The sequence below is a fragment of the Corynebacterium sp. 32222D000AT genome, assembly GCF_053546955.1.
Genome location: NZ_JBPPVW010000006.1, coordinates 1 through 56,218, shown reverse-complemented (window position 1 = coordinate 56,218; position 56,218 = coordinate 1). Strand labels below are relative to the sequence as shown.

Sequence of the window (56,218 nt, the reverse complement as noted above, 5' to 3'; positions counted from 1 at the left end):
GCCGATGATCTCGGCCGGCGGCACCGCGGCGATTATCACCATTGGCTCCATGGGCCTTCTGTGCAACGTGGCCCGGCACGAGCCGGAGGCGGTCTCGGCGATGCGCAACTACGGGCGTCCCCTCTTCGACCGGCTGTTCTTCATCGCGGAACCGGAGCCGGCCGATGCCGCCCCGCGCGGCGGTCGCCGTCGTGCCGACGGTTCGGGCGCGCCCCGGGACCGCCGGCCCGAGCGCCCGAGCGCTAACCCCCAAAAGCGGGGCAGCGCCCGCCGCCAGGCGCAGCGGGAGGAGCGTTTTGGCTCGCCGGTGACCGGGCGGACCCGCCCGGTGCGCTCCACGCCGCGCGGGCAGGATTCCGCCGGGCGCGGCGGGGACAGGAACCCGCGCCGGCGCTGGTAGCCTGTAGTTCATGAATTCAAAGCCTTTATCCGTCGTCGTCGCTGGTGGCGGCACTGCCGGCCACATCGAGCCGGCGCTGGCTGTGGCCGCTGTCCTGCAGCGTGACTACGGCGCCCGTATTACCGCTCTGGGCACCCAGAAGGGGCTGGAGAGCGACCTTATTCCCGCCCGCGGGGTGGACCTGGAAATGATCACCCCGGTCCCGATCCCGCGCAAGCTCAGCCTGGACCTGCTGAAGCTGCCGTACCGCCTGGTGCGTTCTGTGCTGGAAGCGCGCAAGGTTCTCAAGAAGGTGGACGCGGATGCCGTCTTCGGCACCGGCGGCTACGTCGCCGCGCCGGCCTACCTGGCCGCGGCCAGCCACCACCTGCCCTTCTACGTGCTCGAGACCAACGCGTTGGCGGGCCTGGCCAATAAGCTGGGCGTCAAGCTGGGCGGCATCGGCTTCAACGCCCACCCGAATTCGGGCATGCCGGGCGAGCAGGTCGGCATCCCGGTGCGCCCGGAGCTCGGCCAGGATCCGGAGGCCGCCGCCCGCGGGCGCGAGCTGTGGGGCCTGCGCGAGCGTATTCCCACCATCTTGGTCACCGGCGGCTCCCAGGGTGCGGCCAGCATCAACCGGGCCGTCGCCGAAGCACACCCCGGCTGGGCCGGGGAGTTCCAGGTCCTGCACGCGGTCGGCAAGAAGAACGAGCTGCCGGCTCAGACCGACAACTACGTGCCGGTGCCCTATATCGACGATATGTCCGCGGCCCTGGCCGTGGCGGATCTGGCGGTCTGCCGCTCCGGGGCGATGACGGTCGCGGAGGTTTCCGCCGCCGGCGTGCCGGCCATCTACGTGCCGCTGCCGCACGGCAACGGCGAGCAGGCGCTCAACTCGAAGGACGTGGTGGCCGCCGGCGCGGCCGTCCAGGTCCCCGATGCCGAGCTGGACGGTGCCCGCCTCGACCGCGAGGTCCGCGCCATCCTGGGCGACGAGGATCGCCTAAAGGCCATGCGCGCGGCGGTCGCCGACAGCGCGGCCGGCGGCGCGGCCCAGCGCCTGGCTGACCACATCGCTACCGCTATCCGAGAAGCCAAGGAGGAATCCTAGTGGGCCCCGAATCCACCCCCGACGCAGTTAACCTCGACCGGGTCCACCTCGTGGGCATCGGCGGCGCGGGCATGTCCGGCCTGGCCCGGATCCTCCTGGCCCGTGGCAGCGCCGTGTCCGGCTCGGACCAAAAGGAGTCCACCGCCGTGGAGGTCCTGCGCACCCTCGGCGCGAAAATCTCGGTCGGCCACGCGGCGGAGAACCTGCGGCTTTCCGGCGCCGAGCCGACCGCCGTGGTCACCTCCTTCGCCGCTATCCCGCAGGACAACCCGGAGCTGGTCGCCGCGCGGGAGGCCGGGATCCCGGTCATCCGCCGCTCCGACCTGCTGGGCGAGCTCATGGAGGGCTACACCCAGGTGCTGCTGGCCGGCACCCACGGCAAAACCTCGACGACCTCGATGACGGTCAACGCGCTACAGCAGGCCGGCGAGGGCCCGTCCTTTGCCATCGGCGGCCAGCTCAACCGGGCCGGCACCAACGCGCACCACGGCACCGGAATGGCCTTCGTGGCCGAAGCCGACGAGTCGGACGCGTCCCTACTGCGCTACCGCCCGGACGTGGCCGTGGTGACCAACATCGAGCCCGACCACCTGGACTACTTCGGCACCCCGGAGGCCTATTTCCAGGTCTTCGAGGACTTCGCCGATCGGATCACCCCCACCGGCCACCTGGTGGTCTGCTTGGAGGACGAGCACGCCGCCCAGATGGGGCAGCGCGCCGCACAGCGCGGCATCGACGTGCTCGGCTACGGCACCCCCGCCGCCGTGGAGCGCTACCCGGAGATCCCGGCGGGCGCGGTCATCTCCACCGAGGAAGCCACCGCGGAGGGCACCCGCGTGACCGTGCACCTGGACGTTGCGGGGCACTCGGTGGGCCTGGACTACCTGCTGCAGGTCCCCGGGCACCACATGGTGCTCAACTCGGCGGCGGCCCTGGTGGCCGGCACGCTGGCGGGCGCGGACCCGCACAAGCTGGCCGACGGGCTCAGCGACTTCACGGGCGTGCGCCGGCGGTTTGAGTACCGCGGGTCCGTCCCGGCGGGGCTTAAGGGCCAGGAGCCGGTCGAGGTCTTCGACGACTACGCGCACCACCCGACGGAGGTCGCCGCGGTCCTGCGCGCCGCCCGCGAGCGGGTGGAGGCGACCACCCGCTCTGGCCGCGTGGTGGTCTGTTTCCAGCCGCACCTGTACTCGCGCACCATGAAATTCCAGCAGGAATTCGCCGACGCGCTGAGCCTGGCGGACGTGGCGGTGGTGCTGGATATCTACGGCGCCCGCGAGCAACCGGTAGAAGGGATCACCTCCCGGATTATCACCGACAAGATCCCCGCGGGCACCGAGGTCTTCTACGAGCCGGACTTCTCCGCGGCGGCGGCCAGCGTGGTCGCGGCCGTGCAACCGGGCGACCTGGTCCTGACCATGGGCGCTGGCTCGGTCACCCTGGTGGCCGCGGAGATCCTGACTGAGCTGGAGCAGCGTTTCCGATGAGGGGCAAGCTAGTACTTTCGGTGGCAGGCGCCCTGGTGGCGGTGGTGGCCATCGCCGCCGCCGTGGTCTGGTTCTTCCCCGTGTTCAAGGCCCAGGATTTCGAGCTCAACGGCGCCAGCCAGGTCACGGAGGAAGAGGTCCGCGAGGCCTCCGGGATCGCCGAGGGCAGCAACCTGATGCGCCTGGACGCGCATGCGGCCGCCGAGGGCGTGGCCACGCTGCCGTGGGTGAAATCCGCGACGGTGGGCCGCTCCCTGCCCAGCACGGTGCAGGTCGACATCACCGAGCGGGAAGCCGTGGCCTTCCTGCGCGAGGGCGATGGCACCCACCTCATCGACTCGGCGGGCAAGGAGTTCGTCGTCGCCGAGCCGCCGGAAGGCGCCGTGGAGATCGATAGCAACGAGGAGGCCGGCTTGGTCGACGCCGTAGAAATCCTGGCGGCCCTGTCGCAGGATCAGCGCGCGCAGGTCGAAAAGCTCAGCATGGACGAGAAGTACTCGGCGACGTTGCACCTGGCGTCCGGGCGCACGGTAGTCTGGGGCGCGAACGACGACAACGCGGACAAGGCCCGCGCGTTTTCCACCGTGCTGCAGATGGACGGCACCCATTGGAATATCACTAACCCCGAGTTGGTGACCAAGCGCGATTAGCGCCGGAAAAAATTCGCAACATCGCGCCCCTGCCAGATTGCCGTGTGGTGGGGGCGCGAACTGCATAAAAGCCCATGTCAGCAACCCTAAAGTAGAGGTTGAGGGTACCGACACGCGGGCAAATGAACACGTAAATTACACGTGTGTCAGTGAAGATGGAAAGCAACCGCGTCACAGGCGCGCAATTCCTCGTTTATTTACCAACAAATCCCGAAAGGTTTGACCACCTCTCATGAGCACACCGAACAACAATTTGGCGGAAATCAAGGTCGTCGGCGTCGGCGGCGGCGGCGTCAACGCCGTCAACCGCATGATCGAAGAAGGCCTCAAGGGCGTCGAGTTCGTGGCTATCAACACGGACTCCCAGGCGTTGATCTTCTCCGACGCTGACTTCAAGCTCGACATCGGCCGCGAGGCCACCCGCGGCCTGGGCGCCGGCGCCAACCCGGAGGTCGGCCGCACCTCCGCCGAGGACAACAAGTCCGAGATCGAGGACGCCCTCAACGGCGCCGACATGGTCTTCGTCACCGCCGGCGAAGGCGGCGGCACCGGCACCGGCGCCGCCCCGGTCGTGGCCTCCATCGCCAAGAAGCAGGGCGCGCTGACCGTCGGTGTTGTCACCAAGCCCTTCAAGTTCGAGGGCGCCCGCCGTACCCGCCAAGCCCTGGAAGGTATCGAGCAGCTCCGCGAGGTCTGTGACACCCTGATCGTCATCCCGAACGACCGCTTGCTGCAGCTGGGCGACGAGAACCTGTCCATGATGGAAGCCTTCCGCGCCGCCGATGAGGTCCTCCACAACGGTGTCCAGGGCATTTCCAACCTGATCCTGATCCCGGGCATGATCAACGTTGACTTTGCCGACGTTCGCTCCGTGATGGCCGACGCCGGCTCCGCCCTGATGGGCGTGGGCTCCGCCCGCGGCGACAACCGAGTCATGACCGCGGCCGAGCAGGCCATCAACTCCCCGCTGCTGGAGTCCACCATGGAAGGCGCCAAGGGCGTGCTGCTGTCCGTGGCTGGCGGCTCCGATCTGGGCCTGCAGGAGGTCTACGAGGCCTCCTCCATGGTCGAGGAGAAAGCCGACCCGGACGTCAACCTAATTTTCGGCACCATCATCGACGACAACCTGGGCGACGAGGTCCGCGTGACCATCATCGCTACCGGTTTCGACGCCGAGAAGAACGCCACGGATAAGCCGGCTGGCGAGGCCCGCCCGCAGCAGTCCCAGCAGCGTTCCGGTTCGCTGTTCGAAAACCGCGACCGCGCCACCGAGCCGGAGCCGGCCGAGGAGCCGCGCGGCGGCTACGAGCCGCGCCACCAGCTGCGCCACGACGAGCGCGAGGGCTACAGCCCGCGCGAGTCGGAGCCGCAGCGCCGCGCCGGCGATACCCGCGGCGACGGCGGCCTGTTCACCACCCGCGAGCGCTTCGAGCGCGAGGCCCCGCGCGAGGACTACCGCCCGAGCTACCGCGACGAGCGCGACAACCGCGGCGACGACGACTTGGACGTGCCGGACTTCTTGCGCTAATTGATCCATAGCGCGCGCTAGTCTGGAGTGCATGCCAGTAAACGAGGAAGCACGCACCACCCGCCCCGCCCGCCTGAAACGCCCCTTCCGGATGGTCTTTACGGCCCGCTCGGGAGGGGCTTCGGCGTCTCCGTACGAGTCGTTCAACCTGGCCGAGCACGTCGGCGACGACCCGGCGGCGGTAGCGGCAAACCGGCAGCGCCTGCAGGAGCTACTCCGCCTTGATGACATCGTCTGGATGGAGCAGCTCCACACCAACAACGTCACCGTCGTCGACGGCCCGCGTTCTACACCAGTGGAGGCCACCGATGCACTGGTTACGGCCACCGAGGGTCTGGCCCTGGGCGTGCTGGTGGCTGACTGCACCCCGGTGCTGCTAGCCGACCCGGAGGCCCGCGTGGTCGCCGCGGCCCACGCCGGGCGCTTAGGCGCGCGCAACGGGATCGTGCCGGCGACCGTCGAGGCGATGTGCGATCTCGGCGCCCGCCCCGAACGCCTGCAGGTGCTGCTGGGCCCAGCCGCCAGCGGCCGCCACTACGAGGTGCCCGCAGACATGGCCGCCGACGTCGAGGCCCACCTACCCGGATCGCGCACGACCACGGAGAAGGGGACCCCAGGTATCGATGTGCGGGCCGGACTGATCCGGCAGCTGATGAGCTTGGGCGTGACCGCCATCCAGGCGGATCCGCGGTGCACCATCGAAGACAGCACTTTCTTTTCCTACCGCCGGGAGGGCACCACCGGCCGGCAGGCAGGACTCATCTGGTTGGAGGAGGAGACCGACAATGACCGATAAAACCACCCCGCAGGACCCGGCAGCCCAAAGTAGCGACCAGGCCCGGCTAGCCGAACTGGAGCGCGGCCTGGCTAACACCCGCGAGCAGATAGCTGCCTTAGCCGCCGAGGCCGGCCGCCCGGAGCCGCGCCTGCTGCCGGTAACCAAGTTTCACCCGGCCGAGGACATCGCGCTGCTCGGCCAGCTGGGGGTCACCGACGTCGCGGAAAACCGCGAGCAGGAAGCCCGCGCCAAGGCCGAGCAGCTGCCCGAGATGCACTTCCACATGATCGGCCAGATCCAGACCAAGAAGGCCAACCACGTGGCCCGCTGGGCGCACAGCGTCCATTCGCTGGACTCGGAGAAACTCGCCGCCGCTCTCGACCGCGGGGTAGAACTGGCCCGGGAGCGCGGCCAGCGCACCGAGAACCTACCGGTCTACGTGCAACTGTCCTACGACTCGGACCCGTCCCGCGGCGGGGCGGCCTGGGACACGGCCGAAGACCTGCTGCGCTACGTCGAGGAGCTTGCCAACCTGGAGCTGCGCGGCATCATGGTCGTCCCGCCCGTGGAAGCGGACGCGGCCGAGGTCTTTTCCGCCGCGCGCCAGCTGGCCGATGAGCTGGGGGAGAAGCTCGGCCACGCCCTAGAGCTGTCGGCCGGGATGAGCGCGGATCTGCGCGAGGCAGTTTTCGCGGGCACGGATATCGTGCGTGTCGGAACCGGCATCATGGGCACGCGGCCAGTAGGTTAAAAACCAACGCAAAGACGCATATCAGACCGCACTTGTACATTTCGGGTCAGAGGGAGACCACATATGTCATTTATTGATCGCACGAAGGAGTTCTTCGGCCTCCAGCCGATGGACATGGAGCACGACGACGCCTACTACGAGGATGACGCTCGCTACGCCACCGCGGGTTCCGCGGCCTACCAGCCGCGCCCGAGCTACGAGCGCGCTCCGGCCGAGCCGGAGTTCGCGCCGACCATCGTGCCGATTTCCCTGACCACCTACAACGACGCCCCGAAGATCGGTGAGCCCTTCCGCGATGGCGACGCCGTCGTCTTCGAGCTGACCGACGCCGAGAAGTCCGCTGCCAAGCGCTTCATCGACTTCGCCGCCGGCCTTTGCTTCGCACTGCGCGGCCGCATGGTCGACCTGACCAAGGGCTTGGACACCGACCGCCGCGTCTTCGCCATCGTGCCGGAGCGCGCCAACATCTCCACCCTGGAGCTGGAGCGCGCAGCCCAGCTGCGCTAAGAACGCCACGACGTTAAATCCCCGGGCCCTGCCCGCCGGTTAAACCCGGCGAGGGCACCCGGGGATTTTTGCGCATTGCGGGGTAATTCCCCGAAGGTGGGGGTAGTTCGGATAGGGTCGGAAGGGTGAGTCAATTAGGAATTATTCTGTACGCCGTGCTCCGGATCTTTTCCCTGGCGCTAATCGTGCGCATCATCATCGAGATGATCCAGTCCTTTTCCCGGCAGTTCAACCCGCCGCGCTGGTTCATGATGTGCGCGGAGCCGCTGTTCGCGGTCACGGATCCGCCCGTAAAAGCCCTGCGCAAGGTCATCCCGCCGCTGCGGTTGGGCGGGGTAGCGCTGGACATGTCCATCATCGTCTTGTTCATCATCCTGGCCGTCCTGATGAATATCGTCATCGCCACGATGGTCTAGCTGCCACGGTCTAGCCGGCCTCCGGCGGGTTGGGCCAATCCGTAAACGGGCGGGGTCCGGCGGGGTAGAAGTAAACGAAAGTGCAAAATCGTCAACCTCGGCTTAATATTGAGACTTGAGTAATCGTCCGTTACTGTGTCTTTTTGGTTACAATGAAACGAAGAATCGTATTATTGTCCGATTAGAAAACCTTGGGTCGGGCGACGAGTGTAGGCTCGTAGCTTGATTCATATCTTCTATTGACTCCGGAAACCTCCGGGGTTGCACCGACTTGAAGGGGAAGAGAAGTCAATGCCGCTGTCACCAGCTGATGTACACAACGTCGCGTTCAGCAAGCCGCCGATTGGCAAGCGTGGCTACAACGAGGACGAGGTCGACCAGTTCCTCGACCTGGTTGAAGACGCCCTTGCCCAGCTGCAGGACGAGAACGACGAGCTGCAGTCGCAGGTCAACAGCCTGCAGTCCGGCTCCGGCGCCGCCACCGCTTCCGCGGCGTCCGCTACCTCTTCGGTCGATGAGGCCGCCCTCCGCAAGGAGATTGAGGCAGACCTGCGCTCCCAGCTCGACAAGGAATACGAAAAGAAGCTGGCCGACGCCAAGGCTGAGGCTGCGCAGAACGCTAAGAAGGAGCAGGCTTCCGCTGCCGCTGGCAAGTCCAGCGCCGACTCCAAGGAGCTGAAGGCCGCCCAGGACGAGGCCACCAAGGCCAAGCAGGACCTGGACAAGGCTCGCCGCGACCTCGAGGCTGCCAAGAAGGAAAACCAGGAGCTGCAGAAGAAGGTCGCGGACGTCTCCGCTTCCTCCGCCAAGGAGGCCCCGGCCGCTGCCGCCACCGCGGATGCCAACGGCCTGGCCACCCCGGAGACCCACATGCAGGCCGCCCGCGTGCTGGGCCTGGCCCAGGAGATGGCCGACCGCCTGACCAACGAGGCCAAGGCCGAGTCCGAGTCCATGCTGACCGACGCCCGCACCGCCGCCGAGAAGCAGCTGTCCGACGCCGACACCAAGTCCCGCACCCAGCTGGACGAGGCCCAGAAGAAGGCCGACGCCCAGGTTGCCGAGGCTCAGCAGCGCGCCAAGCAGACCGAGTCCGAGGCTAACTCCCGCGCCGAGGCCCAGATCCGCCAGGCCGAGGAGAAGGCAGCGGCCCTGCAGGCTGACGCTGAGAAGAAGCACACCGAAATCATGAACACGGTCAAGCAGCAGCAGACCGCCCTGGAGACCCGCATCTCCGAGCTGCGCACCTTCGAGCGCGAGTACCGCACCCGCCTGAAGACCCTGCTGGAGTCCCAGCTGGAAGAACTCGAGACCCGCGGCTCTGCCGCCCCGAACGGCGAGTCCAACTCCTAAGGCTGCGCCGGGGAAGAACATCTTTCCCGTACCGCCTCACGCCCCCGCACGCCCACGGTCATAACCGTGCGCGGCGGGGGCTTTGGTGTAGGTTTAATGCATAAGCCATCGTGAGAACCGCATCTGCGAGAAAGGGCGTCATCTTCCATGCTGATTGCTGCCTTGGTCTTAGCGTTTATCGCTTTCATCGCCTTCGTTAACTACCTGTTGTCCGCGGCCACCTGGTCGCTCGTGGTGGTTTTCGTCGCGGCGGCCGCCGGCATCATCCTGGTTTTAATTGACGCCTTCGCCAAGCACCGCGGGGACCGGACGTCGCCGCACTCGCAGCCAGAGGACGCGGAACACCGGTCCTAGCTGTTTTCCCGTTTCCGCCGGGCGAGTCGAAAGGAAACCCGCGGGGACTGGCTCAGCCGGCGCTCGGGCGGCTATACTAAGGGCTTATATACGATGATCCGGCCATCACCGGGGAGTATTCCGGAAGAACGGCGCTGCTTTTGCGTTATCTGAGCAGCGCTTATTAGAACCGGGCGGGTGGGACCGTCAACTCCTTCACGACCAACGAAGCGGGAGCGCTAATTTTAGGGCTCCAAGCGGGGTGGTACCGCGTCTATTACAGGCGTCCCCGCGGTTTGATTGAATTACCGCGCGTGAAGGATGGAGTAAACCGTGAACCACCACAGCCCCAATGTTGGCGGCGTGTACCCCAAGGTCGATATGACCGGCGGTTCCAGCCGCTTCCCGGACATGGAAGAGGTCGTCCAGGACTACTGGAAGAAGGACGAGACCTTTAAGGCCTCGTTGGAGCAGACTGAGGATAAGCCGGAGTACATCTTCTACGACGGCCCGCCTTTTGCTAACGGCCTGCCGCACTATGGCCACCTGCTGACCGGCTACGTCAAGGACATCGTCCCGCGCTACCGGACCATGGCGGGTAACTACGTCCCGCGCGTGTTCGGCTGGGACTGCCACGGCCTGCCGGCGGAGCTGGAAGCCGAAAAGCAGCTGGGCATCACCGACAAGGGCCAGATCGAGGAAATGGGCCTCGAGCGCTTCAACGAGTACTGCGCGTCCTCCGTGCTGCGCTACGCAGGGGAGTGGAAGGACTACGTCACCCGCCAGGCCCGCTGGGTGGATTTCGACCACGGCTACAAGACCATGGACTTGGACTTCATGGAATCGGTCATGTGGGCGTTCAAGGAACTCTACGACAAGGGCCTTATCTACCAGGGCTTCCGCGTGCTGCCGTACTCCTGGGCCGAGCACACCCCGCTGTCGAACCAGGAGACCCGCCTGGACGACTCTTACAAGATGCGCCAGGACCCGACGCTGACCGTGACCTTCCCGGTCACCGGTGCGCTGGCCGGCTCGGCCGCGGAGGAGACGCTGCAGGCCAACCCGGAGCTGGCCGATGCCTCCTTCCTGGCCTGGACCACCACCCCGTGGACCCTGCCGTCGAACTCGGCCCTGGCCGTGCACCCCGAGGTCACTTATGCCCTGGTGCGCGTCGGCGGCGAAGGCGAATTTGCCGGCCGGCTGTTCGTGCTCGCCGACGGGCTGCGCGCGGCGTATGCCAAGGAGCTGGGCGAGGACGCCGAGGTCGTCAAGACCTTTACCGGCGCTGAGCTGACCGGCTTCAACTACCAGCCGATCTTCGACTACTTTGCCGATATGCGCAACGGCTTCCAGGTGCTGTCCGCCGACTACGTGACCACCGAGGACGGCACCGGCGTTGTCCACCAGGCCCCGGCCTTCGGTGAGGACGATATGAACACCTGTGCCGCCCACGACATCGAGCTGGTCATCCCGGTCGACGACGACGGCAAGTTCACCTCCCAGGCGCCGGACTACGAGGGCCAGCTGGTCTTCGACGCGAACAAGGAAATCATCCGCGACCTGAAGGCCGCCGGCCGGGTGGTGCGCCACCAGACCATCGAGCACTCCTACCCGCACTCCTGGCGTTCCGGCGAGCCGCTCATCTACAAGGCGATGCCGTCCTGGTTCGTCAAGGTCACCGAGTTCCGCGATCGCATGGTCGAGCTCAACCACAACGAGATCGAGTGGATGCCGGGCCACATCCGCGACGGCCAGTTCGGCAAGTGGCTGGAAGGCGCCCGCGACTGGAACATCTCCCGCTCGCGCTACTGGGGTGCGCCGATCCCGGTGTGGGTCTCCGACTCCGAGGAATACCCGCGCATGGACGTCTACGGCTCGCTGGACGAGCTGGAGCGCGACTTCGGCGTGCGCCCGACCTCGCTGCACCGCCCGTACATCGATGAGCTGACCCGCCCGAACCCGGACGACCCGACGGGCAAGTCCACCATGCGCCGCGTGCCGGACGTGCTGGACTGCTGGTTCGAGTCCGGCTCCATGCCCTTCGCGCAGAAGCACTACCCGTTCGAGAACAAGGAGTGGTTCGAGACCCACTCGCCGTCGGACTTCATCGTCGAGTACTCTGGCCAGACCCGCGGCTGGTTCTACGTCATGCACGTGCTGTCCACCGCGCTGTTCGACCGCCCGGCGTACAAGAAGGTCGTCGCCCACGGCATCGTCCTGGGCAACGACGGGCTGAAGATGTCCAAGTCCAAGGGCAACTACCCGGACGTTAACGAGGTCTTCGACCGCGATGGCTCGGATGCCATGCGCTGGTTCCTCATGTCCAGCCCCATCCTGCGCGGCGGTAACCTCATCGTGACCGAGCAGGGCATCCGCGACGGCGTGCGCCAGGCGTTGCTGCCCATCTGGAACGCCTACTCCTTCCTGCAGCTCTACGCGGGCCAGGAGGCGCATTTCGACACCTCCTCGACCAACGTGTTGGACCGCTACATCCTGGCCAAGACCCACGACCTAGTCAAGAACGTCGACTCCGCCCTGGCGAATACCGATATCGCCACCGCCACCGAGGAGGCACGCCTGTTCGCGGACGTGCTGACCAACTGGTACGTGCGCCGTTCCCGCGACCGTTTCTGGTCCGGCGACGCGGAGCACCCGGAGGCCTTCAACACCCTCTACACGGTGCTGGAGACCGTGGCCCGCGTCTTCGCCCCGCTGCTGCCGCACATCAGCGAGGTCATCTACCGCGGCCTGACCGGCGAGCGCTCCGTCCACCTGACCAGCTTCCCGGATCCGGCGGACTACCCGGCTGACGATGCCCTGGTCGCCGCCATGGACGCCACCCGCGCGGTGGCCTCGGCGGCGTCCTCGGTGCGCAAGTCCAACAAGCTGCGCAACCGCCTGCCGCTGCCGAAGCTGACCGTGGCCATGGCGGGCGCGGACAAGCTGGCTGACTTCGCGGACATCATCCGCGACGAGGTCAACGTCAAGGAGGTCGAGCTGACCGAGGACGTGGACTCCGCCGGCCGCTTCGAGGTGGTCTGCAACGCGAAGGTCGCCGGCCCGCGCCTAGGCAAGGACGTCCAGCGCGCGATCAAGAACCTGAAGGCGGGTAACTACGAGCGTCAGGGCGAGGAAGTCGTCGTCGACGGCGACATCACCCTGCACGCCGACGAGTACACCGAGCGCCTGCAGGCGGCGGATCCGGACTCGACGGCCCGCATCGACGGCGTCGACGGCCTGGTGGTGCTGGACACCAACGTCACCGAGGAGCTGGAGGCCGAGGGCTGGGCCGCGGATGTTATCCGCGGCCTGCAGGACGCCCGCAAGGCCTCCGGGTTCGAGGTCAGCGACCGCATCTCCGCGGTGCTCTACGTGCCGGCGGAGAAGGAAGAATGGGCCCGGCGCCACGCCGAGCACATCGCGGCCGAGGTGCTGGCCACGGACTTTGCGGTCAGCACAAACGCCCCCGCCGATAGCGAGGGCGTGCACCAAGTGGTGGCGGGAGTTACCGCCACCGTCGCGAAGAATTAATTCGCGCCCGGCAGGTGCTTGCGCCAGGCCAGGGACACGTTGCCCAGGCAGAACAGCGCAAGCACCGCGCCGACGGAAAACAGGCTAGTAAAGCCGATATACGGCGCTAGCGCCGAGAACGCCATCGGGATAAAGAACCCGAGGTAGGCGATGCAGTAGTAGACGGCGGTCAGGCCGGCCAGCTCCCGCTCGCCGGCGATCCGCTGCACCTCGGACAGGCCGGCCACCAGGGCCAGGCCGTAGCCGGCGCCCATCGTGGCCGCGGCGAGGATGCCCAGCGGCAGTGACAGGGTGTGCGCGGCGGCCGCGCCCAGCAGCGTGCCGCAGGTGATGACCGCCATGGCAATCGCCGAGGCGCGCGCCGAGCGGTTGGTGTCAATGACCTGGCCGAGCATCTGCACGCCCACGCCGCAGCCCAGGGTGATGACCGTCATCAGACCGGAGAAGGCGATGGGGACGTCGCCAGCCGAACGGGACAGCAGCTGGGGCAGGAGGGCGTAGGCCGCGCCCGCGCAGCCGAAGACCCACGGGGCGACCGGAACCACCACGCGCAAAAAGCGGCGGTGGGCGGCGGCCGGGATGCGCAGCATGGCCAGCATGTCGCCGATGGTCAGCTCCAGCACCGTGCGCTTAATCGACCCGCGCATGGGCTGGCGGGTCTCCGGGGCGTGGCCCAGCCACCAGCCGGTGGCCAGGGTGAGCACGATGTGGATGACATAGGCCAGGTGGGTGGGCCACGGTCCCCACTGCGCGAGCACCGAGGCGAGCCCGGCGCCGACGAGGAATCCGACGGTCAGGCACAGCGAGGCCTTGCGGGCGCCGCCGCGGGGCTCGAGCTCGGTGATCCAGGTAGAACCGACCGCCATGACTAGGCCCAGCGCCATGCCGCAGAGCACGCGGCCGCCGGCGATAGTCAGCGGCTCGTTCGGGGCCACCGACAGCAGGAAGGAACCGAACAGGGACAAGGGGGCGGCCGGCAGCAGCGTGGGCTTGCGGCCGATGAGATCGGACAGCGGACCGCCGATGAGCAGGGCGGGGATGATGCCCACCACGTAGGCGGCGAGCAGGCCGTTGACGGTGACCTGGCTGAAGCTGGAGACCTCGCGGTACATCACCAGCAGCGGGGTGAATTCGTTGCCGCCCCAGGCGACGGCGACCATGGTGCCGGCCACCGGCCACCAGGCGTGGGCGGGATAGGACTTAACAAAGGGGATGCGTTCGGTAACGGTAGTGGTCATAACTGATTTCGGGAATTCGTGAGGTGTTCGGATAAGGCGTGGCGGTAGGCGTCGAAGTCGCCCGCGATGAGGGCGCGGGTCAGCTGGCGGTGGCCGTCGACGAAGCGGCGGGCGCGCGCCGGGCTGCGCCCCACCGCGGTGGCGGTGAAGCGCTGCTGCTGCTCGCGCAGGCTGTGGCCGAGCTGGGAGAGGAAGCGGTTGCCGCCGTTGTCCATGATGGTCTGGTGGAACTTGGCGTCCAGGCGGGTGTATTCGGCCAGATCCTCAGCCGCTAGGGCCTCGTCCTGCTCGGCGATGATGGCCTCTAGCACGCCGCCGATAACGTGTCGCTCGCTGTCCGACAGGCCGCAGATGTGCTCGGCGGAGAAGCGATCGATCAGCTCGCGGGCCTCGTAGACCTCGCGGATATCCCGGGCGGTCAGCGGCTCCACTAGGGCGCCGCGCTTGGGGTAGAGCTGCAAGAAGCCCTCGACTTCGAGGCGAAGAAAGGCCTCGCGGACGGGGGTCCGGCTGCAGCCGAGCTCCTGGGCAACTTCGCCCTCGCTCAGCATGGTTGACCCGGGCACGGTGCCGTCGATAATTCGTTCCTTGAGGTAGGCGTAGGCGCGTTCCGCCGCGGGCGGGGAGGGGTGCTCGGTCTTTGTATGCAACATGGATACATCATGGATCCAAGTTGGGGTGCGGGGCAAGTGCTCGGTTAAGATCGGGGGTATGCAGCGCTGGGTTCTCCACATCGACATGGACGCGTTTTTCGCCTCCGTCGAGCAGCTGACCCGGCCCACCCTGCGCGGCCGCCCCGTCCTCGTCGGCGGCCTGGGAGGCCGCGGCGTGGTCGCCGGGGCCAGCTACGAGGCCCGCGCCTTCGGGGCCCACTCGGCGATGCCCATGTACCGGGCCCAGCAACTGGTCAGCGCCCGCGCCGTCGTGGTCCGCCCCCGGCGCGTGGTCTATCAGGCCGCCTCCCGGCGCGTCTTCGAACTGATTTCCTCCCGCGTCGGGCTCATCGAGCAGCTGTCCATCGACGAGGGCTTCATGGAACCGGCCCAGCTGCAGGGCGCGAGCGCCGAGACCGTCTTCGACTGGTCCGAGGAACTGCGCGCGGCCATCCGCGAGGAGACCGGCCTGCCGTGCTCCATCGGGGCGGGCACGGGCAAGCAGTTCGCCAAGATCGGCTCGGGCGAGGCCAAGCCGGACGGCACCTTCGTCATCCCCGCGGACAAGCAGCTGGACTTCCTGCACCCGCTGGACGTGGCCAAGCTCTGGGGAGTGGGGCCCGTAACCGCGCAGAAGCTGCACTCGATTGGGATTAAGACCATCGGCGACTTGGCGGGGCTGAGCAAGCGCGAGGTGGAAATCTCGGTCGGCTCCATTGTCGGCGGCCAGCTGTGGGAGATGGCCCGCGGCATCGACCCGCGCGAGGTCGCCCCGCGCGCCATTTCCAAGTCGATTTCCGCCGAGCACACCTACCCGAAGGATCTGGTCACGGAGGCGGAGGTGGACGCGGCCATCGACCGCGCCGCCGAGGGCGCGCATGTCCGCCTGCTCAAGGACGGGCGGGGAGCGCGCACGGTGACGGTCAAGCTGCGGATGGCGGACTTCCACATCGAGTCGCGCTCGGCGACCTTGCCGTACGCCACCGACGACTTCGAGACCCTGCGCGCCGCGGCGTTCAAGCTGGCGCGCTACCCTGCGGAGCTCGGCCCCATCCGCCTGGTCGGCGTGGGGTATTCCGGGCTGGAGACCGCCCGCCAGGACGTGCTCTTTCCGGAGCTGGACCGCGAGATCGTGCGGCCCGTCCCGCCGGATAGCGACTTCGAGACCGGCGTGGCCGACCACACGGTCGACACCGGCCCCGTGGCCGTCGATGTCGCCGATACCCCCGACAGCCAGTGGGTGGCCACCCAGGACGTCTACCACCCCGAGTACGGGCACGGCTGGATCCAGGGCGCCGGCCACGGGGTGGTCAGCGTACGCTTCGAAACGCGCGCGACCGGGCCCGGGCGCACCAAGTCGCTGGCCGCCGACGACCCGGACCTGGTACCGGCCGACCCGCTGGACTCGCTGGCCTGGGACGAGTGGTTCGCCTCCCGCGAGGACGGCCTCGGCGGGCTAGGCGAGGACTAGAAGTTAAAGACCTCCGCCGGGTCCACGCCCCCGGCCAAGCAGGCCGCCAACAGGATGCGCGCCTGCCCCGGGCGCAGCGGCCCCGCGCCCAAGGCGCCGGCCGCGCCTAACGATGCGCCCCCGCCGTCGCCGCCGTAGGCCAGGCGCACCGCGCCGTAGGGCGAGCGCGTCGAAATGACCACGCTGACCCCGCCGCGCGCCGCCTCGCTCAAGGCCTGGCCTATCACCGGGGACATGTTGCCCGAGCCCATGGCCGCGACGACGATGCCGCGGGCGCCGGCGGCACAGGCGGCATCGACCAGCTCGCGCCCGGCGCCCGGGTACGCCGCGAGGGTGGTCACCGGGGCGTCGGCCAGGGCGCCGGCCGGCAAGGGGAAGCGCGCCGGGAGCGCGTCCGGGACCGCCAGCGACTCAAAGGCCTCCAGCTCGCTGGTATGCCGCTTGCGCACGCCTGCCGCCGGCAGGACCTTCCCGCCGAAGCACACCCACGCCCCGCCCGTGCCCTCGGCGGCGTGGCGGTCTACGGTGTCCAGGGCCAGCTGCAGGTTGCCCGGCCCGTCGGGATCCGGGTGGTCGGCGGCGCGCTGGGCGCCGGTGAGCACCACGGGCCGGGCGGGGGAGAGCTGGCAGGCCAGGGCCATGGCCGTTTCTTCCAGCGAATCGGTGCCGTGGGTTACCACCACGCCGGCGGTGGCGGGATCGGCCAGCAGTCCGCGGACCTCGTCCAGCAGCCCGTCCAGGTCGGCCGGGGTGATGGCCGAGGAATCCAGCTGCAGGTAGTCCACGGCTCGGACCGGGTGCGGGCTGTCCAGGCCCCGCACCAGGTCGGCGGCTTGGCGGGTGGGCACCAGCGCGCCGGAATCATCCTGCGTACACGCGATGGTCCCGCCGGTGGCCAGGACGACGATGGAAGGGGACGCGGAAGTGGAATTCATGCGCTCCAGCATAACCTTGAGCGGCCGCTGCGAGCGGGCGGAGTTTGTGAATTGGCTGATAGCTCCGGCGCGCGTGTTTCGCCGGTGGCGAGATAGCCGGTAGCATAAATAAAGTTGACAGGCGCGCTCGAGATGACCGCGCGCTGGACCCTATGCAAGGAGATCTATTTCGTGATTAACGCTCAACTTGGTCGTCGGATTTCCGCCGCGGCACTCGCCACGGCCGCCGGGCTGGCGCTGGCCGCCTGCTCTTCCGACGAGGAAGAGAACAACGCCCCCGACTCCGCCGCGACCACCCAGGCGGAATCCACTGAGGGGTCCGAGGGCGGGGACAGCGCGACCCCGGAGCAGCCGACCGCCGCGGACCTGAACGCCGTGTTGGCCACCGCCACGGATCCGGCCGCCTCCGAGGAGGATAAGGTCGCCACCGTCCAGGGCGGCGAGACCGCCCCCGAGCTCTTCGAGACCATGGCCGCCTCCAAGGCGGAAACCGGCGCCACCTTCGAGGTCGTCGACCCGGTCCTGCCGGGCTACGCCCCGCAGTCCGTGCTGGCCACCGTGAACTTCAGCGTTCCGGAAGAGCCCGGCCAGACTGCTGACAACGTCGAGTTCGTCTACGAAGACGGCAAGTGGAAGCTGTCCCAGTCCTGGGCCTGCACCCTGATCACCAACACCGTCGCCCCGGAGCAGGTTCCGGCCATGTGCACCGACGGCACCGTCGAAAACAACGACGGCGCAGTCAGCGAGCAGTAAGCCCGCCCGCTACCGCGCAACGACGCAGCCGAAGACCCCCCGCCATAGCGGCCGGGAGGGTCTTTCGCTGCCTGCGGGCAGGGCGTTTTAGGAAAAGTCCAGCGCGGTAGCCGAGGTCTGGATGACGCGCACGTCGGATTCCGGCGTGCCGTAGGTGATCTTGGTGTGCATGCTGACGTTGCCGGCAACCGGCAGGGGCTTGCCCAGGTCCACGGTCAGCGAGCCCTCGCTGTTGGTGCTCGAGTCCAGCACCTTCAGCTCCTGCCCCTCCAGGTCGGTGCCCTCCGCCTGGCCCTCCAGCGACAGCGCGCCCAGCGACGGGCGCTGGTGGATCTCCACGCCCAGCTCCGCGCGGCCATCCGCCAGCGATTCCAGCGTGAAGGTCGTCTCCTGCAGCAAGACGGCCTCGCCCGGAACGCGCGATTCCACGGTCCAGGTCGCGCCGGGGCCGATCTCCTCGTCCGGGAACACCACGGGCAGGGCCGTCAGCTTGGTGATGGCCTGCTCCGTAATCGCCCGCGCGTTATCCGTGGATTCCTGCGGGGCGGCCAGGCGCAGCGAGGTCATCTGGCCGTTGTCCTCGGCCCGCCAGCCAAACTGGAACCCCTCGGCCGAGGAGATGTCGGCGTCGCCGTCGAAGCCGGGCTCGCCCACGGTGAAGAAAGCGTTGCGGGTAGCCGGCGCCTGGCCCTCGGTGGCCTCGGAGGCCTCCTCCACGGAGCCGGTCAGCGGCAGGTGCGTGGTGGCGGTGTCGATGTCCTCGGCGCGGAAGTCGGCCGCGGCATCGGCCTGCAGCACGTCCTGCTGGAAGCCTTCCGTGATATCCAGGTTGAGCTCCTGCTCGGAGTCGATATCGGCGAAGGTCAGCAGCTGCTTGTCGCCCTGGCCGGTGGATTCGACGGTGACCCGTGGGGCATCGACAGCCATGCCCACGGGCTGCTCCACAGCCGGGCCGGGGGCTTGGTAATTGCAGCCGGCCAGCAGCAGGGAGGTAACTAGGACAGCGGGGATAGCTTTAACACGAAACACGTATTCCAAATTACCGGATCGATACGTTTACAATGGACCGGGTGAGCCCAACTAAAAGGAGAAATCTCGGATTAATGGCCACCATTGTGGTGGCGGTGGCAGTCCTCGACCAGGTGACCAAGGCGATCATGCTGGCGTGGCTCGACGAAGGCGAAGCCGTCGCCGTCATCGGGGACTGGTTCCGGTTCTTCCTCGTCTTCAACCCCGGGGCCGCCTTCTCCATGGGAGGGGAGGGGTCGACCTGGCTGTTCACCACCATCCAGCTGGCCTTCGTGGTGGGCGTGGCCATCGCCGCGCCGCGGATTAAAGACCCCGGCCAGGCCGTCGGGCTGGCGATGATCGCCGGCGGGGCCCTGGGCAATTTCATCGACCGCATCGCCCGCGAGCCGGGCTTCTGGTTCGGTCACGTCGTGGATTTTATCTCCGTGGGATCCTTCGCCGTGTTCAACATCGCCGACGCGGCCATCACCGTCGGGGTGGTCGTCTTCATCGTCGCCATGTTCTTAGAGGAAAGGAGCCAAGCCCGTGCACAGGGAGAGTAGAGCACTGCCCGTCCCCGAAGGACTCGCCGGTATGCGGGTCGATGCCGCCCTATCCAAGCTGCTCGGCTTCTCCCGGGCCACCGCGGCCCAGCTGTGCGCGGACGGCGACGTCACCGTCGACGGCAAGCCGCAGAGCAAGTCCGACCGCCTGCTGGAGGGTGGCTGGCTGGACGTGACCATGCCGGAGCCGCCCAAGCCGCTCATGCCGACCGAGGAGCTGGTCGAAGGCATGGACATTCTGTATTCCGACGACGACGTCATCGCCGTGCACAAGCCCGTCGGTGTGGCCGCCCACCCCACCGTCGGCTGGGAGGGCCCCACCGTCGTCGGGGGCCTGGCTGCCGCCGGGTTCCGCATTTCTACCTCGGGCCCGCCGGAGCGCAAGGGCATCGTCCAGCGCCTGGACGTGGGCACCTCCGGCGTGATGGTGGTCGCCGCCAGCGAGCGCGGCTACTCGGTGTTAAAACGCGCCTTCAAGGAGCGCACGGTGGAAAAGACCTACCACGCGCTGGTCCAGGGCCTGCCCGATCCCATCGAGGGCACCATCGATGCCCCCATCGGCCGCCACCCGTCCGCCGGCTGGAAATTCGCCGTCACCGAGGACGGCAAGCCGGCCGTGACCCACTACCAGCTCATGGAGGCCTTCCGGGAGGCCAGCCTGCTGGAGGTCCACCTGGAGACCGGCCGCACGCACCAGATCCGCGTGCACATGTCCGCCACCGGGCATCCGTGCTGCGGGGATCCGATGTACGGCTCCGATCCCAACCTCGCGCAACGCCTGGGGCTTATCCGCCAGTGGCTGCACGCGGTCAAGCTGGGCTTTTATCACCCGGTCAGCGGCCGCTGGATGGAAATCACCGCGCCCTACCCGGACGATCTGGCCCACGCCCTCGACGTGGTGCGCGGATGAATGGCCGCGGCTGGGCAGTCGTCGGCGTCGCCGCGGTCGGGGTGGTCTGGGCGGCCGGCGCCTTCGGCGCGCAGCCTACCGCGCCGCTGCAGGGCGACCAGCTCGGCCCCCAGGCGGGCGAGGACCCCGGCGCCTACATCACCCGCGCCGACGGCCTCCTGGCAGAAGCCGACGATGCCACCCCGACCTACGCGCTCGTGACCTTCCAGTCCGCGCTATCTGTCCAGGACGCCGCCGATGTCGTGGAGCCGGCCGGGCGCGTCAACGCGATGCTGGTGGGCGCGTCCGAGCCCATCGCCCTGCCCGAACCGGTCGCCGGGGCGGACCGGGCGGACGTCTTCGACGCCGCGCTGGACCAGACGCAGGCCGGGCTGGACGGGGTCGGGCGCGTCGAGGTGCCCCGCGAGCTCAGCGCCGTGGTGGTCTGGGACACGGGCGAGGTCCTGCGGGCCGTCGCCGCGGCGCCGGAGGTGGCCGCCGTGGAGCCCGCGCCCGACGATGCCGCCTGGGGCAGCTTCGCTATTCGCCCGCCGGGCGCCCTGTAACCCGGCTCGCCCTGCGCGGCCGGTGGCGCAGCAGGTCGATGAGGTAGACCGCCACGGCCACCCAGATGATGATGAATCCGACCCAGCGCTCCGGGGGCATGTGCTCCTGGGTGACGAACAGCGCCCAGAGCATCTGCATGGTCGGGGTGATGTACTGGAGCATGCCGATGGTCGCCAGCGGCAGGTGCTTGGCGCCCTGGGCGAAGCACAAAAGCGGCAGCGCGGTGACCAAGCCGGCGCTGATAAGAAGCAGCGGGTGCAGCGGGCCCTGGTTGAAGAAGGTGCCCTGGCCGCCGGCCTCGAGGTAGATGAGGTAGCCCAGCGCCAGCGGGACCATGACCAGGGTCTCCGCCGCCACGGAGCCGGTCGAGGAGACCGAAATCTTCTTCTTGAGCAGCCCGTAGATGCCGAAGCTGAACGCCAGCGCCAGCGAGATATACGGGGTCTGGCCCGTCATGAAGGTCAGCCAGAGCACCGCCACCGCGGCGATGATGACCGCCGCCAGCTGGCCGCGGCGCAGCTGTTCCTTCAAGAAGATGATGCCTAAGCAGACCGCCACCAGCGGGTTGATGAAATAACCCAGGGCGGCGTCGGCGACGTGGTTGGTGTTAATCGCCACGACGTACACGCCCCAGTTGATGGTGATCGCCACGCCGCAGGCGGCCATCCAGCCCCAGGTGCGCAGGCTGAAGGCTTTGAGCTCCCGCCAGCCGCCGGTGGCCAGCAGGTAGGCGCCGACGAGCACGGCGGTCCACACCACGCGGTGGGCGAGGATCTCCAGCGGGTCGGCGGGCAGCAGGAGCGGGAAGAAGGCGGGGAAAAATCCCCACATCAGGTAGGCGGCGAGTGTATACAGCATTGGCTTAAAAGGTACTCCTCCCGCGCCGGACGGGCCGTCTTGACGCACCGGCTAGAATAGCCGGCATGGTCAAAAACTCCTCCTTCGTCCACCTGCATAACCACACCGAGTTTTCCATGCTGGACGGCATGGCCAAGGTGGATCTGCTGGCAGAGGAGGTCGGCCGGCAGCAAATGCCGGCGGTGGGCATGACCGACCACGGCAACATGTTCGGCTCCGACGCCTTCTACCGCCGCATGACCGGCGCAGGCATCAAGCCGATCATCGGCATCGAGGCCTACATGGCGCCGGGCTCCCGCTTCAACAAGAAGCGCCAGCTGTGGGGCAACCCGGACCAGAAGCGCGACGACGTTTCCGCCTCCGGCGCCTACCTCCACCAGACCATGCTGGCGGAAAACGCCACCGGCCTGCAGAACCTGTTCAAGCTGTCCTCGCTGGCCTCCTACGAGGGCCAGCTGGGCAAGTGGCCGCGCATGGACGCCGAGCTTATCGCCGAGCACGCTGACGGCATCATCGCCACCACCGGCTGCCCCTCGGGCGACGTGCAGACGCGCCTGCGCCTGGGCCAGTTCGACGAGGCCCTGGAAGCCGCCGCGATGTGGCAGGACATCTACGGCAAGGACAATTACTTCCTGGAGCTGATGGATCACGGGCTCGACATCGAAAAGCGCACCCGCGACGCCCTGCTAGAAATCGGCCGCCGCCTGGACCTGCCGCCGCTGGTGACCAACGACTGCCACTACGTGCTGGAGTCCCAGGCCCCCAACCACGAGGCCATGCTGTGCGTGCAGACCGGCAAGACGCTCAACGACCCGGATCGCTTCAAGTTCGGCGGCTCGGGCTACTACATCAAGTCCGCGCAGCAGATGCGCGAGATCTGGGACGAGATGGTCCCGGACGGCTGCGACAACACCCTGTGGATCGCCGAGCGCGTCGGCGACTACAGCAAGGTCTGGGAGGAACACACCCACGACCGCATGCCGATCGCGGACGTGCCGGAGGGCTACAGCCCGACCTCCTGGCTGACCCACGAGGTCATGGAGGGGCTCAAGGCGCGCTTCCCCGACTCCGAGGTGCCCGACGAGTACATCAAGCGCGCCGAGTACGAGATCTCGGTCATCGACATGAAGGGCTACCCGTCCTACTTCCTCATCGTGGCCGAGCTCATCAAGCACGCCCGGTCGGTGGGCATCCGCGTCGGGCCGGGCCGTGGTTCCGCCGCCGGCGCCCTGGTCGCCTACGCGCTGACCATTACCAATATCGACCCCATCGAGCACGACCTGCTCTTCGAGCGCTTCCTCAACCCGGAGCGCCCGTCCGCGCCCGATATCGATATCGACTTCGACGACCGCCGCCGCGGCGAGATGATCACCTACGCCGCCGAGCGCTGGGGCGAGGACAAGATCGCCCAGGTGATCACCTTCGGCACGGTCAAGACCAAGCAGGCCATCAAGGACTCCGCGAAGGTGCACTTCGGGCAGGAAGGCTTCCAGATGGCCGACCGCATCAACGCGGCCCTGCCGCCGGCCATCATGGCCAAGGACATCCCGCTGGCCGGCATCACCGACCCGGAGCACGAGCGCTACTCCGAGGCCGCCGAGGTGCGCAACATGGTCGAATCCGACCCGACCGTCCGCCAGATCTACGACACCGCCCGCGGCCTGGAAGGCGTGGTCCGCCAGGCTGGCGTCCACGCCTGCGCGGTGATTATGGCCTCGGTGCGGCTGATGGACCACATCCCGATGTGGAAGCGGCCGGCCGACGGCGCCATCATCACCGGTTGGGACTACCCGGCCTGCGAGGCCATCGGCCTGCTGAAGATGGACTTCCTGGGCCTGCGTAACCTCACCGTCGTCGGCGACGCCCTGGAAAACATCCGCAAAAACCGCGGCGAGGAGATCCACCTGGAGGACCTGCACGCCGACGACCCGGCCGTCAGCCGCGTCTACGACCTGCTCTCCCGCGGCGAGACCCTGGGCGTGTTCCAGCTGGACTCCGGCGGCATGCAGGAGCTGCTCAAGCGCATGAAGCCGACGGGCTTCAAGGACATCGTGGCATCGCTGGCGCTCTACCGCCCGGGCCCGATGGGCGTGAACGCCCACTGGGACTACGCCGACCGCAAGAACGGGCGCAAGGAAATCACCCCGATCCACCCCGAGCTGGCCGAACCGCTGAAGGAAATCCTGGACGAGACCTACGGCCTCATCGTCTACCAGGAGCAGATCATGCGTATCTCCCAGAAGGTAGCCAACTACACGGCCGGCGAGGCCGACGGCTTCCGTAAGGCCATGGGTAAGAAGAAGCCCGAGGTGCTCGCCCAGCAGTACGAGAAGTTCTCAGGCGGCATGTTCGACAACGGCTACTCCAAGGACGCCGTCGATGCCCTCTGGGGCACCATCGAGCCGTTTGCGTCGTACGCGTTCAACAAGTCCCACGCCGCCGGCTACGGGCTGGTCTCCTTCTGGACCGCCTACCTGAAGGCCTACTACGCGCCGGAGTACATGGCCGCGCTGCTGACCTCGGTGGGCGACAAGAAGGACAAGTCCGCCATCTACCTGTCCGACTGCCGCCACCTGGGCATCAAGGTGCTGCCGCCGGACGTCAACGAGTCCGACGTCGACTTTCAGGCCGTCGGCGAGGACATCCGCTTCGGCATGGGCGCCATCCGCAACGTCGGCGCGGACGTGGTGGAGTCTTTGATTTCTACCCGCCGCGAGAAGGGCGCGTTTACCAGCTTCTCCGACTACCTCGACAAGATCGAGCTGGCTGCGTGCTCCAAGCGCGTGACCGAGTCGCTCATCAAGGCCGGCGCCTTCGACTCCCTGGGCCATCCCCGCAAGGGGCTGATGCTCATCCAGGAGGACGCGGTGGACTCGGTGCAGACCACCAAGAAGGCCGCGGACAAGGGCCAGTTCGACCTGTTCGCGGGCTTCGGCGGCGACGACTCCGAGACCGCCAACGCTTTTGCCATCGAGGTCCCGGACGAGCACTGGGAGCGCAAGCACGAGCTGGCGCTGGAGCGCGAGATGCTGGGCCTGTACGTCTCCGGCCACCCGCTGGACGGCTTCGAGGAGGCCCTCGACGCGCAGACCGACACCCCGCTGCCCAAGATCCTGGCCGGCGAGGTCCGCGACAAGCAGGAGCTGCTCATCGGCGGCATCATCTCGGGCGTGGACCGGCGATTTTCCAAGAAGGACGGCTCGCCCTGGGCCATCGTCACGGTGGAGGACCACCACGGCGCGCAGGTGGAAATCCTGGTCTTTAACAAGGTCTACTCCCTGGTCGCGCCGCAGATCGTCGAGGACAACATCATCCTGGCCAAGGTCCAGGTCAAGATCCGCGACGAGCGCATGTCCCTGTTCTGCAACGACATCCGCGTGCCCGATCTCGGCCCCGGCAACGGCGCCGGCCTGCCGCTGCGGCTGACGATGCGTACCGACCAGTGCACCATGGACAACATCGCCAAGCTCAAGCAGGTGCTGTCCAACAACCGCGGCGAGTCCGACGTCTACCTGACGCTGACGTGCGGCGACGAGTCCACCATGATGATTTTGGGCGAGGATCTGCGCGTGGAGCGCTCCGGCAACCTGATGGGGGATTTGAAGGCGACGATGGGCGCGGGCATCCTCGGCTAGCCAGCGCGGGTGAATATAAACGTCGGGGCGGAGGCCCTCCTCAGTTAATGTAGACAGCACAGTCTACTAGGAACGAAGGAGAGCCTCCCATGGCCAACAAAATTCGCACCACCCACGTCGGCTCGCTGCCGCGCACCCCGGAACTGCTGGAGGCCAACCATAAGCGGGCCCAGGGCGCCATCAACGACGAGGAATTCCACGCCATCCTCGAGCGCTCCGTCGACGAGGTGGTCAAGCGCCAGGTCGACCTGGGCCTCGACATCATCAACGAGGGGGAGTACGGGCACATCACCTCCGGCGCCGTCGACTACGGCGCCTGGTGGAACTACTCCTTTACCCGCCTGGGCGGGCTCACCATGACCGACACCGACCGCTGGGCCAACGGCGAGGTCGTGCGCTCCACCCCGGGCAACCCGCGCCTGACTTCCTTCCCGGACCGCCGCGACCGCGCGCTGTTCTCCGAGGCCTACGAGGATCCGGAGTCCGGCATCTTCACCGGCCGCTCCAAGGTGGGTAACCCGGAGTTCACCGGCCCGATTACCTACATCGGCCAGGACCAGGTCGACGCGGACGTGAAGCTGCTGCGTCAGGTCATGGACAAGGCTGGCGCCACCGAGGGCTTCGTCGCCGCTCTGTCCCCGGGGTCCGCGGCCCGCCTGAAGAACAAGTACTACGACGACGACTTCGACGTCGTGCGCGCCTGCGGCGAGGCGCTGAGCCACGAGTACAAGGCCATCACCGACGCCGGCTTCACCGTCCAGTTCGACGCCCCCGACCTGGCCGAGGCCTGGGACCAGATCAACCCGGAGCCGTCCGTGGAGGACTTCCGCGGCTTCGTGCGGGATCGCATCAACGTGCTTAACGATGCCATCCGCGATCTGCCCGTCGACAAGACCCGCCTGCACATCTGCTGGGGCTCCTGGCACGGCCCGCACGTGACCGACGTGCCGTTCGCCGACATCATCGACGAGATCCTGCAGGCCAAGGTTGGCGGCTTCTCCTTCGAGGGGGCGTCCCCGCGCCACGCCCACGAGTGGCGCGTCTGGCAGGACCACGAGCTGCCCGAGGGCACGGTCATCTACCCGGGCGTGGTCTCGCACTCCACCAATGCCGTGGAGCACCCGCGCTTGGTGGCCGACCGCATCATCAAATTCGCCGAGCAGGTCGGCCCGGACAAGGTCGTGGCCTCCACCGACTGTGGCCTGGGCGGGCGCCTGCACCACCAGATCGCGTGGGCGAAGCTGCAGTCGCTGGTCGAGGGCGCGGAAATCGCCTCGCGCGAGCTGTTCTAGCAGCTAAGTTATCCACAGCCCCCGCCTGGTGCGGGGGCTGTTTTTGTGCCTAACGATGCCTCCCTGCGGCTACCTGGTCACGTTGCTCCATTTTTCGGCCCTTAGGCAGGTGGCGCGGAGAAAAAGGGCGTTTTCTGCTGTTTCGGGCCGCGTGCAGGATGGTTAGTTTGTTCCGAGTTATCCACAGATTGGGTTTTCGGGCCTTGTCGGGGTTGACGTGTGCTTCTAGCGTGTGGGGCATGACAGCAATGACAGCCATGGACACTTTGAAAGCAGCGCACTCAATCTTCGCGGACGGGATCCAGTATTTGGGCCTGTGCCGCGAGTTGAGCCTGCCTGCCCTGAAGGCTGTCATGTCGGACGTTGCCGCAGCCGCGCACCATCGCGCCTGCCAAACCTTCTTCGGGCACACTACGTATACGAGGAAGCAGGCCGCCGCGAGGAAAGGCGCCGCGGAATCCGGACACCACCTGGACACGTTGCTGGTGTTGGATAACGCCTTCCGCCGGGTACGCCACAAGGACCACGCCTGGGCGATGCTCATAGAACTCTGCAACACGCCTGGCACCACCAAACAACTCCGCCGCCTGGCCAACAAGAAGGTCCTGGAGCTTAACCGCCCGGCACCGCCGGCCGAAGGTGTGCGCGTGACCCGCCGCAAAGACGGACCCAGCACGTTTTCGGTGACCGGGGACCCGGAGCTGGTGGAATACCTCTGGGCGTCAATTAAGACCATCCCGGATGTCGAGGCACTGTTTAGCGGCGGACTGGAGAAGCAGCCCAAGGCCACGCACGTGGTCATCTCCCTGCCCGACTGGGTGCGCATCCTGTCCGGTGATGGGGACGAGATCACCCTGCGGCTGAGCAACGGGACCACCATGACTGGGGCCGAGTACGTCCGCCAATGCTTGCTGGATGCGGGCCTGGCCACGTTGGTGGATCCTAGGCGCGGGCCGGTCAACCAGTACCGCTACCAACGGCATGCTTCACCCAAGCAGAATGACATGGCGAAGGCGGAGACCACCACCTGTGCCTGGCCGAACTGCCGTAAGCCGGCCGATGAGTGCCAGGTGCACCACATCCACCCCTGGGCCGATGGCGGAGAAACCAACCAGGAGAACCTGACACTGTTGTGCGAGTTCCACAATTCCTGGAATGATGACGAGCCGGCCTACCCCAGACACGGAAGGGTCAACCGAAGACACGGCAAGGTGACATGGGACCCGCCCTGGGGTGGCGGCCCCTAGACCCGCCACGAGACCAGGCTGCGAGAGGGCACCCCAAGGGACAAACCCAGCCAAAAGACGCGAAAAGGCGCCACGGACCACGTCCGTAGCGCCTACTCGGCGTGCCTTAAGTCCTTAGAACTTAACGCCGGCCTGCTTCAGGAGATCCTTGAGCGGGTTGAGAATAGCCGGGTTGATCTGGGCGAGCATCACGGTGGCCTGAACGATGCCAGCCAGCAGCGCACCCACCACAGAGACCCACGACATGACTTCCTTGAACTTTGCGGTCGTCTCGACGCTGGAGCCGAACATGGTATCGGGCTCCTCGTCCTTGCCGTCCGAATCGCCGCCCGTCTGGTCGCCGCTATCGGAGTCGCCGTTGGCCTCGGGGTCCTCAGGGTTCCCGGAGTCACCGGCGTTGCCGGTGTCCTCGCCCTCGCCGGTGCCGTCGCCCTCAGCGGGGGTTTCGGTAGCGGTCGAGGTGGGGGCCGAGGTGTCGGTGGCCTCTTCGGCCATGGCGACCGGGGAGACGAGCCCGAAGGTGACAGCAGCGGCAGCGACAAGGGTGGTGCTAAGGCGAGTGCGGCGCATGGTGGAAACTCCTTAAAAACAAGACGAGAGCAACGATGACAAATATCCTCAGATGAATTTATCAGGTTGTTTGGAGATGTCTACCCCTGCGGTCTCAATAGTGGGCCAGGGCACCCAGGCGCTGGGGATTGTCTGTCAAACTATAGGTATTGCGCCACGGCCGCCAACCGGCCCGCTAGAATAAACCGACATGACGCAAAACTTCGACCCCATCCGAGCATCCGACGTCCAGCTGGCCCAGTCCCGCATTTCGTCCGAGATCGCTCCCACCCCCTTGTACTACTGCCCGCGTCTGTCCCAGATTACGGGCTACGAGGTCTACCTCAAGCGGGAAGACCAGCAAGACGTGCGCTCCTATAAGATTCGCGGGTCCTATTTTGCGATTTCCAACCTGTCGGAGGAGCAGCGCGCCGGCGGGGTAGTGGCGGCATCGGCGGGCAATCACGCCCAGGGCGTGGCCTATGCCTGCCGCACGATGGGCATCAAGGGCAAGATCTTCGTGCCCGGCCCCACCCCGAAGCAGAAGCGCGACCGCATCAAGGTCCACGGTGGCGACGCGGTCGAGCTGGTCGTCGTGGGCGCCAACTTCGACGAGGCGGCAGCCGCAGCCCGCGCCGACGCCGAAGCCCGCGGTGCGACCATGATCGAGCCCTTCGATGCCCGCGACACGATCACCGGCCAAGGCACCGTCGCCGCGGAGATCGTCTCGCAGCTGTCCGCCCAGGGCCGTAGCCTCGACGCGGTCGTCGTCCCGGTGGGCGGCGGCGGACTGCTGGGCGGCATCGTGAGCTACTTGGCGGACATGTCCCCGCGCACGCAGGTCTACGGCATTGAGCCGCAAGGGGCGGCATCGCTGACCGCGGCGCTGCGGGCGGGCGAGCCGGTCACCCTCGACGAGATTGATCCCTTCGTCGATGGCGCGGCCGTCGGGCGCATTGGTTCGCTGCCCTTCGACATCGTCAGCCATAACCGCGAGCGGGTCAGCTGTGACACGGTCTCCGAGGGCGCGGTGTGCACGGAGCTGCTGGAGCTGTACCAGAACGAAGGCATCATCGCCGAGCCCGCCGGCGCCCTGTCCGTGGCCGGCCTCCAGCTTGTCGATGCCCCCGCCGGCTCCACCGTCGTCTGCATCATCTCGGGCGGCAACAACGACGTGCTGCGCTACGCCGAAATCATGGAACGCTCCCTGGTCCACCGCGGGCTCAAGCACTACTTCTTGGTCAACTTCCCGCAGGAGCCCGGGCAGCTGCGCGCGTTCTTGGAAGAGATCCTGGGGCCGCACGACGACATCACCCTGTTCGAGTACCTCAAGCGCAACAACCGCGAGACCGGTGCGGCGCTGGTCGGCCTCCAGCTCGGGGAGGCCGTCGGCCTGCCGGGCTTGCTGGCCCGGATGGAGGAGTCGCGGATTAAGTGCCAGCGCCTGGAGCCGGGCACGCCCGAGTACGAATTCCTGGTGTCTTAATGGAGCGCTACCCGCTGCCCGCGGCCGGGAAGGTCACCGAGCACGAAGTAGAAATCAAGCGCTCCCGCTTCATCGCGCTAGTTACGCGGGCGCAGAATGAGGACGAGGCGCGCGGTTTCATCGCGAGTGTGCGCGAGCGCTTCCCGGACGCCCGCCACCATTGCAGCGCCTACGTCTACTACCAGGACGGCGCGCAGCCGGTGGAGCGTTCCTCCGACGACGGCGAGCCGTCCGGCACCGCCGGCAAACCCATGCTCGACGTGCTCAAGGGCAGCGGCATGCTGGACGTGTGCGCGGTGGTGGTCCGCTACTTCGGCGGCATCAAGCTGGGCGCCGGCGGGCTGGTGCACGCCTACGGAGGCACGCTCAGCGAGGCCGTCGCGCAGGTAGACCGCGTGACCCGCGCGCAGCGGGAGCTGTACACGATCGAGGTGGAGCACGCCGAGGCCGGCCGCCTCGAGGCGGAGCTGCGAGCCCGCGGCTACGACGTCCGCGACACCCAGTACGGCGCCGCGGTGACCTACACCTTGGCCTGCGCGCCCGGCAGCCGGGACGGCCTGGAAGCCGAGCTAGCGGCGCTGACGCAAGGGCGCGTGGCCCCGCGGGCCGGCGGGCGAGCCTGGGTGGAATTACCTGGTACGTGAGGTAGAATAGCTAGCCATGACCATGCAGCGACGTCCCAACAATCCGATTGAAGCGCGCAAGCAAGCAGTCCGCAAGCACTCCCGCAACGGCCTCATCTCCGTGGGCGCCGGGGTCGGCGGCGGCGTTCTGATGACTATCCTGTTCGGCAACCCGGGCTTTTGGTTAGTGCTCGGCCTGGTGGTGGCTGTCGTCGGTGGCGCCGCCAACTTCCTCAAGGTGCGCAAGATCATCAACCAGAACTACAACAACTACTAATTCATGGATAACCAGCCTGCTGGTAGGCCGGTTCGCATCGACGCGTGGGTCTGGGCGGTGCGCATGTTTAAAACCCGTTCCGCGGCCGCCGATGCCGTCAAAGCCGGCCACGTCAAAATCAACGGCGAGGCCGTCAAGCCCGCGCAACAAGTCGTCCCCGGCGACCGCGTCCGCGTGTGGAAGGACCACCACGAATACGACCTGGAGGTGCTAGCCACCGTGCGCAAGCGTGTCGGGGCGCCGGTCGCGCGCACCTGCTACACCGACCACGCGCCGCCGCCCCCGCCGCGACAGTTCCAGCCGTCGGTGCCCGTTCGCGCGAAAGGCGCGGGGCGGCCCACCAAGCGGGAGCGCCGCCAGATGGAAAAATTCCGCGGCGGCTTCCGCTAGCCTAGCCGCGCAGCTGCTTTAAGCGCCCGCGCAGGCGCTTGGCGCGATCGGCGCGGTTGCCGGTGCGCGCGGTGGCATCGATGTGCGCCTGCCCGAAGCGGTTGAGCAGGAGATCGTCGACCAGCCGGATATGGCCGGGGCGGAAACGGTACTGGAAGGCCTCCTGCAGGGAGGCGATGTCTTCGTCGTTGAGCAGCTCCTGGAGCTGGCGCACGGTGGTGACCCCGTTGAGCTCGAGCAGTTCCGCCAGCCAGCGGTAGTGATCCGAGCGTGACCGCGGGAAGCGCGAGCCCAGCAGCATGGTGAGAATCCCCGGCAACGTCTCTGCGGTGACCACGACGTCTTCGGTGGTCTCGGTGCGCGGGCTCTTGAGCGCGGCGATCTCGTCGAATTGCTGATCGGCGAGCTCGATCAGCCCGGCGGCCAGCGTGAACAGGCGGTCCACCTGCGGCGAGGGCGGGTTCGGGCCCTGCTTGTAGCGGATGTCGTGCTCGAACTCGGCCCAGGCGTGCTGCAGGACGGTGCGCACCTGCACCTCGAAGGTGAAGCCGCGGTAGGCGGCCAGCTCCTCAATGGCGTCGGTCACCCGCAGCACCAGGTGGTGCGAGCCGTAGCCGAAGCCGCCGGAAATCCGCGTCTGCGCCGCCTTGTCGACCGAGCGCAGGACCTCGAAGGACTCGCTCAACACGTCGATGGCCTGCGGGATGGCGGTGGAGTGGAAGACCGTCGCGCGCACGCCGACCAGATCGTGGATATCCTCCCACGGGTGCGGGTAGACCGGCTCGCCGTCGGCGTTGCGCTTTTTCGCCTTCGCCTTGAACGAGGACCAGCTCTTCACGCGGGCGGAGACGTGATCGAAGATGACGCCGGCATCGTTGAGCAATTCTTCGATGGCGGCATGGAAGTCCGCGGCGGCGTGCGGGTGCTGCCGGTTCCAGTCGTGGTAGCGGTTGCCCAAGCGGGCCACGGGGCGGCTCCTTTCCCTAAATGCTTAAAAGTCGAGGCAGTAGTCCTGCGGAAACCCCTGCACCAATAGTAACGGCACCGACGACAATTGCACCCGATGCCGCGGCCGCGTTTCCTGCGCCCGCCGCGCCCAGGCCGTGGCCTCCTGGTGGCTTACCCCGGCCAGCGCAAGCACCGTGACCGGGTCGGGCACGAGGTAGACCAGGCGCTCGGCGGCCAGGATGTTGCACAGGTGCTCGTCGAGCAGCAGGAAGGCGCGCGGGTGGGCCAGCCAGGAGCTAATCGGGTAGCGCGAGGTGGCCACCTGCACACCGTTGGGGCAGCCGGGGCCGAGGACCGCGCTGGCCGGCCGCATCCAGAACTGGGTGCCGTACTCGGAGCGGGAGGCCTCCGCCAGGTTGATGGCGGCGAAATCCCATGCGTGTTGGATGGACACTCCCAGCTCGTCCAAGCCGCGCTGGCTGACGTTGATGCCGCCGTCGGAGGTTTGGCACCGCAGCGTCATCGACCAGTTCTGTGACAGCGGCAGGGTGGCCACGGAGTCGCAGAAGCCATCGTCGGACAGGCCGGTGTTACTGGTCCAGCGCTGGCGGACCAAGCGGGGCAGGAGACCGTCTAGGCTCAGCTCCGGGTGCGTGGCGGGGTGGATGGCGGTGGTCACGACTACTCTCCTGACGGGTCGGCGGGAATCCCTGACGAGTAGTTAGACTGCGCCGCGGCCGCAACGGTTCCCTAGAACGGAGGTTCCTCGCTCAACCCCACGGCATCGAGGAGCTCGTTGGCGCTCCAGAAGGTGATCTCCTGGCCCTTGTCGCGCAGCTCCTCGGCACGCTTTTCCTTGGATGTCTTCTTCGCCCACGTGCCGACGACCAGCAGGGTGGTCTTTTTCGTGACGTTCTTGCCGATCACGCCGCCGCGCTCGGCGATGGCGGACCACAGCTGGCCCTTGTCGAAGGGCTCGAAGTCGCCGGTCAGCGTGACGTGCTGACCATAAAGCGGGCCTTGCGGGTCGGCGTCGTCGTTGGGCTCGGGGATGGTCTCCGGCGTGGCGACGGTCTTCCAGGGGGCGGGGCGGCGCGCGCCGGACTCGCGGGTCTGCGAGCGGAAATCCGTGCCGGCGCCTAGGTCGGCCGCCGAGGTCGGCGCCACGTTGTCCTGGAGGACCGGCATGACCTGCTCGGCAGACAGCGCCCCCAGGCGGAAGCCGCACTCGTCGAAGAGGCCGGCGATGCCGCCGGTCAGCCCCAGCTTCTGCGCCAGGCCGGCGACGATGACCCCGGCGGCGCGGGCGTCGGCGCAGGCGTCGTGGTGGCTAAAGGACTCCATCCCGCACGCCGCGGCGACGGTGGGCAGCTTGTGGTTGGCCACGTCGAGCACCCCGCGGGCGGAGCAGTAGCGCGCCAGCGCCAGGGAGCAGGCCAGCTGCCAGTCGGGGACCTCGCTGGAGGTGGCCTGCAGGGCGGCGTGCAGGGCGCTGGAATCGAACTGCGCGTTGTGCGCGACGAAGACGTCGCCGCCCACAAAATCCACCAGCTCGGCGGCGACGGTGGCAAAGGGGGCGGCATCGGCGACATCGGCGGCCGTGATGCCGTGGATGGAGATGTTGACGTCGTCGAAGTCGGGCCAGGTAGCCGGCGGCTGGCACAGCCAGGTTCGGGACTCGGTCTCGCGGCCGTCGCGGAAGCGGACCGCACCCAACTGGCAGATAGACCCCCAGTGCCAGTTGGCGGTTTCGACGTCGACGGCGGTGAAATCCAGCCCCGGCACGCCCGGGTCGTGCTCGCCGCTTTGGGCGGCGGCGATCAGCGCGCGGATGGCCTCGGCGTCCTGGTGCGGGTCGACGGGGATGGTCACGTCCGTGCCCTCCAGCGCCACCCAGCCCTGCGCGGTGGCGGTGGGCTCGCGCACGCTCACCCCGTTGATGTCGGCGAGCGGGACCGAGGTGGTGGCCGGCTTCCCCAGGCTCAGCGACAGTACGGAGTGGTGGATCTCCACGCTGGTAGCGGTGACATCGACGAGGGCGCCGTGGGCTTTAACCGACACTAAAATCAGGGCCTTTCCAAGCAGGAACTAATCGAGAACGGGCGGCTCCACCTGCTTGAGCAACAGCGTGGAGCGCGGTTGCACATCGATGGTACCCGCTGCCGGGATGAGGATTTCTTCGGTGGGGTACCCGCCGGGGTGTGCGGTGTCGACCACCAGTTTCCACTTCGCGCCGAGATCCTGGGTGGGCAGCGTGAACTCGATTTGCTCGTGGTGGGCGTTGAAAATCATCACGAAAGAGTCGTCGACGATCTTCTGGCCGCGGGCATCGGGCTCGCTGATCGCGTTGCCGTTTAAATAGACCATCAGGGATTTGCCGAAGTCGTGGTCCCAGTCGTCCTGCGTCATCAGCTTGCCCGAGGGTACGAGCCAGGCGATGTCGCGGTCGCGCGCGTCGGTGCCCAGCGGGCCGCCGGCCAGGAAGCGGCGGCGCCGGAAGACCGGGTGGCGGTGGCGGATGCCGATGAGCCGCTTGGTGAAGCCGTAGAGCTCGGAGTTTTTCTCTTGATCCAGCAGCGACCAGTCCATCCAGGCGATCTCATTGTCCTGGCAGTAGGCGTTGTTGTTGCCGGACTGGGTGCGGCCGAATTCGTCGCCGTGGCTGAGCATCGGCGTGCCCTGGCTCAGCAGCAGCGTGGTCAGGAAGTTGCGCTGCTGGCGGCGGCGCAGGCGCTGGATGTCCGGGTCGTCGGTGGGGCCTTCGGCGCCGTGGTTCCAGGAGCGGTTGAAGGACTCGCCGTCCTGGTTGTCCTCGCCGTTGGCCTCGTTGTGCTTGTCGTTGTAGGAGACCAGGTCGGCGAGGGTGAAGCCGTCGTGGGCGGTGATGAAGTTGATGGAGGCGGTCGGGCGACGGTCGTTGTTGCCATAGAGATCGGAAGAACCGGTCAGCCGGGAGGCGAATTCGCCGAGGGTGGCCGGCTCGCCGCGCCAGAAGTCGCGGACGGTGTCGCGGTACTTGCCGTTCCACTCGCTCCAGATCGGCGGGAAGTTGCCCACCTGGTAGCCGTCATGGCCGACGTCCCAGGGCTCGGCAATGAGCTTGACCTGGCTGACCACCGGATCCTGCTGGACCAGGTCGAAGAAGGTGGCCAGCTTGTCGACGTCGTTGAGCTCGCGCGCGAGCGTGGCCGCCAGGTCGAAGCGGAAGCCGTCGACGCGCATCTCGGTGACCCAGTAGCGCAGCGAGTCCATGATCATCTGCAGCGAGGACGGGTGGCGCACACTCAGCGAGTTCCCGGTGCCGGTGTAGTCCATGTAGTACTCGGGGTTGTCATCGTCCAGGCGGTAGTAGGCCTGGTTATCGATGCCCCTAAACGCAATGGTCGGGCCCATATGGTTGCCCTCGGCGGTGTGGTTGTAGACCACGTCCAAAATGACCTCGATGCCGGCGGCGTGGAAGGCCCGCACCATCGTCTTGAACTCGGCCACGGCCTCGCCGGGCTTGCGGGCGAAGGCGTAGTCCTGGTGGGGCGCGAAGAAGCCGAAGGTGTTGTATCCCCAGTAGTTGCGCAGGTCCAGCTCGCGCAGGCGGTCGTCCTGGAGGAACTGGTGGACGGGCATGAGCTCCACGGCGGTCACGCCGAGGTTGCGCAGGTAGTCGGTCACCGCCGGGTGCGCCATGCCAGCGTAGGTGCCGCGCAGGTGCTCCGGGACGCCGGGGTGCTGCATGGTCATGCCCTTGACGTGGGTCTCGTAGATGACGGTTTCGTTTTCGGGCGTGTGCGGGCGGCGGTCCCCGCGCCAGTCGAAGAAGGGGTTAATGACCACCGAGTACATGGTGTGGCCGAGCGAGTCGGAGGTGTTGCGCCCGGTGCCGGGATCCTCGGCGTGGATGTCGTAGGAATACAGCGCGGCGTCCCGGTCGAATTCCCCGGTGAAGGCGCGGGCGTACGGGTCCACCAACAGCTTGGAGGGATCGCAGCGCAGGCCGGCCTCGGGGTCGTAGGGGCCGTGGACGCGGTAGCCGTAGCGCTGGCCGGGCGAGACATACGGCAGGTAGCAGTGCCAGACGTGGGCGCTGACCTCGGTAAGTTCGATGCGCTCTTCCTGGCCGGCGGCATCGATAAGGCAAAGCTCTACCTTGTCGGCTACCTCGGAAAAGAGGGCGAAGTTGGTACCGGAACCGTCGAAAGTGGAGCCCAGCGGCGAGGGGGAGCCGGGCCAAACTTGGGTGATCTGGGGGCGGTGAGTTGCGCTCATGGCTGCTTAGCTTAATGCCAACCGGGCGCTTTCACCTGTCGAGCGAATCGATGCCCGCCAGCACGATGTCCACCGCCCGCGCGAGCTTGGCAGCCCCGGCCTGGAGATCTGCGCTGTCCTCTGCGTCCTCGCTACCGGTGGCCGCCTGGAATTGCAGCAGCGACTGCTCCAGGGTGGTAGAGCCTAAGACCAGGTGGACTACCGACTCGGCGCCGAGCTGGCGGGTGGCATCGTCAGCGCCGTGGCCGGCGCTACCCAGCGCGGCCTTGAAGCGCGCCACGAGCTGCTCCCAGGCCAGCGAGTGCGGCTGGGACAGGGCCGCGGAGACGACCTCCGCGCCATCGCGGTGGGCCAGCAGGCTAGCGCGCAGGCTCAGGCTGAGTTCGGCGGGGGAGGTACCGGACAGGGGTGCCAGGATGGCATCGGAAAGCGCGGAAATCAGGCCCTGTTTGTTGGAAATATGCCAGTAAAGCGCCCCTGGGGCTACCCCCAAGGATCCCGCGACGCGCCGCATGGTGGTGTCTGCCAGTCCGTAGGTATCTAGCAGGTCAAGGGCGGCTTTGATGATGGTCTCGCGGGATAACTGCACGGTGACCCAGTCTAGCGGGCCGGCTCTGCGCGGGCCAGAAGCCCCGCGTTCACAGGTTCCTATGACCAAACTGTAACTGTCCTGCCACACAAAGGTTGTTATGATATTCGACGTTAAGGGTGTACTGCCGCTGCGTTAGGGTAGCGCCCCCCGAAAGCCTGTAGTCCCTCAAATCGTCAGGAGAAACGTTGTCCCTTTTCACCCCGTCTAAGATGTCCGTTGCCGCGCTTGCGCTGGTCGTTCCACTGACCCTCACGGCTTGCGGTTCTGACGAGGAAGACTCCACCGAGGCTGCTCCGTCGACCGAGACCGCCACCAAGGAGGCCCCGAGCTCCAAGGCCAAGGACGAGGATAAGGACAAGGACGCCGAGAAGTCCTCCGAGGCCAAGGATAAGGACAAGGACAAGGATAAGGACGCCGAGAAGTCCGCGCAGGGCAAGGAGCGCTCCGCTGCCAACCAGGACGGCGGCAACGGCGGCGGCGACCAGGCCGCGGCGGCCGAGTCCCTGGTCGACCCGTTCGAGGGCGGCGACCCGCTGCAGGGCCAGGCCGACATCGCCCCGGTCGAGAGCGGCCAGGCGGCCGACGGCGCCGTCTCCGGCGAGATCAACGGCCTGGTCCGCGGCCTGTACGACCAGCAGGACATGCGCTCGTTCATGCGCTACATGCCGGATCACACCTGCCAGCGCGTGCTGGACGCGCAGCCGGAGCTGCGCAACGCCGATTACAGTCAGATCCCGCAGGTCTCCATGGACGAGGCCAGCAACGGCCAGTGGAAGAACACCTTCGTCCAGGACATCCGCGACATCCAGGTCAAGGACAACACCGCCTCCGCCACCGTGGAGGTAGCCACCCCGCAGGGGCCGGACACCACCACCATGCGCTTTGCCAACGAGGGCGGCAACTGGACCTTCTGTAACTAGTAACGCCCGGCAGGGTAGCCTTGAAGGCTATGTTGAGCCGCTCGTTTACTCCACCCCGCAGCGTCGGTTTCGCTGCGGGGTTATTCGCTTGCGTAGTCGTGGTCTTCGGCGTCGCGGGCATCTTGTGGGGGCTATGGCGCCCGCGCGTTGCCCTCGCGGAGCTGCCCGAAGGCGGCTTCGGCGTGGACTTGGGCTCGGCGCCGGCGGTGGCGATGCTCAGCTACACCGTGATTACCGGGGTTGCCGGCACGGTCACCGGGGTGCTGGCCTTCACGCGGGGCGCGCGTTTCCGCGGTTTAGGCACCTTGCTGTGGGTGGGCGTGTGCGCGCTGGCCGGGGCCGCGGCCTTCGTAGTCTTTTCCGGCCTCCTGGCGCCCACCGAGCCGCCCGCGATGGTCGACGGCGCGGAGTTCGTCCCGCCCTTCCCGCTCGGGGTAGCCCTGTTGGCCGCGCCCTTTATGGCGATGTTCGGCTACTGGTCGGCGGCGTTTGTCAGCGGCGACGACGCCTGGGAGGCCCAGCCGGCCCAGGAAGCCCCGGCCGCGGCCCCGGCTACGGCCGGCGACCACCACGCGGCCTAGTTGGGCCACTTGACGGGGGAGACGCCCACGACGTCGCGGGCAATCGAGTCGAGCCCGTAGAGGATGTTGTGCAGCCCGATGCCGATGTGCTGGGTCAGCTGCGCGTCCGTGAGCCCCTCGGCCGTGACGACGGAATAGTCGATGTGGACGTCGACGGTGCTCTCGGCATCTGGGTCCGCGTCCTCCGCGTCGGCCGAATTCAGGTGGCAAAACGCCGACGATGCCTCCGTGGTGCGGTTCCAGTCGTTGCAGGTCAAAAACAGCTTGGAGAATTCCGCGGCCGGCAGCTGCGGCTCCCAGCGGCCGTTGATGACCACGGAGGGGCCGGAGTCGATGGCGAAGCTGACCAGGACCTCGTTGATCCAGGCCAGGACGGGGCCGTCTTCGAGGCCGTGCTGGTTGACCACCCCCATCTGGCGCAGGCGCTCCCGCAGCCGCGGGTAGCTCACGGGCGTCGGACGCTCGCTGTCGCCTTCGGCCGACTCCGGAACCCAGCCGGCCCAGCTGGCGTGCGCGCTGCGGCCGGGGGCCTGGTCGACCTCGGGGAAATGATCGATGAAGAAGTCGAAGGCGGCGCCGGCGTTGGAGAGGGCCCGGATGAGGCAGGACTCCAGCTGCGCGGTGGTCAGGCCCTGGTGGCTGACGATCGCCCCGTGCCCGGAGAGGGTGAGGTTTTCCAGGCCGCTGTGCTCGAAGACCATGGTGGGGGTGAAGCAGTCGTGGTTCCACTCGTTGAGCGCCTGGGCTAGGGCATCGATGGCGGAAAAGGCAATGGGGCCGTCGAATTCCAGCCGGCAGTTGATGACGGCGGGGTTATCCGGGTTGAGGGAAAAGGTCAGCCGGCAGTGCGGGCTGTGGTGGTAGACCAGCTGGGGCTGGGGCCCGTCAGCCCAGCGCAGCGGCAGTCCAATCTCCTGGGCGCAGGAGTAGACCCGCGGCAGATCGACCGGCGCCAACGAGTCCGGGTAACCGGGGCGGGGGGAGGTGGTCAACGCCTAACACCTGCTTTCTATTCGGTCTGTTTGGCGCCCGGGGCAGCGGCGCCGGCCGGGTGGGGGCGAAAAATCGGTCGTGCTCCAAGTCTATCTGGTGATACAGGCCCGGCACTGCGAAATTGCTCCTAAGATGGTCTCTACTACCGTTTTGGCCCTTTGAGGAGGCATAAGATTGCTCAATACCATTGATTTGCGGAATACCGAGCTGACGACGTCGGCGCTGCGGAAGGTTTTGCCCCGCGGCGGCGTCAACGTCGAATCGGTGGCCGGCACCGTCGCCCCCGTCGTCGAGGCGGTGAAGGAGGGCGGCGAGTCCGCCGCGCTGGACTACGGCGAGCGCTTCGACCACGTCCGCCCGGCGGCGGTAAAGGTCCCGGCCGCGGCTATCGATGCCGCCGTTGAGGTCCTGGAGCCGCACGTTCGCGCCGCGATCGAGGAGGCCATCGCGCGCGTGCGCAAGGTCCATGTTGAGCAGGTTCCGCAGCCGCACACCACCCAGCTGGGCGAGGGCGCCACCGTCACGGAGGTTTTCGCCCCCATCGAGCGCGTGGGCCTCTACGTGCCGGGCGGGCAGGCGGTCTACCCCTCGTCCGTGGTGATGAACGTGGTTCCGGCGCAGGCCGCCGGGGTGGAATCTCTGGTGGTGGCCTCCCCGCCGCAGGCTGATCACGACGGACTGCCGCACCCGACGGTGCTGGCCACCTGCGCCCTGCTGGGCGTGAAGGAGGTCTGGGCCGTCGGCGGCGCCCAGGCCGTCGCGCTGATGGCCTACGGCGACGACGCGGCGGGCCTGGAGCCGGTCGACATGATTACCGGCCCGGGCAATATCTTCGTGGCCGCGGCCAAGCGCCAGGTCTCCTCGTTTGTCGGGGTGGACGCGGAGGCCGGCCCGACGGAGATCGCCGTGCTGGCCGACGACAGCGCGGATCCCGTCTTCGTGGCCTATGACCTGATTTCCCAGGCCGAGCACGATCCGATGGCCGCCAGCGTGCTGATTACCGACTCGGAGTTTCTGGCCCAGCGCGTCGACGAGGAGATCGAGGCGCGCTACACCGCCACGGCCAACGCCGAGCGCGCCGCCGAGGCTCTGCGCGGGAAGCAGTCCGGGATCATCCTGGTCGACGACATCAACGCCGGCATCCGCGTGGCCGACGCTTATGCCGCCGAGCACCTGGAGGTCCACACCCGCAACGCCCGCACCGTCGCGGAGCGCATCCGGCACGCCGGCGCGATCTTCGTCGGCGAGTTCTCGCCGGTGCCGCTGGGCGACTACGCGGCCGGCTCCAACCACGTCCTGCCGACCTCCGGCACCGCGCGGTACAGCGCCGGGCTGTCCACGCACACCTTCCTGCGCCCGGTCAACCTCATCGACTACGACGAGACGGGCCTGAGCGAGGTAGCCAGCCACGTCATCGCCTTCGCCGACGCCGAGCGCCTGCCCTTCCACGGGGAGGCCATCCGCGCCCGCACCGAACGCTAAACCGCCAACTGCCACCCACACCGACCCTGTCAGAAAGGCTTGTCGTGTCCTTGTCCCTGGAAAACCTTCCCCTGCGCCCTGAGCTGCGCGGGCGCAGCGCCTATGGCGCCCCGCAGCTGACGGTGGCCAACCAACTCAACACCAACGAAAACCCGTACCCGCCCTCCGCCGAGCTGGTCGAGGAGCTGGTCAGCGAGGTCCGCCGGATCGCGCCGCAGCTCAACCGCTACCCGGACCGCGACGCCGTGGAGCTGCGCGAGGCCCTGGCCGACTACGTCACCGAGCGCACCGGCGTGCAGGTGGCGGCCGCCCAGGTCTGGGCGGCAAACGGCTCCAACGAGGTCCTGCAGCAGCTGCTGCAGGCTTTTGCCGGCCCCGGCCGCAGCGCGCTTGGCTTCACGCCGTCCTATTCCATGCACCCGGTGCTCTCCGCCGGCACCCAGACCGAGTTCCTGGAATGCCCGCGGGGCGCGGACTTTCGCATCGATATGGAGGCGGCGCTGAAGGCCATCGCGGAGCACCAGCCAGACGTGGTATTCGTGACCACGCCGAACAACCCGACCGGCGACGTCACGGAGCTCGGCGACATTGAAAAGCTGGTCCAGGCCGCGCCGGGCATCGTCATCGTGGACGAGGCCTACGCGGAATTTTCCGAGGGCCCTTCGGCCGTGCGCCTGCTGGCCGACTACCCGGAGAAGCTGGTCGTCTCGCGCACGATGTCCAAGGCCTTCGATTTTGCCGGCGGCCGCCTGGGCTATTTCGTGGCCGACCCCGCCTTCGTGGAGGCGGTCATGCTGGTGCGCCTGCCGTACCACCTGTCCGCCCTGTCGCAGGCCGCGGCCCTGGTGGCGCTGCGCCACCGCGCGGCGACCCTGGAGACCGTCGCGAAGCTCGCGGCCGAGCGCGACCGCGTCGTCGCCGGCCTGCGCCAGCTGGGCTACCGGGTCGTCGACAGCCAGTCGAACTTCATCTTCTTTGGCGAGTTTGGCGATCAGGCCGCCGCCTGGCAGGCCTTCCTCGACCGCGAGGTGCTCATCCGCGACGTGGGCCAGACCGGTTTCCTGCGGGCGACCGTGGGCCTGCCGGAAGAAAACGACGCCTTCCTCGCCGCGGCCGCACAGCTGACCGACTACCAGACCGACGCAGAGAAAGGACGCGACGCATGAACCAGCCGGAACCCCGCCGCGGGAAGGTCACCCGCCGCACCAAGGAATCCGACATCACGGTGAGCGTGAACCTCGACGGCACGGGCCAGTCGACGATTGACACCGGCCTGCCGTTTTTCGACCACATGCTCACCGCTGTGGCCACCCACGGCGGCTTCGACCTGGAGGTGAGCGCGAAAGGCGACATCGACGTCGACGCGCACCACACCGTCGAGGACACCGCCATCGTCTTCGGCCAAGCCTTCGCCGAGGCCGTAGGGGACAAGCGCGGCATCCGCCGCTTCGGCTCCCAGCTTTTGCCGATGGACGAGACCCTGGTCGAGGCCGTCGTCGATCTGTCGGGCCGCGCCTACTTCGTCATGCACGGGGAGCCGGAGCACCTCCAATGGCAAATCATTGGGGGCCACTACGCTACGGTTATCAATAGGCACTTTTTTGAAACCTTTGCCGCCCACAGCAAGACCACCCTGCACGTCAACGTCCGCTACGGCCGCGACCCCCACCACATCACGGAGGCCGAGTACAAGGCAGTCGCCCGGGCACTGCGCCAAGCGGTAGAATCCGATCCGCGCGTGGACGGCATACCATCGACGAAGGGAGCGCTGTAGCCGCATGTACATGATGGTCTGGATCCTTTTCCTGCTGGGTGGCCTCTTTTTGGGCGGGGCCTGGACGGCCTACCAATCCGGCTCACGTTTCTGGACCATCGTCGCCGCCGCACTCGGCGGCATTACGACCATTACCGCGTTAATTTGGATGATTGGGGAGATGCAATAGATGGCAGAAGCAGGCGCAACGCAGGGCAAGGTTAGTCTGTGGAAGGTCCCGGGGTTCCCGGAGACCATGGTCGCGGTGGCGGCTGCCTTCGGCGCGTGGTCGCTGCTGCTGCCGGTGCTGCCCATGGCGGTGCTTGATTCCGGCGGGTCGAATACGCTCGCCGGCGGCTCGACGGGTGCGTTCATGGCCGCGACCGTCATCACCCAGATGTTTACGCCTTGGCTGCTCAGCCGCTTCGGCTACCGCCCGGTCATAGCCGTGGCCGCCGGCATGCTGGGCATCCCCGCCCTGGGCCACCTGCTGGGCATGGAGATCTGGCAGGTGCTGCTGTTTTCGGCGCTGCGCGGCGTCGGCTTCGGCGCGCTGACGGTGGCGGAATCCGCGCTCATCGCGGAGCTAGTCCCGCTGCGCCTTTTGGGCAAGGCTACCGGCACCATGGGCCTGTTCATTGGTCTATCGCAGATGATCTTCCTGCCGGTGGGCCTGGCGATGGCCGAAAACATCAGCTTCGCCTCGACCTATTACACGGCCGCGGCCATCGCCTGCCTGGCGGTGGTCATGTGCCTGCGCCTGCCCAGCGTTCACCCGCGCACCGGCGGCGAGTCCGAGACCACCGAGGCGCCTCGGGCCTCCACCTGGAAGCTGGTCATCGTCCCGGCCCTGGCGCTGACCACGCTGTCGATGAGCTACGGTGTGGTCTCTTCCTTCCTGCCGGCCTCGGTCCGCGAGATCGACCCGGCCACCGGCGCGGTCCTCGGCGGGCTGATGCTGTCCATCGTGGGCGGTTCCGTCATGGTCTCCCGCCTGTTCGCGGGCGTGGTCGCCGACCGGCTGGGCGAGCCCGGCCACCTCTACATCCCTGCCCAGTTCATCGGCGGCGTGGGCATGCTGCTCATGGCGGCCGCCATGGTCAATGGCTGGTCCGTGTGGTGGATGGTGCTGGCCTCGGTCTTTTTCGGCATCGCCTTCGGTATCGGGCAGAACGAAGCCCTGCTCTCGATGTTCAACCGCCTGCCGCGTTCGAAGATCTCGCAGGCCTCGGCGGTGTGGAACATCTTCTACGACGCCGGCACGGGCTTGGGCTCGGTCGTGCTCGCCGCCCTGGTCACCGGCTACGGCTACGCGGGTGCGTACGGGGCCGGCGGCGCGATCATCCTGGCCGGCATCCTCATGACGAGCCTGGATGCCTTCCTCGGCCGGCACCGCGTCGCCGAATTCGACAACATCCGTACGCGCCTGCGCCGCCTGCGTAGGGCGCCGGCCCAGAACCAACGCCGAACCGTGTCTAGGACCGAAGAACTTAACAACGACAACCGCACCACCAACAACAAGGAGCTGGACTAGTGGCGCAGAAATTGGTAGCCCTGCTGGATTACGGGGCCGGGAACCTCCGGTCGGCCCAGCGGGCATTGGAAGCAGCCGGGGCCCGGGTCGAGGTCACCGCCGATCCGAAGGTGGCCACGGAAGCCGACGGCCTCGTCGTGCCCGGCGTGGGCGCCTTCGCCGCGTGCATGGAGGGGCTGCGTGCCATCCAGGGCCCGCGGATCATCGGCCAGCGGTTGGCCGGGTCCAGGCCGGTGCTGGGCATCTGCGTCGGCATGCAGGTGCTCTTCGACGGCGGCAACGAGCACGGCATCGAAACCGCCGGCTGCGGGGAGTGGCCCGGCCTGGTCACGCGCCTGCAGGCCGACGTGCTGCCGCACATGGGGTGGAACACGGTGGAGCGGGACAGCGACGGCGCTATGTTCGCCGGCATTGATCCGGAGGAGCGCTTTTATTTCGTGCATTCCTACGGCGCGCGGACCTGGGAGCTGGAAACCGAAATCACCACCCCGCCGTCGGTGGCGTGGGCCAGCCACGGCGGCGACCGCTTCGTCGCCGCGGTAGAAAACGGCGCCCTGTGGGCCACGCAATTCCACCCGGAGAAATCGGGGGAGACCGGGCTGAAGCTTTTGTCCAACTGGATGGGCACCCTGTAGGTAGGATGTAGACGATGACTCAGCACACAGATTCCTTCGTCCTCCTGCCCGCCGTCGACGTCGTGGGCGGCCAGGCCGTGCGCCTCGAGCAGGGCAAGGCCGGCACCGAAAAGTCTTATGGGGATCCGCTCGCGGCCGCCCTGCAGTGGCAGGAGCAAGGCGCGCAGTGGCTCCACTTCGTCGACTTGGACGCCGCCTTCAACCGCGGGTCCAACCACGAGATGATGGCCGAGGTCGTCGGTAAGCTCGACATCCCCGTGGAGCTGACCGGCGGTATCCGCGACGACGCCGGGGTAGAGCGCGCCCTGGCCACCGGCGCGCGCCGCCTGAACATCGGCACGGCCGCGCTCGAAGACCCGGAGTGGATCGCCCGAGTCATCGACAAATACGGCGACAAGATCGCCGTCGATCTGGCGGTCCGGGAAGAGGCCGGCGAGTGGCGCACCCGCGGCAACGGCTGGGAGTCCGACGGCGGAGACCTCTGGGAGGTCCTCGAGCGCCTCGACGCCGCCGGCTGCCAGCGCTTCGTGGTCACCGACGTCACCAAGGACGGCACCTTAACCGGCCCCAACCTGGAGCTGCTCCAGGACGTGACCATGGCTACCGATGCCGCGGTGACGGCCTCCGGGGGCATCTCCGCGTTGGAGGATGTCACGGAGCTGGCCACCTTCTTCAACCGCGGCATCGACTCCGCGATCATCGGCAAGGCCCTCTACGAGGGGCGCTTCCGCCTGGACGAGGCCCTTAAGGCCGTGGCCCAGGTCGAACCGCTGCCGGCAGAGACCCCCATCGACCTCCTTGATTCCTCGGAAGACAGAGGATAAGCCCGAAACAAAACACCGCAGGATAAACCCCGACCGAGGATGAGTGAGTACGTCATGACATCGCCGCTGGAATTGCTGGCCTTCGCCGAGGCCATCGTGGATGAGACCACCGATCGTTTCCGCACCGGGCTAGGCGCGAAGCCGGCCCAGTTCAAGGGCCAGGGCGATTTCGCCACCGAGGTCGACATCGCCATCGAGACCAACCTGCGCCAGCGCCTGACCCAGCTGACCGGCATCCCGGTCTACGGGGAAGAATCCGGCGGCAAGCTGGCCGAGACCGTCTGGGTGGTCGATCCTATCGACGGCACCGCCAACTACTCGGCGGGCAACCCGCTGTGCGGCACCCTGGTGGCGCTCGTCCAGGACCACCAGCCCGTCGTGGCCGTCGCGGACTTCCCGTTGCTGGGCCGGCGGGTAGCGGCGGCTGACGGTGCGCCGCTGCGTTCCGTCGGGGGCCCGCCGAGCGGCTTCGGCGGCGGGGAAGACGCCCTGGGCTTCGACGAGGCCCGCGGGCACGTTGGCTGCTCGTCGCACCTGCAAACGCCCATCTTCAACGATCTCAAGCGCAAGGGTCTGCGCCCGCGCATCACGGGATCCGTGGGGCTGGACAGTGCCTTCGTGGCCCAGGGGGTCTTCGACGGCGCGGTGAATTTCTCCCCGCACGCCTGGGACAACGCCGCGGGCGCGCTGTTTGTGCGCTCGGCCGGCGGCCTGGTCACCGACCCCTACGGCGAGGAATGGTCCGTGCATTCGGCCGGTATGGTGGTCGGCACCCCGCAGGTGCACGCGACCATCTTGGATTCCATCCGCGCCAACCAGGCTGACAACTAAAACAGCAGCCACCAGACCAGTAAACACACTGTTAAAACACACTGTTAGAAAAATTCCGAAGGAGTGTGCTCCCGTGACCTTGTCTGTGCGGGTCATTCCCTGCCTCGACGTCGATAACGGCCGCGTGGTCAAGGGCGTCAATTTTGAAAACCTCCGCGACGCCGGCGACCCGGTGGAGCTGGCCGCCCGCTACGGCCAGCTCGGCGCCGACGAACTGACCTTCCTCGACGTGTCCGCGTCGAAGGAAGGCCGCGGGACCCTCATCGATGTCGTGCGCCGCACGGCCGAGCAGGTCTTCATCCCGCTGACCGTGGGCGGGGGAGTGCGCAGCGCCGAGGACGTGCGCGCGCTGCTGCGGGCCGGCGCGGACAAGGTCTCGGTCAACACCGCGGCCATCGCCCGCCCTGAGCTGTTGCGGGAGTTGGCGGAGATTTTCGGCTCCCAGTGCATCGTGCTCTCCCTGGACGCGCGCCGGACCGCGCAGCAGCAGGACTGGGCCCCGTCGGGCTTCGAGGTCACCACGCACGGCGGCACCCGCTCCGCCGGCCTCGATGCCCTGGAGTGGGCCCGGACCGCCGCCGACCTGGGCGTCGGCGAGATCCTGCTCAACTCCATGGACAGCGACGGGACCGAGGGCGGCTTCGACACCGAGCTCATCGCCGCCGTGCGCGCCGCGGTCAACGTGCCGGTGATCGCCTCGGGCGGGGCGGGCGCGCCGGAGGACTTCCCGCCGGCCGTCGCCGCCGGCGCGGACGCGGTCCTGGCCGCCTCCATCTTCCACTTTGGCAAGACCACCATCGGCGCGGTCAAAGACGCCCTGGCGAACGCCGGTTACCCGATCCGTCCGGTGCCGGCGGCGGAAGCGGAGGCGCAGCCGGCCGCGGCCAGCCCGGCGGAGTGCGCGCTGGCCCCGGCCATCGCTAGCCGACTGAAGCGCAACGCGGACGGGCTGGTGCCCGCCGTCGTCCAGTCGGAGGACGGGCAGGTGCTGATGCTGGCCTGGATGGACGATCACGCGCTGGCCTACACCTTGGCCACCCGCCAGGGCACGTACTATTCCCGCTCCCGGCAGGAATACTGGGTCAAGGGCAAGACCTCCGGCAACACGCAGGAGGTCTTGGGCGTCAAGCTCGACTGCGACGGCGACACCCTCCTGGTGACCGTCCGACAAAAGGGCGGGGCCTGCCACACCGGCGATCGCAGTTGCTTCGACGCCGATGTACTACTCTAGGATCCCTGAGTAACCGCAGGAAGGGAGTAGACGTGGGAAAGCGAATTGGCCCGCTGCTCATGGCCCTCGGCGCGATTGGGCTGTGGGGCTCGTCGCGCATGAGCTGGGTCCAGGCCTCCGCAGAGGACGACAAGTCCGGCGGGCAGGTCGTGGATATCCTCGGCTCGCACTGGTCGGTCGAGCTCATGGCCGTCATGCTGTTGCTGCTGGCCGGCACGCTGGCCGGGCTGGTGCTGCGGCGGCTGGCCCGCCGGGTGGTGGCGATCGTCTGCGCGGTGGCGGCGGCCGCGGTGGCCTGGCGGCCACTGCAGCTGCTGACCGCCGGCCCGGACGTGCAGCGCGCCCAGGACATCCTGCAGGCCGGCCAGGACAATGACCTGGCGGTGGACGTGACCTCCATTTCGGACTGGGCCGTCATCACCGAAGCCTCGGCACACACCGCCGGCCCCGTGCTCGCCTTGGTCGCTGCGGCCGTCGCGCTTTTCGGCGCGGTGCTGCTGGCCACCCGCCCGGGCGAGGACACCGCGCGTTCCAACAAATACGAAACTCCCGCCATGCGGCAGGAGAAGCTGGCCCAGGATCTGGAAGAATCCCCGGACAGCGGCCGGGTGCTGTGGGACGCGCTGGACGCGGATATTGACCCCACCGATTTAGACAACCAACGTGGGCGTTTAACCTAAAGTTTGCCAATCGGGGGTACCTCTGGATTTCCTCTGGGCACGTTTGAGGGGATAGCCTTTAGGTGAGACTGCGCATGTGATCCTTGTCGCTTACTTCGAGGAGGTGCCCCGGTGCCCACCCCTATTGCCGTTGACCGTCTAGTCACCGGCGTCCTCGAAGACGTAGCCGCGCGGGAGGCGAAGGTCTCCTTCCAGGACATCAAGGCGAAATCCCGCTCGATGGAACCGCCCCGGGACGCCAAGGCGGCGCTTTTGACCAACGGTTGCTCGGTGATCACTGAATTCAAGCGCGCGGTGCCGTACCTCGGCGAAATCGCCCGGCTGGACAACCCCGAGCGCATGGCGCGCCTCGCCCAAGACTTCCAGGAAGCCGGCGTGGTGATGATGGCCTGCCAGACCGACCGGCGCCGCTTCCGCGGCTCGCTGGACGACATGCGCCTTATCCGGGCGGCCACCGAGGTGCCTATGATCTGCCGCGACATCATCGTCGACCCCTACCAGATCCACGAGGCGCGCTGCTTCGGCGCGGACGTCGTTCCCTTGCAGGTCGCCCTCCTGGAGCAGGCGCGCTTGGAGGCGCTGTTGGATCGGATTGAGTCGCTCGGCATGGTCGCCCTGCTGGAGATCCGCAGCAGCCAGGACGCGGACCGGGCCATGCAGGCCGGCGGGACCGTGGTGGGCATTAACGCGTGGTCGCTGTCCTCGGACGCCATCGACCGTGGGGTCTTCGCTGAGATTGTGCCGGGCCTGCCCGAGTCCCTGCTGCGGATCGCCGTCGGTGGGGTCGAGAACCCCCGCAACCTCCTGGGCTACGCCTCGCAGGGCGCCGACGCCGTGATGGTCGGCGAGTCGGTGATGTCCGCCCAGGATCCGACCGCACTGGCTCGCAGCTTGGTGGCCGCCGGCAAGCACCCGGCCTGCCCGTCGCGCAAGACCCCCTGATCTCGCATTCGGGTGGGCTTTGGGGCACACTGTGTACGTGCAGATTATGAACTTGGCCAATATCCCGTCCCCGCCGCAGGGCGTGTGGCACGTGGGCCCGATTCCTATCCGCGCCTACGCGCTGTGCATCGTCGCCGGCATCCTGGTGGCTATGTGGATGACCCTGCGCCGTTACCGCGCGATGGGCGGGAACCCGGACACCGTCTGGGACGCCGCCATCGTGGTCATCCCCGCCGGCATCGTCGGCGGGCGCCTCTATCACGTCATCACGGATTACGATAAGTACTTCTGCGCCGAGCGCAATCCGGTCGACGCGCTGAAGATTACTAACGGCGGCCTGGGCATTTGGGGCGCGGTGGCGCTCGCGGCGGTGGCGCTGTGGGTGATGTTCAAGGTCAAGGGCATCCCGCTGGGGCCGTTCGCGGACGCGGTGGCGCCGGGGCTGGTGCTGGCCCAGGGCATCGGCCGTCTGGGCAACTGGTTTAACCAGGAGCTCTACGGGGCGGAAACCGACGTTCCGTGGGCGCTGGACATCTACTACCGCGTCGACGAGGCCGGCCGGGTAGCGCCGGTCAGTGGCACCTCCACGGGCGAGGTGATGGCCTCGGTCCACCCGACCTTCCTCTACGAGCTGCTGTGGAACGTCGCCGTGTGCCTGTTCCTGCTCTGGGCGCACCGCGCCTGGAAGCTGGGGCACGGGCGGGTCTTCGCCCTCTACGTCATGGGCTATACTTTTGGCCGTTTCTTCATCGAGCAGATGCGCACGGACGAGGCCACGCTGATTTTCGACGTGCGTGTCAACGTGCTGGTTTCCGTGGTGGTCTTCGTGGCGGCCTGCATCGTCTTCTTCCGTCTGCCGCGCGGGCAGGAGTCCGCGGACGAGGTGGATCCGAAGTTTCCCGCGGCCGCTCAGGAGCGCTCCGAACCCTAATGTGGGAATCTGTGGGATTGTTTCCGTTTTTGCAGTGGCACCCGCCGCGGGGGCGGGGTACGTTGGGAATGGTTAGGCAGTCACCATTACAGGAGTAGGCACAGATAAATGTTGGATAGAAGAACCAAAATCGTATGTACGCTCGGCCCCGCGGTCGCGAGCGAAGACGCTATTCACCGCTTGGTCGAAGACGGCATGGACGTTGCCCGTCTCAACATGTCCCACGGCGACCACGCCGATCACGAGCAGAACTACCGCTGGGTGCGCGAAGCCACCGATAAGACCGGCCGCGCGGTCGGCATCCTGGCCGATCTCCAGGGCCCGAAGATCCGCCTCGGCCGCTTTAAGGAGACCGAGACTTACTGGGAGACCGGCGAGGTAGTCCGGATTACCATCGACGACGTCGAGGGCACCCACGACCGCGTGTCCACCACCTACAAGGGCCTGGCTAACGATGCCCAGCCCGGCGACCGCCTGCTCGTCGACGACGGCAAGGTAGCCCTGGTCTGTAAGGAAGTCGACGGCAACGACGTCGTCTGCGAGGTCACCGAGGGCGGCCCGGTCTCCAACAACAAGGGCGTGTCCCTGCCGGGCATGGACATCTCCGTGCCGGCGCTGTCCGAAAAGGACATCGAGGACCTGCGCTTCGCCCTGCGCCTGGGCGTGGACTTCATCGCCCTGTCCTTCGTGCGCTCGCCTGCGGACGTGGATCTGGTCCACGAGGTGATGGACGAGGAGGGCCGCCGCCTGCCGGTCATCGCCAAGCTGGAGAAGCCGGAGGCCGTGGACGCGCTCGAGTCCATCGTCCTGGCCTTCGACGCCATCATGGTCGCCCGCGGCGACCTGGGCGTCGAGGTCCCGCTGGAGCAGGTCCCGCTGGTGCAAAAGCGCGCCATCCAGATCGCCCGCGAGAACGCCAAGCCGGTCATCGTCGCCACCCAGATGCTGGACTCGATGATCGAAAACTCCCGCCCGACCCGCGCGGAGGCCTCCGACGTGGCCAACGCCGTGCTGGACGGCGCGGACGCGGTGATGCTCTCCGGCGAGACCTCCGTCGGCGTCGACCCGCACAACGTGGTGCGCACCATGGCGCGAATCGTCTCCCGCGCGGAAACCGACGGGCGCGTGCCGCCGCTGGCGCACGTCCCGCGCACCAAGCGCGGCGTGATTTCCTATTCCGCCCGCGACATCGCCGAGCGCCTCAACGCGAAGGCAATCGTGGCGTTTACCACCTCGGGTGACACCGCCCGTCGCGTGGCCCGCCTGCACTCGCAGCTGCCCCTGCTGGTCTTCACCCCGAACCAAGCGGTGCGTTCCCAGCTGGCGCTGACCTGGGGCGCGCAGACCTTCCTGAGCCCGCAGGTCGGCTCGACGGATGAGATGATGGAGGCCCTGGACGAGGCCCTGTTGTCCATGGACGCCTACGACGAGAACGACCTCATGGTCGTCGTCGCCGGTACCCCTCCGGGAATCTCCGGCAACACCAACATGATCCAGTGCCACCTGCTGGGAGAGACCCGCTCCTAAGGCACTGACACGGCGAGCGCCCGGCACCTGAACTGGTGCCGGGCGCTCGTGTGTGTCCGGGCCCGCTAGTCGATGGGCAGGGAGTCGAGGTGCCAGACCTCGGTGGCGTAGTCGTGGATGGTGCGGTCGGCGGAGAAGCGGCCCGAGTAGCAGATGTTGAGCCAGCACTTGCGGGCCCAGCCGCGCGGATCGTCGGCGTAGTCGGCGGCCGCCTGGTCGCGCTTGTCGCGGTAGTCGGCGAAATCGCCCAGGACGTAGTAGGTGTCGGCGGCGGAGGTGCCGTAGCCGTCGGTCAGGCTGGAGCGCAGGTCGTCGAAGTTGCGGTCCAGCGTGCCGTTGGTCAGGGCTTCGAGGGCGCGGGCCAGGCCGGGCACCTCGTGGTAGAGCGCGCCCGGGTTGTAGTTCTCGCGCAGGCTGGGCAGCTCGTCGTTGCGGGCGCCGAAGATATAGGCGTTCTCGCGGCCGACCGCGTCCACGATCTCGACGTTGGCGCCGTCGAGCGTGCCGAGTGTCAGCGCGCCGTTCATCATGAACTTCATGTTGGAGGTGCCGGAGGCCTCCTTGCCGGCGACGGAGATCTGCTCGGAGACGTCGGCGGCCGGGATGATGTGCTCGGCGGGGGAGACGTTGTAGTTTTCCACGAAGACCACACGGATGATGTCCCGGGTGGCCGGGTCGTTGTTGACCAGGTCGGCCATGGAGTTGATGAGCTTGATGATTTCCTTGGCGCGGACGTAGCCGGGCGCGGCCTTCGCGCCGAAGATGAAGGTGCGCGGGGTTGGCTCCTCGCCGTCCTGGGTGATGCGGAAGTACAGGTCCAGGATGTAGAGCGCGTTGAGCAGCTGCCGCTTGTACTCGTGCAGGCGCTTAATCTGCACGTCGAACAGGGAGTCCGGGTCGACCTCGGCGCCCTGGTGGCGGTGAATCCACTCGGCGAAATCGCGCTTGTTGGCGGCCTTGACCTCCGTGAGCTCATCGAGCAGCGCGGCGCCGTCCGGGCCGTCGGCGAGCCCGGCCAGGCCGGCCAGCTCGTCCAGGTTGGTCACCCAGCTGTCCGAGCCGTTGGCCCGGGTGAGCAGGTCTGCCAGGCGCGGGTTGCACATCTTGAGCCAGCGGCGCGGGGTGACCCCGTTGGTCTTGTTGTTGAACTTCTCGGGGTACATCTCGTGCCAGTCGCGCAGGGTCTCGGCCTTGATGATCTCGGTGTGCAGGGCCGCCACGCCGTTGATGGAGTAGGAGGCGTAGCAGGCGATCCAGGCCATGCGGACCTGGCCGTCAGCCACCGGGGCCAGGTAGTCGATGGTGCCCTGGTCCAGGCCGCGCTGGGCCATGTCCTCGCGGAAGCGGCGGTCGATCTCTGCGACCAGCTCCCAGATGCGCCAGAACAGCCGCTGGAAGATTGAAACCTCCCACTTTTCCATGGCCTCGGCCAGGACGGTGTGGTTGGTATAGGCGAAGGTCTCGGTGACCACCTTCCAGGCATCGTCCCAGCTCATCTGGTGCTCGTCGAGCAGGATGCGCAGCAGCTCCGGGATGGCCAGCACCGGGTGGGTGTCGTTGAGCTGGATGCAGTTGTAGCGGGCGAAACCGCGCAGGTCGTCGCCGTGGTGCTCGAGGTAGTTGTCCACCATCTCCTGCAGGGAGGCGGAGACGAAGAAGTACTGCTGGCGCACGCGCAGGACCTTGCCCTCGTAGGTCGTGTCATTGGGGTAGAGCACGCGGCAGATGTCCATGACGCGCTCGCGCTCGACGATGGCGTCGGTAAACCGCTGGGAGTTGAAGGCGTCGTAGTCGAAGTCGTCGATGGGCTCGGACTTCCAAAGGCGCAGGGTTCCCACGTTGCGGGTGCCGTAGCCGGTGATCGGCAGGTCGTAGGGGATGGCGCGCACGTCCATGTCGTCGAAGTGAATGCGGCGCTGCGTGCTGGCGCGGCGGACCAGGAAGTCGTAGCCGTTTTCCATCCACGCGTCCGGCTTCTCGACCTGGTAGCCGTTGTCGAAGGTCTGCTTGAACAGGCCGTAGCGGTAGAGCAGCCCGTAGCCGGTCACTGGCAGGTTCTGGGTGACCGCGGAGTCCAGGAAACAGGCGGCTAGGCGGCCCAGGCCGCCGTTGCCCAGGGCCGCGTCGTGCTCGGCCTCGAGGACGTCGGCCAGCTCGCGCCCGGTGGACTCGACGTAGGCGCGGGCGTCGTCGACCAGGCCCAGGTTCGTGAGGTTGTTGAGGAGTGCCCGGCCCTGGAGGAATTCGGCGGAGAAATAGTGCTGGCGGCGGGCCGGCGCGTAAGTGCGGCGGGTGGTCTCCCAGTCCGCGGCGATGTGGTCCATGACCGCGTTGGCGAGTCCGGACCAGTACTTGCGGTTAGAGGCGGCAGGAGGGGTCACGCCGGCGGCGGCGCGGACGTGACCGGGGATGACAGAGGAAAAATCCGTGGGAGAGGCCATGGGCAAAGACACCTTCGCGTCGAGGGAGCGTGTAAAACACTGCCTACTGTAACGGAAGGTCGCCCGGCCCGCCCGACTTCGCGCGGGGCGCCTTAGCGGCCCAGATAGGCCAGCACCGCGGTCAGACCCGCCTGGGTGGAGGCCTTAACGGTCGGGGCGTAGTCGGGCAGGAAGTCGGCCTGGTGGTTGACCGGCGGGGTATCTAGCTGCTCGGCCGGGGTGCAGCCGACGTGCCAGAAATAATAGGGCACGCCCCAGGCCTGCGGGAGATAGCAAAAGTCCTCGGAGGCGGTGCTGCCCGTGGAGGTGACGGACTGCTCGCCGAAGACGGCATCGAAGGCGGGACGGAGGGCGGCATCGACGCCCGCGTCGTTGTCGGTGACCTCGCCGTGGGCGTAGTACTCGAAGGTCGGATCCTGGGGGCTGCCGGAGGCCCAGCACTCGGCGCGCACGACGCGCTCCAGGCTGGCGTAGACGCGCTCGGCCACCTGCGGGTCGTAGTAGCGGGTGTTGAGGACCAGCTCGGCGGAGGCCGGGATGATGTTGTTCTTGTCGCCGGAGTGCAGCTCGCCGACGGAGATGACGAAGAACTCGTGCGGGGCCACCTCGCGGCCGACGATGCCCTGCAGCCGCACCACGATCATCGCCGCCAGGAAGGTCGGGTCGATGGAGTTGTGCGGCATGGAGGCGTGGGCGGAGCGGCCGAAGACGCGGATGCGCAGGCTGTCGCAGCCGGCCATGATGGGCCCGGGCGTGCTCTGCACCGTGCCCGCCGGCCCGGGCATGATGTGTTGGCCGAAGCAGACGTCCGGCTTCGGCACGCGATCGGTCAGCCCGTCGGCCAGCATGTATTTCGCCCCCATCGAGGACTCCTCGGCCGGCTGGAACAGCGCCAGGAAGGTCCCGGACCAGGCGTCGCGCCGGGCGTCGAGCACCGCGCACACGCCGAGCAGGGCGGTGGCGTGCATGTCGTGCCCGCAGGCGTGCATGGCGCCGTTGGTGGAGGCGTAGTCCGCGCCGGTGGCCTCCCGGACCGGCAGGGCGTCGAAGTCGGCGCGCATCAGCGCGGTGGGGGTGGCGTCGGTGGCCGCGTTGCGGAAGATGGCGACCATGCCGTAGCCGCCGATGCCGTCGACCACCTCGCAGTCCATCCCCTCCAGCCGGGCGCGGATCTGGGCCGCGGTGCGTTCCTCCTCGTGGGAGAGCTCCGGGTGGCGGTGGAGATCCTGATAAAAATCCTCCTGCCAGGACAGGTCGACGCCGTGCTCGCGCACGAATTCCGGATTTTTTGTGGGGGAAGCCATAGATCTCACTCCGTTAGTTTGGGTAGGGTTACCTGCATGCCACTTATTCAGTTCGATGTTCTCGTCCCCGACCACCAAGCCGAGCGCGTGGAGGACGTCTTCCGCGAAGCCTTGGACCGGCTCGTCGACAACGGGCAGTTGGCCCAGGCGAGTGTAAAGCGTCATGATACTCCGCGCCTGGCAGAGGGGGTAGAAGACCAGCTGCGTCAGACCTACCGCGACGAGCACGAAGACCGCGACCTCGACGACGCCCAGGTCCGCCGCTACGCCCTGTCGGTCGAGGGGGCGACCGGTTCTATCAACCAGCTAACGATGGTGCTGTCCCGCCTGCTCACCCCGTACGCCGCGCTGCCGAAAGACCACGTCCTGCTCGAGGACGAGACCGCCCACGAGCGCCCGGCCATCTTCCCCTGGACCGTGGATATCCAGCGCTAGCCCCCTAGCTGTTCCTTGATCTGGCGGGCCAGGGCCTGGCCGGCCGCGCGCAGGCGTTCGGGCATCTCGCCGCCCGCCGGCAGCGCGGCGCTGAGGCTGCCGGCGGGCGGCTCGGC

The 56,218-nt window shown here is 67.5% G+C and carries 54 protein-coding genes and 1 pseudogene (1 of these 55 cut by a window edge); 41 read left to right on the top strand and 14 right to left on the bottom strand.

The window, feature by feature from the left end:
- The 12 genes from ACEE23_RS05265 to ileS form a co-directional block, all read left to right on the top strand.
- Window positions 1-400, top strand: partial view of an FtsW/RodA/SpoVE family cell cycle protein gene (locus ACEE23_RS05265; protein WP_368519031.1) — the end only. 1,103 nt of this gene lie to the left of the window's left edge; 400 of the gene's 1,503 nt are visible here — the last part of the coding sequence; the start codon falls outside the window, past its left edge; its stop codon occupies window positions 398-400.
- A 10-nt stretch (window positions 401-410) separates the two neighbouring features.
- Window positions 411-1,493: an undecaprenyldiphospho-muramoylpentapeptide beta-N-acetylglucosaminyltransferase gene (gene murG, locus ACEE23_RS05260; protein ID WP_368519032.1), complete on the top strand. Its 1,083-nt coding sequence runs from the start codon at window positions 411-413 to the stop codon at window positions 1,491-1,493.
- 71 nt (window positions 1,494-1,564) lie between these two features.
- Complete coding sequence (gene murC, locus ACEE23_RS05255; RefSeq protein ID WP_448872865.1) at window positions 1,565-2,980, top strand: UDP-N-acetylmuramate--L-alanine ligase; 1,416 nt, start codon at window positions 1,565-1,567, stop codon at window positions 2,978-2,980.
- Window positions 2,977-3,630 carry a cell division protein FtsQ/DivIB gene (locus ACEE23_RS05250; protein ID WP_368519034.1) on the top strand — a complete coding sequence of 218 codons (654 nt, stop codon included), beginning with the start codon at window positions 2,977-2,979 and terminating at the stop codon, window positions 3,628-3,630. The genes murC and ACEE23_RS05250 overlap by 4 nt, the downstream gene beginning before the upstream one ends.
- Window positions 3,631-3,862: 232 nt before the next feature.
- A complete protein-coding gene (gene ftsZ, locus ACEE23_RS05245) occupies window positions 3,863-5,158 on the top strand; it encodes a cell division protein FtsZ (RefSeq protein WP_368519035.1) in 1,296 nt (431 codons plus the stop codon).
- Window positions 5,159-5,189: 31 nt separating this feature from the next.
- A complete protein-coding gene (gene pgeF, locus ACEE23_RS05240; RefSeq protein WP_368519036.1) occupies window positions 5,190-5,954 on the top strand; it encodes a peptidoglycan editing factor PgeF in 765 nt (254 codons plus the stop codon).
- Window positions 5,944-6,687, top strand: a complete 744-nt coding sequence (locus ACEE23_RS05235; protein WP_368519037.1) for a YggS family pyridoxal phosphate-dependent enzyme — start codon at window positions 5,944-5,946, stop codon at window positions 6,685-6,687. Before pgeF ends, ACEE23_RS05235 begins: the two co-directional genes overlap by 11 nt.
- A 63-nt stretch (window positions 6,688-6,750) precedes the next feature.
- A complete protein-coding gene (locus ACEE23_RS05230; RefSeq protein WP_368519038.1) occupies window positions 6,751-7,194 on the top strand; it encodes a cell division protein SepF in 444 nt (147 codons plus the stop codon).
- A 125-nt stretch (window positions 7,195-7,319) separates the two neighbouring features.
- Entirely contained in the window at window positions 7,320-7,610 is a 291-nt protein-coding gene (locus ACEE23_RS05225) for a YggT family protein (protein WP_368519039.1), read from the top strand.
- A gap of 291 nt (window positions 7,611-7,901) precedes the next feature.
- Entirely contained in the window at window positions 7,902-8,960 is a 1,059-nt protein-coding gene (locus ACEE23_RS05220; RefSeq protein ID WP_368519040.1) for a DivIVA domain-containing protein, read from the top strand.
- Between the two features lie 147 nt (window positions 8,961-9,107).
- Window positions 9,108-9,314 carry a hypothetical protein gene (locus ACEE23_RS05215; protein ID WP_368519041.1) on the top strand — a complete coding sequence of 69 codons (207 nt, stop codon included), beginning with the start codon at window positions 9,108-9,110 and terminating at the stop codon, window positions 9,312-9,314.
- A 360-nt stretch (window positions 9,315-9,674) separates the two neighbouring features.
- Complete coding sequence (ileS, locus tag ACEE23_RS05210; protein ID WP_368519408.1) at window positions 9,675-12,824, top strand: isoleucine--tRNA ligase; 3,150 nt, start codon at window positions 9,675-9,677, stop codon at window positions 12,822-12,824.
- On the opposite strand, the gene ACEE23_RS05205 is transcribed toward ileS, so the two are convergent.
- Together ACEE23_RS05205 and ACEE23_RS05200 are read right to left on the bottom strand one after the other, a co-directional pair.
- Window positions 12,821-14,062 (bottom strand): MFS transporter, encoded by a 1,242-nt coding sequence (locus ACEE23_RS05205; RefSeq protein ID WP_448872860.1) that lies wholly within the window; start codon window positions 14,060-14,062, stop codon window positions 12,821-12,823. The genes ileS and ACEE23_RS05205 overlap by 4 nt on opposite strands.
- On the bottom strand, window positions 14,059-14,715 hold the full coding sequence (locus ACEE23_RS05200; RefSeq protein ID WP_368519043.1) for a GntR family transcriptional regulator: 657 nt from the start codon (window positions 14,713-14,715) through the stop codon (window positions 14,059-14,061). Before ACEE23_RS05200 ends, ACEE23_RS05205 begins: the two co-directional genes overlap by 4 nt.
- Before the next feature lie 58 nt (window positions 14,716-14,773).
- Here ACEE23_RS05200 and ACEE23_RS05195 point away from each other — a divergent pair, with 58 nt between their 5' ends.
- Window positions 14,774-16,186: a DNA polymerase IV gene (locus ACEE23_RS05195; protein ID WP_368519044.1), complete on the top strand. Its 1,413-nt coding sequence runs from the start codon at window positions 14,774-14,776 to the stop codon at window positions 16,184-16,186.
- Here ACEE23_RS05195 and ACEE23_RS05190 read toward each other — a convergent pair.
- Complete coding sequence (locus ACEE23_RS05190; RefSeq protein ID WP_448873542.1) at window positions 16,183-17,121, bottom strand: asparaginase; 939 nt, start codon at window positions 17,119-17,121, stop codon at window positions 16,183-16,185. The two genes, ACEE23_RS05195 and ACEE23_RS05190, sit on opposite strands and share 4 nt — an antisense overlap.
- 171 nt (window positions 17,122-17,292) lie before the next feature.
- On the opposite strand from ACEE23_RS05190, the gene ACEE23_RS05185 reads away from it, so the two are divergent.
- Complete coding sequence (locus tag ACEE23_RS05185; RefSeq protein WP_368519046.1) at window positions 17,293-17,874, top strand: hypothetical protein; 582 nt, start codon at window positions 17,293-17,295, stop codon at window positions 17,872-17,874.
- 87 nt (window positions 17,875-17,961) lie between these two features.
- Here the strand turns inward: ACEE23_RS05185 and ACEE23_RS05180 are convergent, their stop codons facing one another.
- Window positions 17,962-18,903 carry a hypothetical protein gene (locus ACEE23_RS05180; protein ID WP_368519047.1) on the bottom strand — a complete coding sequence of 314 codons (942 nt, stop codon included), beginning with the start codon at window positions 18,901-18,903 and terminating at the stop codon, window positions 17,962-17,964.
- Window positions 18,904-18,935: 32 nt separating this feature from the next.
- On the opposite strand from ACEE23_RS05180, the gene lspA reads away from it, so the two are divergent.
- The 3 genes from lspA to ACEE23_RS05165 are packed head-to-tail and all read left to right on the top strand — an operon-like array spanning window position 18,936 to window position 20,900.
- Window positions 18,936-19,445: a signal peptidase II gene (gene lspA / locus ACEE23_RS05175; RefSeq protein WP_409338165.1), complete on the top strand. Its 510-nt coding sequence runs from the start codon at window positions 18,936-18,938 to the stop codon at window positions 19,443-19,445.
- Between the two features lie 31 nt (window positions 19,446-19,476).
- Window positions 19,477-20,355, top strand: a complete 879-nt coding sequence (locus ACEE23_RS05170; RefSeq protein ID WP_368521475.1) for an RluA family pseudouridine synthase — start codon at window positions 19,477-19,479, stop codon at window positions 20,353-20,355.
- Window positions 20,352-20,900 (top strand): hypothetical protein, encoded by a 549-nt coding sequence (locus tag ACEE23_RS05165; protein ID WP_368519050.1) that lies wholly within the window; start codon window positions 20,352-20,354, stop codon window positions 20,898-20,900. The genes ACEE23_RS05170 and ACEE23_RS05165 overlap by 4 nt, the downstream gene beginning before the upstream one ends.
- Here the strand turns inward: ACEE23_RS05165 and rarD are convergent.
- Window positions 20,875-21,759, bottom strand: coding sequence for an EamA family transporter RarD (rarD, locus tag ACEE23_RS05160; protein ID WP_368519051.1), 885 nt, complete (start codon window positions 21,757-21,759; stop codon window positions 20,875-20,877). The two genes, ACEE23_RS05165 and rarD, sit on opposite strands and share 26 nt — an antisense overlap.
- A gap of 65 nt (window positions 21,760-21,824) precedes the next feature.
- On the opposite strand from rarD, the gene dnaE reads away from it, so the two are divergent.
- The 3 genes from dnaE (at window position 21,825) to ACEE23_RS05145 (ending at window position 27,933) form a co-directional block, all read left to right on the top strand.
- Window positions 21,825-25,394, top strand: coding sequence for a DNA polymerase III subunit alpha (gene dnaE / locus ACEE23_RS05155; protein ID WP_368519052.1), 3,570 nt, complete (start codon window positions 21,825-21,827; stop codon window positions 25,392-25,394).
- An 89-nt stretch (window positions 25,395-25,483) separates the two neighbouring features.
- Complete coding sequence (locus ACEE23_RS05150; RefSeq protein ID WP_368519053.1) at window positions 25,484-26,686, top strand: cobalamin-independent methionine synthase II family protein; 1,203 nt, start codon at window positions 25,484-25,486, stop codon at window positions 26,684-26,686.
- 239 nt (window positions 26,687-26,925) lie between these two features.
- A complete protein-coding gene (locus tag ACEE23_RS05145; RefSeq protein WP_448872347.1) occupies window positions 26,926-27,933 on the top strand; it encodes an HNH endonuclease signature motif containing protein in 1,008 nt (335 codons plus the stop codon).
- Window positions 27,934-28,047: 114 nt separating this feature from the next.
- On the opposite strand, the gene ACEE23_RS05140 is transcribed toward ACEE23_RS05145, so the two are convergent.
- Window positions 28,048-28,503, bottom strand: coding sequence for a hypothetical protein (locus ACEE23_RS05140; RefSeq protein WP_368519055.1), 456 nt, complete (start codon window positions 28,501-28,503; stop codon window positions 28,048-28,050).
- 190 nt (window positions 28,504-28,693) lie between these two features.
- Here ACEE23_RS05140 and ilvA point away from each other — a divergent pair, with 190 nt between their 5' ends.
- The 4 genes from ilvA to ACEE23_RS05120 are packed head-to-tail and all read left to right on the top strand — an operon-like array spanning window position 28,694 to window position 31,258.
- Window positions 28,694-29,968 (top strand): threonine ammonia-lyase IlvA, encoded by a 1,275-nt coding sequence (gene ilvA, locus ACEE23_RS05135; protein WP_368519056.1) that lies wholly within the window; start codon window positions 28,694-28,696, stop codon window positions 29,966-29,968.
- Window positions 29,968-30,612: a YigZ family protein gene (locus ACEE23_RS05130; protein ID WP_368519057.1), complete on the top strand. Its 645-nt coding sequence runs from the start codon at window positions 29,968-29,970 to the stop codon at window positions 30,610-30,612. Before ilvA ends, ACEE23_RS05130 begins: the two co-directional genes overlap by 1 nt.
- A gap of 16 nt (window positions 30,613-30,628) precedes the next feature.
- The gene (locus tag ACEE23_RS05125; RefSeq protein WP_070769540.1) at window positions 30,629-30,868 is read left to right on the top strand and encodes a hypothetical protein; all 240 of its coding nucleotides are present in this window, start codon (window positions 30,629-30,631) and stop codon (window positions 30,866-30,868) included.
- Between the two features lie 3 nt (window positions 30,869-30,871).
- Window positions 30,872-31,258 carry an RNA-binding S4 domain-containing protein gene (locus tag ACEE23_RS05120; protein WP_290222382.1) on the top strand — a complete coding sequence of 129 codons (387 nt, stop codon included), beginning with the start codon at window positions 30,872-30,874 and terminating at the stop codon, window positions 31,256-31,258.
- A gap of 1 nt (window position 31,259) precedes the next feature.
- Here the strand turns inward: ACEE23_RS05120 and ACEE23_RS05115 are convergent, their stop codons facing one another.
- From ACEE23_RS05115 to ACEE23_RS05095, 5 genes are all read right to left on the bottom strand, one after another.
- Complete coding sequence (locus ACEE23_RS05115; RefSeq protein ID WP_368519058.1) at window positions 31,260-32,225, bottom strand: GTP pyrophosphokinase; 966 nt, start codon at window positions 32,223-32,225, stop codon at window positions 31,260-31,262.
- Window positions 32,226-32,249: 24 nt separating this feature from the next.
- Window positions 32,250-32,885 carry a hypothetical protein gene (locus tag ACEE23_RS05110; RefSeq protein ID WP_368519059.1) on the bottom strand — a complete coding sequence of 212 codons (636 nt, stop codon included), beginning with the start codon at window positions 32,883-32,885 and terminating at the stop codon, window positions 32,250-32,252.
- A 71-nt stretch (window positions 32,886-32,956) separates the two neighbouring features.
- Complete coding sequence (locus ACEE23_RS05105) at window positions 32,957-34,267, bottom strand: exonuclease domain-containing protein (RefSeq protein WP_368521674.1); 1,311 nt, start codon at window positions 34,265-34,267, stop codon at window positions 32,957-32,959.
- Between the two features lie 27 nt (window positions 34,268-34,294).
- On the bottom strand, window positions 34,295-36,466 hold the full coding sequence (gene glgX / locus ACEE23_RS05100; protein ID WP_368519061.1) for a glycogen debranching protein GlgX: 2,172 nt from the start codon (window positions 36,464-36,466) through the stop codon (window positions 34,295-34,297).
- Window positions 36,467-36,497: 31 nt separating this feature from the next.
- Window positions 36,498-37,055: a TetR family transcriptional regulator gene (locus ACEE23_RS05095; protein WP_368519062.1), complete on the bottom strand. Its 558-nt coding sequence runs from the start codon at window positions 37,053-37,055 to the stop codon at window positions 36,498-36,500.
- A 212-nt stretch (window positions 37,056-37,267) separates the two neighbouring features.
- On the opposite strand from ACEE23_RS05095, the gene ACEE23_RS05090 reads away from it, so the two are divergent.
- Both ACEE23_RS05090 and ACEE23_RS05085 read left to right on the top strand, forming a co-directional pair.
- On the top strand, window positions 37,268-37,978 hold the full coding sequence (locus tag ACEE23_RS05090) for a hypothetical protein (protein WP_368533848.1): 711 nt from the start codon (window positions 37,268-37,270) through the stop codon (window positions 37,976-37,978).
- 98 nt (window positions 37,979-38,076) lie between these two features.
- Window positions 38,077-38,559, top strand: a complete 483-nt coding sequence (locus ACEE23_RS05085; protein ID WP_448872352.1) for a hypothetical protein — start codon at window positions 38,077-38,079, stop codon at window positions 38,557-38,559.
- Here ACEE23_RS05085 and ACEE23_RS05080 read toward each other — a convergent pair.
- The gene (locus tag ACEE23_RS05080) at window positions 38,556-39,551 is read right to left on the bottom strand and encodes a hypothetical protein (protein WP_368519065.1); all 996 of its coding nucleotides are present in this window, start codon (window positions 39,549-39,551) and stop codon (window positions 38,556-38,558) included. The genes ACEE23_RS05085 and ACEE23_RS05080 overlap by 4 nt on opposite strands.
- A gap of 175 nt (window positions 39,552-39,726) precedes the next feature.
- On the opposite strand from ACEE23_RS05080, the gene hisD reads away from it, so the two are divergent.
- The 14 genes and pseudogenes from hisD to pyk all read left to right on the top strand — a co-directional run bounded on the left by hisD (window position 39,727) and on the right by pyk (window position 51,922).
- Window positions 39,727-41,034 carry a histidinol dehydrogenase gene (gene hisD / locus ACEE23_RS05075; RefSeq protein ID WP_448872354.1) on the top strand — a complete coding sequence of 436 codons (1,308 nt, stop codon included), beginning with the start codon at window positions 39,727-39,729 and terminating at the stop codon, window positions 41,032-41,034.
- A gap of 44 nt (window positions 41,035-41,078) precedes the next feature.
- Window positions 41,079-42,200 carry a histidinol-phosphate transaminase gene (locus ACEE23_RS05070; protein WP_409338164.1) on the top strand — a complete coding sequence of 374 codons (1,122 nt, stop codon included), beginning with the start codon at window positions 41,079-41,081 and terminating at the stop codon, window positions 42,198-42,200.
- Window positions 42,197-42,808 (top strand): imidazoleglycerol-phosphate dehydratase HisB, encoded by a 612-nt coding sequence (gene hisB, locus ACEE23_RS05065; protein WP_368519067.1) that lies wholly within the window; start codon window positions 42,197-42,199, stop codon window positions 42,806-42,808. Before ACEE23_RS05070 ends, hisB begins: the two co-directional genes overlap by 4 nt.
- A gap of 10 nt (window positions 42,809-42,818) precedes the next feature.
- Window positions 42,819-42,977, top strand: a complete 159-nt coding sequence (locus ACEE23_RS05060; RefSeq protein WP_448872357.1) for a hypothetical protein — start codon at window positions 42,819-42,821, stop codon at window positions 42,975-42,977.
- Window positions 42,978-44,321, top strand: a complete 1,344-nt coding sequence (locus tag ACEE23_RS05055; protein ID WP_448872359.1) for an MFS transporter — start codon at window positions 42,978-42,980, stop codon at window positions 44,319-44,321. It abuts the gene before it with no gap.
- Window positions 44,321-44,956, top strand: coding sequence for an imidazole glycerol phosphate synthase subunit HisH (gene hisH / locus ACEE23_RS05050; RefSeq protein WP_368519070.1), 636 nt, complete (start codon window positions 44,321-44,323; stop codon window positions 44,954-44,956). Before ACEE23_RS05055 ends, hisH begins: the two co-directional genes overlap by 1 nt.
- A gap of 14 nt (window positions 44,957-44,970) precedes the next feature.
- Window positions 44,971-45,780: a bifunctional 1-(5-phosphoribosyl)-5-((5-phosphoribosylamino)methylideneamino)imidazole-4-carboxamide isomerase/phosphoribosylanthranilate isomerase PriA gene (gene priA / locus ACEE23_RS05045; protein WP_368519071.1), complete on the top strand. Its 810-nt coding sequence runs from the start codon at window positions 44,971-44,973 to the stop codon at window positions 45,778-45,780.
- Between the two features lie 54 nt (window positions 45,781-45,834).
- Window positions 45,835-46,611 carry an inositol monophosphatase family protein gene (locus ACEE23_RS05040; RefSeq protein WP_368519410.1) on the top strand — a complete coding sequence of 259 codons (777 nt, stop codon included), beginning with the start codon at window positions 45,835-45,837 and terminating at the stop codon, window positions 46,609-46,611.
- A gap of 73 nt (window positions 46,612-46,684) precedes the next feature.
- A pseudogene (hisF, locus tag ACEE23_RS05035) lies at window positions 46,685-47,455 on the top strand (imidazole glycerol phosphate synthase subunit HisF); the annotation flags it as partial.
- Window positions 47,456-47,458: 3 nt separating this feature from the next.
- Window positions 47,459-47,842, top strand: coding sequence for a phosphoribosyl-AMP cyclohydrolase (gene hisI, locus ACEE23_RS05030; protein WP_368519411.1), 384 nt, complete (start codon window positions 47,459-47,461; stop codon window positions 47,840-47,842).
- A 32-nt stretch (window positions 47,843-47,874) separates the two neighbouring features.
- A complete protein-coding gene (locus tag ACEE23_RS05025; protein WP_368519072.1) occupies window positions 47,875-48,522 on the top strand; it encodes a TIGR02234 family membrane protein in 648 nt (215 codons plus the stop codon).
- A gap of 111 nt (window positions 48,523-48,633) precedes the next feature.
- Window positions 48,634-49,464, top strand: a complete 831-nt coding sequence (locus tag ACEE23_RS05020) for an indole-3-glycerol phosphate synthase TrpC (RefSeq protein WP_368519073.1) — start codon at window positions 48,634-48,636, stop codon at window positions 49,462-49,464.
- A 37-nt stretch (window positions 49,465-49,501) separates the two neighbouring features.
- Entirely contained in the window at window positions 49,502-50,395 is an 894-nt protein-coding gene (gene lgt / locus ACEE23_RS05015; protein WP_448872362.1) for a prolipoprotein diacylglyceryl transferase, read from the top strand.
- Between the two features lie 108 nt (window positions 50,396-50,503).
- Window positions 50,504-51,922 (top strand): pyruvate kinase, encoded by a 1,419-nt coding sequence (gene pyk, locus ACEE23_RS05010; protein WP_368533855.1) that lies wholly within the window; start codon window positions 50,504-50,506, stop codon window positions 51,920-51,922.
- Between the two features lie 65 nt (window positions 51,923-51,987).
- On the opposite strand, the gene ACEE23_RS05005 is transcribed toward pyk, so the two are convergent.
- Window positions 51,988-54,363, bottom strand: a complete 2,376-nt coding sequence (locus ACEE23_RS05005) for a glycogen/starch/alpha-glucan phosphorylase (RefSeq protein WP_448872364.1) — start codon at window positions 54,361-54,363, stop codon at window positions 51,988-51,990.
- Between the two features lie 92 nt (window positions 54,364-54,455).
- The gene (locus tag ACEE23_RS05000) at window positions 54,456-55,667 is read right to left on the bottom strand and encodes an amidohydrolase (protein ID WP_368519077.1); all 1,212 of its coding nucleotides are present in this window, start codon (window positions 55,665-55,667) and stop codon (window positions 54,456-54,458) included.
- Between the two features lie 36 nt (window positions 55,668-55,703).
- Here ACEE23_RS05000 and ACEE23_RS04995 point away from each other — a divergent pair, with 36 nt between their 5' ends.
- Entirely contained in the window at window positions 55,704-56,102 is a 399-nt protein-coding gene (locus ACEE23_RS04995; protein ID WP_368519078.1) for a hypothetical protein, read from the top strand.
- The last annotated feature ends 116 nt before the right edge of the window (window positions 56,103-56,218 follow it).

What these genes read in the sequence shown, in the direction of transcription:
- ACEE23_RS05055 (WP_448872359.1), top strand. Translation starts at nt 42,978, where the DNA reads ATGGCAGAAGCAGGCGCAACGCAGGGCAAGGTTAGTCTGTGGAAGGTC.
- ftsZ (WP_368519035.1), top strand. Translation starts at nt 3,863, where the DNA reads ATGAGCACACCGAACAACAATTTGGCGGAAATCAAGGTCGTCGGCGTC.
- ACEE23_RS05200 (WP_368519043.1), bottom strand. Translation starts at nt 14,715, where the DNA reads ATGTTGCATACAAAGACCGAGCACCCCTCCCCGCCCGCGGCGGAACGC.
- ACEE23_RS05195 (WP_368519044.1), top strand. Translation starts at nt 14,774, where the DNA reads ATGCAGCGCTGGGTTCTCCACATCGACATGGACGCGTTTTTCGCCTCC.
- ACEE23_RS05130 (WP_368519057.1), top strand. Translation starts at nt 29,968, where the DNA reads ATGGAGCGCTACCCGCTGCCCGCGGCCGGGAAGGTCACCGAGCACGAA.
- hisB (WP_368519067.1), top strand. Translation starts at nt 42,197, where the DNA reads ATGAACCAGCCGGAACCCCGCCGCGGGAAGGTCACCCGCCGCACCAAG.
- pgeF (WP_368519036.1), top strand. Translation starts at nt 5,190, where the DNA reads ATGCCAGTAAACGAGGAAGCACGCACCACCCGCCCCGCCCGCCTGAAA.
- ACEE23_RS05215 (WP_368519041.1), top strand. Translation starts at nt 9,108, where the DNA reads ATGCTGATTGCTGCCTTGGTCTTAGCGTTTATCGCTTTCATCGCCTTC.
- ACEE23_RS05140 (WP_368519055.1), bottom strand. Translation starts at nt 28,503, where the DNA reads ATGCGCCGCACTCGCCTTAGCACCACCCTTGTCGCTGCCGCTGCTGTC.
- ACEE23_RS05170 (WP_368521475.1), top strand. Translation starts at nt 19,477, where the DNA reads ATGCGGGTCGATGCCGCCCTATCCAAGCTGCTCGGCTTCTCCCGGGCC.
- ACEE23_RS05230 (WP_368519038.1), top strand. Translation starts at nt 6,751, where the DNA reads ATGTCATTTATTGATCGCACGAAGGAGTTCTTCGGCCTCCAGCCGATG.
- dnaE (WP_368519052.1), top strand. Translation starts at nt 21,825, where the DNA reads ATGGTCAAAAACTCCTCCTTCGTCCACCTGCATAACCACACCGAGTTT.
- ACEE23_RS05125 (WP_070769540.1), top strand. Translation starts at nt 30,629, where the DNA reads ATGACCATGCAGCGACGTCCCAACAATCCGATTGAAGCGCGCAAGCAA.
- rarD (WP_368519051.1), bottom strand. Translation starts at nt 21,759, where the DNA reads ATGCTGTATACACTCGCCGCCTACCTGATGTGGGGATTTTTCCCCGCC.
- glgX (WP_368519061.1), bottom strand. Translation starts at nt 36,466, where the DNA reads ATGAGCGCAACTCACCGCCCCCAGATCACCCAAGTTTGGCCCGGCTCC.
- ACEE23_RS05060 (WP_448872357.1), top strand. Translation starts at nt 42,819, where the DNA reads ATGATGGTCTGGATCCTTTTCCTGCTGGGTGGCCTCTTTTTGGGCGGG.
- ACEE23_RS05005 (WP_448872364.1), bottom strand. Translation starts at nt 54,363, where the DNA reads ATGGCCTCTCCCACGGATTTTTCCTCTGTCATCCCCGGTCACGTCCGC.
- ACEE23_RS05145 (WP_448872347.1), top strand. Translation starts at nt 26,926, where the DNA reads ATGACAGCAATGACAGCCATGGACACTTTGAAAGCAGCGCACTCAATC.
- priA (WP_368519071.1), top strand. Translation starts at nt 44,971, where the DNA reads ATGACTCAGCACACAGATTCCTTCGTCCTCCTGCCCGCCGTCGACGTC.
- ACEE23_RS05190 (WP_448873542.1), bottom strand. Translation starts at nt 17,121, where the DNA reads ATGAATTCCACTTCCGCGTCCCCTTCCATCGTCGTCCTGGCCACCGGC.
- pyk (WP_368533855.1), top strand. Translation starts at nt 50,504, where the DNA reads ATGTTGGATAGAAGAACCAAAATCGTATGTACGCTCGGCCCCGCGGTC.
- ACEE23_RS05205 (WP_448872860.1), bottom strand. Translation starts at nt 14,062, where the DNA reads ATGACCACTACCGTTACCGAACGCATCCCCTTTGTTAAGTCCTATCCC.
- murG (WP_368519032.1), top strand. Translation starts at nt 411, where the DNA reads ATGAATTCAAAGCCTTTATCCGTCGTCGTCGCTGGTGGCGGCACTGCC.
- lspA (WP_409338165.1), top strand. Translation starts at nt 18,936, where the DNA reads ATGGACCGGGTGAGCCCAACTAAAAGGAGAAATCTCGGATTAATGGCC.
- ACEE23_RS04995 (WP_368519078.1), top strand. Translation starts at nt 55,704, where the DNA reads ATGCCACTTATTCAGTTCGATGTTCTCGTCCCCGACCACCAAGCCGAG.
- ACEE23_RS05120 (WP_290222382.1), top strand. Translation starts at nt 30,872, where the DNA reads ATGGATAACCAGCCTGCTGGTAGGCCGGTTCGCATCGACGCGTGGGTC.
- ACEE23_RS05235 (WP_368519037.1), top strand. Translation starts at nt 5,944, where the DNA reads ATGACCGATAAAACCACCCCGCAGGACCCGGCAGCCCAAAGTAGCGAC.
- ileS (WP_368519408.1), top strand. Translation starts at nt 9,675, where the DNA reads ATGACCGGCGGTTCCAGCCGCTTCCCGGACATGGAAGAGGTCGTCCAG.
- murC (WP_448872865.1), top strand. Translation starts at nt 1,565, where the DNA reads ATGTCCGGCCTGGCCCGGATCCTCCTGGCCCGTGGCAGCGCCGTGTCC.
- ACEE23_RS05165 (WP_368519050.1), top strand. Translation starts at nt 20,352, where the DNA reads ATGAATGGCCGCGGCTGGGCAGTCGTCGGCGTCGCCGCGGTCGGGGTG.
- ACEE23_RS05090 (WP_368533848.1), top strand. Translation starts at nt 37,268, where the DNA reads ATGTCCGTTGCCGCGCTTGCGCTGGTCGTTCCACTGACCCTCACGGCT.
- ACEE23_RS05220 (WP_368519040.1), top strand. Translation starts at nt 7,902, where the DNA reads ATGCCGCTGTCACCAGCTGATGTACACAACGTCGCGTTCAGCAAGCCG.
- ACEE23_RS05040 (WP_368519410.1), top strand. Translation starts at nt 45,835, where the DNA reads ATGACATCGCCGCTGGAATTGCTGGCCTTCGCCGAGGCCATCGTGGAT.
- ACEE23_RS05250 (WP_368519034.1), top strand. Translation starts at nt 2,977, where the DNA reads ATGAGGGGCAAGCTAGTACTTTCGGTGGCAGGCGCCCTGGTGGCGGTG.
- ACEE23_RS05150 (WP_368519053.1), top strand. Translation starts at nt 25,484, where the DNA reads ATGGCCAACAAAATTCGCACCACCCACGTCGGCTCGCTGCCGCGCACC.
- ilvA (WP_368519056.1), top strand. Translation starts at nt 28,694, where the DNA reads ATGACGCAAAACTTCGACCCCATCCGAGCATCCGACGTCCAGCTGGCC.
- ACEE23_RS05000 (WP_368519077.1), bottom strand. Translation starts at nt 55,667, where the DNA reads ATGGCTTCCCCCACAAAAAATCCGGAATTCGTGCGCGAGCACGGCGTC.